This is a genomic window from Chryseobacterium gilvum (assembly GCF_025628965.1).
Taxonomy (GTDB): Bacteria; Bacteroidota; Bacteroidia; order Flavobacteriales; family Weeksellaceae; genus Chryseobacterium; species Chryseobacterium gilvum.
Window position 1 is genome coordinate 115,344 of sequence record NZ_JAOTEN010000002.1, and the last position, 57,671, is coordinate 173,014.

The following is a 57,671-nucleotide window of genomic DNA, read 5'->3' on the forward strand; positions in this document are numbered from 1 at the left end:
TTCAGGAAGACCTTCGAAAAAAAGCGAAAGGGAACATCAGCGAAAAATCTTTTTACACTTATTTTAAAAGTTCACCGGTCACTAAATTACCACGTATCGATATGCTCAATTTATTGAGTATTTATGCGGATTACAGCTCATGGTACGAATTTAAAAAACAACATCTTTTTGCCGGTGAATTGCTTCTGGAAGATGATGATTCTGGTGACCAATCTGATAAAGAATCCCTAAAAACAGTTGCAAATTCAGATATCACTTCAAAAAGTGACATTCTTCCTGAAAAAGCAGTGGAAAATGAAGTAAAAGATATTAATTTACAAAATAATCCTACTGAAAATCAATCTATTAATCAAAAACCGCCTATCAGTAACAATATAACAGTACCGGTTGTAAAATCAGATAAAAAGAGTTATCAGAAGCTTGCCTGGATTGCTGCATCATCGTTATTAGTGACCGTAATGGTGCTTTTAGGGTTTAAAGATGAAATTTTTCAGAAAACGTATACCTATTGCTTTACAGATGCAGACCGTAATCAGAATGTACAGAGCACTATTGAGATAAAAGTGATTAAGCAGAATGAATCTCCACTGTTCTTTAGAATAAAGCCGGGAGAATGCTTTCATTATCCAACCAAAGATAAAAACCTGAAAATGCAGATCAGCTCTACGGCTTATGAGAATCTGGAAATTAACAGGAACCTTGAAAATGCTCCTGAAGAAGAGACCATAGAGCTGAAACCGGATGATTATAAAATGGCCGTTCTCTATTTCTCCAAAAAAGACATGTCCGGAAATCCTTCTGAAGAAATAAACATCAAAAGACGGCAACTGGAAAGCAGAATCAGCAATGACGCCATCATTTCTCAAGTGTATGATAATGAAATTTATGGGATTGAAACTCTAGATAAGCAGAAATACATCACTTTGGTTACTACACCCACAACTTCTCTCAAAAATCTTTCTGTCATCGAAATGAAAACTGACAAGAAAGGTAAAATAATTTCTATTAAATTTAAAATCACAACCCATGAAAACAATAATTAACTTTTTGATTTTCAGTATTATATTCTTATCATTTGCTTCATGTGTGAAAAAAGAAGAGCAAACCATGAGTGATCTGGATAAATTAAGAAACAGCAACAACCGGCTGACTTATCCTGCTGTGCAGATGGACAGCGCACAAGCGATCAACACGATTACGACCCAAAAAGTACAGCAGCTTTTAGAATTATCAACCTTATACCTTTCAGGAAACAGAAATACGGAAATCGATACAGTGATTTTTTCTCAAATGCAGAGTTATTTTCATGAACCGGACAGCATGACTTTTAAACCTTTGTTTAAAGAGCTGGAAAGCTTGAAGGTAAAAAGTGTAAAGGTCAATAACCTTAAAGTGTATAAAGAAATTCAACATCAGGATACTCTGGATTTTGCTAAGTTTAACGTTGAATATTTTGACCGAAAAAATAAATCGATCGGGACATTCGAAAAAAATGCGCAGTATACTTTAGTTTCAAAACCAATTAAATTTAAGAAGGAATTTAAATTTTATTTTGTAAATTTTTATCAGCCTCTCAAAAAAGACAGCACTTTAGTAGGCGTTACAAGATAATCTACTGCAATATCATCTTCACGAAGATCATTGATCATTTCATCAGGAGTAAAATAATTGACTCCTATTTTTTTGGTATTAGAAGATATTTTTTGAAAAAAAACATCATAAAAACCTTTTCCGTAGCCAACTCTGTTTCCGTTTTGGTCACAATACAGAAGAGGGGTAATTACATAATCAAAATCTGAAATCCCCGGATCTTCATCAGAAACAGGCTCAGAAATCCCCCACTGATTTATTTCGAAGGCTGTGTCTTTAAAAATTTCTACGGAAATCAATGTTATGCCTAAAATTTTAGGGACAAAAACCCGGATATTGCGGCTCAGAAAATAATCGATCCAGATTTGGGTGTCTATTTCTTTCAACCGTTCAATCGGAATAAAAATATGTACTTTCTGATGTGGGACAGGTTTAAAATAGGTGACAAAATTTTTAAATATTTTCTCAGATAAAAGCAAAACCTCATCACTGGACAAGGCTTTTCTTTTTTGCATATATATTTTTCTAATCTCAGCTTTCAGCATATTGATAAAATGTTTAAGCTTATAATATCTTATATAATTTATCCGATAAACGAACTCTGAACGGAAGCTCAAAGGTAATCTGATCACCCTGCTTTGCCGTTTCACAAGGTCCGCCGTTAGCAAACATCTCGGTGATCACAACTTCCTGTTCACCTGTTGTAGGACCAGAAATCAATACCTTATCACCGATCAAAAGTTCTTTATTTTCAATTAAAAACTGTGCAATTTTAGACTTTGTATAATAATGTTCTGCCTTTCCGATCAATGTTTTTTTAATTTTTATTTTCTGGCGGATGTCTTTTGTCTCAGCTTTTGCTTTAGCCAATGTCTGAGTTGGCACATCACCTGATTTTTTAAATTTCAAAGCATCCGATTTTCCTTTTCTGAACACTTTATTTCCTACCTGCAGACCTTTTCTTAATTTCAATTGTTCTTCTATGGGCAAATGAATAGTTTCCAGGCATTCTGTAGAACAGCAGTTTTCCATCACTTCCTTACATTCATCACACTGGATAAACAGCAAATGACAGGCATCATTGGCACAATTGGTGTGATTATCACACGGTTTCCCGCATTGATGGCACTGTGCAATGATATCGTCGGTGATTCTTTCGCCTAATCTGTGGTCAAATACAAAATTCTTACCTACAAATTTACTTTCAACACCTTCTTCTTTCACTTGCCGTGCGTATTCAATAATCCCGCCTTCCAACTGAAAAACATTTTTAAAACCCTGATGTTTGAAGTAGGCACTGGCTTTTTCGCAACGGATTCCGCCTGTACAGTACATCAATAAGTTTTTGTCTTCTTTAAAATCCTGTAACTGCTCATTAATAATCGGCAGACTTTCCCTGAAAGTTTCAACATCAGGCGTAATGGCCCCTTCAAAATGCCCGACTTCACTTTCGTAATGATTTCTAAAATCGACGACAATCGTATTGGGATCTTCCAACAAAGTATTAAACTCCTGCGCTTTTAAATGAATTCCTTTATCGGTTACATCAAAGGTTTCATCATTTAGCCCATCAGCAACGATTTTATGCCTTACTTTAATGGTTAATTTTAAAAAAGAATGATCATCGTGCTCTACCGCAACATTCAGACGAATTCCTTTCATAAAATCATACGCTTCCAACGTATTCCTAAATGTTTCAAACTGATCGGCAGGAACACTCATTTGCGCATTAATACCTTCATGGGCAACATAAATACGTCCGAGTGCATCAAGTGCATTCCAGGCGATAAATAATTCGTTACGGAATTTTTTGGGATCTTCAATTTTGGCATACGCATAGAAAGACAAAGTAAGGCGCTGCTTACCGGCTTCATCAATAAGACGGGCTCTTTCTTCTGCGCTTAAGGTGTTATACAGTTGCATGCTATAAACGTTTTAAGGGAGAAAATTTTTGCAAAGATAATGATTTTCATAAAGACAAAAAATAGCCAACAAATGATATAAAAATGTAAAAATGTCATGATTTTCTTTAAGTAATTTTTAAGTTTCGTTAATAATAGGATTTTAATTATGACATAATGTATAAAATGACATAATTGTCGTTAAATTTTAGTTAAAATTGAAACATAGCATAACAATTGCATACTTATTAAGCAGTAAATTTGTTAACAGTAAAACCAATAATTAAAGAAGATAAAATGAAGAGTACTTTAAAAAAACTATTACCATTTGCTGTAGTAGGAGTGATCTCAGGAGCTACTACGGTTGGCGTACAACAATATTTTGGTCATACGTCGAATAATGAAGATGGATCTTACTTCACCACATCAAAAAACGTTTCTTTTGCAGGGATGAATACTTCTGCAGTAGGAGATGATTTTGTAGCGGCTGCGAAAACAACCGTTCCTGCTGTGGTTACGATCAAAAATTATCAGACAAAAACTTCAAGCAGAGCTTCGGAGCAGGATATGTTTGATTTCTTTTTTGGTGATCCCACAGGAAGAAACCAAAGACAAAGACAGCAGCAGGCTCCGGATAATATGCCTTCAGGATTGGGATCAGGGGTAATTATTTCTCCGGATGGCTATATCATTTCAAACAATCATGTTGTGGCAGGAGCAAGCAAGCTGGAAGTTGTCTTGAGCAATAAAAAATCCTATATCGCAACATTGGTAGGAACAGATCCCAATACCGATATTTCTCTTTTAAAGATAGAAGAAAAAGGCCTTCCTTATTTAAATTTTGCCAATTCTGACAATCTTGAAGTCGGACAATGGGTTTTAGCCGTGGGAAATCCTTTAGGATTAAATTCTACGGTTACGGCGGGAATTATTTCTGCCAAAGGAAGGGGAATAGGAATTCTTGGCGGACAAGGGAAAGCAGCCAACCCTATTGAGAGCTTTATTCAGACCGATGCAGCCATTAACCCTGGAAATTCCGGCGGTGCATTGGTGAATGTAAACGGTGATCTGATCGGGATTAATTCTGCCATTTCTTCTACCAACGGATATTATCAGGGATATGGATTTGCGGTGCCTGCAAACCTTGCAAGAAAGATTGTGGAAGACATCAAGAAATTCGGGATTGTACAGCGTGGCTTCTTAGGAGTTTCATCGCTTGATCTTTCTGATGACAGACAGGTTGCGGCATATAATGCGGAAAAGAAAACCAATTTAAAAGTAGGTTCCGGAATTTATGTAACCAGTGTTACAGACGACAGCGGTGCGCAAAATGCGGGAATCAGAACCGGAGATATCATTACTAAAATAGATAATATTGCCATTACAGATTTTGCAGATCTCTCTATGTCTGTCGGAAGCAAGCGTCCCGGAGATAAGGTAGTGGTAACCTATCTGAGAAATGGAAAAGAAAATACATCTACCGTAACCCTGAAAGATCAGAAAGGAGGTACCTCAACAAGATCTAAGGCGGATCTGAGTGTAACTGAAAAAATAGGTTCTGACTTTGATCCTTTAAGCGAAAGAATTAAAACAGACTACGGCTTAAATAGTGGTGTGGTTGCCAAGAATGTGACTGAAGGCAGCGAAATCGCCAAAATCGGTATTGTAGACGGATATATTGTTTTGGAAATCAACGGGAAACCTGTAAACTCTCAAAAAGATATAGAAAGAATTCTGGACAAATATCAGGGAAATGTACAGGTAAAATTTGTAGATGATTACGGAAGAATCTATACCAAGGGATTCAAAATGCCTTAAATAATTTTCAACCTTTGAATAAAAACAAACGCTGCGTAATGCAGCGTTTTTTTTATTTAACTTATAGATTATTCATTCTGTCGGCAATTCTCCTTTTCTTATTCCTTTCATAAATGATTTCTACGATTTTTCCGCCCATCCATGCAAAAGGAAAGAACGTGAGAAATATTGATATTTTATAAAATGTAGGATGATAAGGAAATATGATAATATCTAACATCGCTATAAAAAGCATAATAAAACCGATAAGAATAGCATACGCTACTTTTGCATACTTTACAATCAATGCTGTTGCAACACCTCCCACTGTGGTTCCCAAACCTGAAATAAACAGCAGAAAACCGAAAAAAGCATCATCATTTTTCATGCTCTGCAAAAACCTTTCCCAATGTTCGAAAGGAGCAAAAGCTTCAAAAGTAATCCATTTCGGAAAAGCTCTGATCCCGAGAGTGATGATAAGCCCTGCAATCACAAGACCTACTAAAACAGCAAATGTATTTCTGACGAAACTCATTAATCCTGATGTGCAATCATAGAAATTTCTATATCAACATTTTTTGGCAGGCAAGAAACCTGTACCGTTTCGCGGGCAGGATAGCTTTCTGCATCCAGATAAGATGCATAAATATCATTCATCACCGCAAAATCATCCATACTTTTAAGGAAAATAGTTGCCTTTACCACATTTTTAAAAGTAAGTCCGGCTTCCGTAAGAATAGCTTCTAGATTTTTCATCACCTGATGTGTTTCTTTTTCTATCCCTTCCACCAATTTTCCGGTTGCGGGATCTACGGGGATCTGTCCGGAAATATATAAAATTCCGTTGGCAAGATTTGCCTGTGAATAAGGTCCGATCGCTGCAGGAGCATTTACTGTAGAAATTATTTTTTTCATATGCAGATACTTATTTTTTCTTACATCATATGCAATCACTACTTTCTGTATCAGTCAACAGTGATTTCATTAGAAATTATTTTGGGTGCAAAGATAAAATTAATATTCAATTATCAATGATGATCTTAGAAAGGTGCATTAGGCTGGGTAAAACTTCTGTCTTTATATTTTAGGGCATCGCTCAAAATATTAGCCTTTATTCCTATAAAAAAATCATAGACTTTGTACTGGCCAAACGGAACCCAGTTAAAATTGATGGTAAAACTTCTCTGATCTCTTGCAAAACCAATCCTGGTGTACGCCAGCTGTTTTGTGATCATATCATAATGGGTACTTCCGTTAATATTCCAGTATGGAGTCAGCTTTAAACTCCCATCTAAACCTACTGAAGCTATTTTAGTACCAAATCTTGATAAATTCCTGGAATAGGCATAATTCGCATTGATATTTAATGTCCAGGCCTGATTGAAGTGTGCATAATTATCATCATCAAAATAATAATTTTCATTTCTCACCTCTCCTTTTGCCTTATATTCTTTGGCATAATCTGTTTTTTCACCGAAGAGCTCACTGCTTAAAGGATAAGACACCTGTATATTAAAACCCTGTAAACTGAAGGCACCGAATTTTTCGGTTCTGATCCCGACATCTTCACCCGGAGCAAAAACTGTTTTATACGGATCTAATGTCAAACTTGTATTCACACTCAGTTTACTGTCAAAGAAAGACGACTGCCCATTGATAGAAATGACTGACCACGGATGCGTTTTCGCAGCAAAGTTGTAATTTCCGGAAAGGTTTAAAGATTCAAATATTTTTATTTTTCTGGTTCCTGTAGAATCTTTTTTAGACTTTACCTTCATCTCGATATTGTTCCCGATATTAAAACCAAGTGCACCCACCATTCCACTGGTAGGCGTTCCGACAATTCCGTTGTCAAAAATTGAATAAGGAGTCAGAGAACCGTTTGCATCATAATAATTTTTAAAATACCCATACTGAGAACTTCCAAAATCCGGAGAATATGTAAATCCGATACTTGGTGTAATCATGTGTCGTAAAGCTTCCACAGCAGAACCTTTTTTAAATTTAAGCATTCCGTATAAAGTAGTCTGTATACTTGCCGTTGTTGAAAATATAGAATATCCTGCTACCTTTTTATTCACCTGATCTACCACTACATTGGCTAAAGGATCATAGTACTTCGTAAGGGTTTTTGTGGTTAAAGCATTATCAATCGTCGCCCCTAAACTAAAGGTGAAATACTTGGCGATGGTGGTATTGGTTCCCAATGCAATATTGTTTTTAAGACCGGTCTGAAGCTTGTCCCACATCGCTTTGGTAAACAGCTCGCCTTCTGCCGTACTTACATAATTGGTTAAATTAAAACCTGTATTCACAGTAATATTTTCAATTAACCCCTGTCTTACTCCTGTTTTGGATTTAAACAAATAAAACTGATTAATCGCCACATTCATCTGCGGAAGCCGAAGATCTGCAAGACCGGTTGCAAAATTCTGAGAATAAGAGGCAGTTCCTGTAATGGTAACCGGAAGCTTTAAAAATCTTTTGGTAAGAGATAATGTAGAATTCTGCTGGGTTCTGAGCACACTCTGATCAAGAATATAATTATTATTGACGGTATTGTTGTAAAAAGTCTGACTCGTAACATCTACAGAAGCAGAAAACGTAAGAAATGGGTTGGCTTTTGTATCCTGCGTATGTCTCCATGCAATTCTGTAGGTTCCGGTTTTGGTATAATTATCCAGCCCTTTGATTCCTCTCACGGTATTCCCGATATCTGCCGAAAAGTTTCCCGAATACCTGTATTTTTTTATATAATTGGTTTCCGGCCTTAAGTTCCAGCTGCCTTTTGTATAAATATCTGCAAGAATTTTAATATCAAAATGCTCTCCGATAGGTTGGTAATATCCCAATCCGTTCAGAAAAAATCCCACATCTTCTCTTTCCCCAAAACTGGGAATCAGGATTCCTGCAGACCTTTTGCTTGAAAATGGCAGTATCGCAAAAGGCATAATCAATGGCGTAGGAACTTCTTCGATGTACATCTGCACAGGTCCTGTAATCACCTGCGAACTGTTTTTCCCTTTTACGAGTTTAATATGTGATGCAAGCAGATAATAATCTGCAACCGTATCTTTTTTCTTGATAAAATAATCGTCTGTGGTATATTCTCCACGTCGCATGAAGAATACAGAATCGTTGTATTTTTTTGTTTTCTGCGCTACAATAACGCCTTCACTTTCCTCAGTACGTGCATTATACGCAATCGCCTGTCGGGTTTTATAATTGTAATTAAACTCGTTGGTTTCGTATTTTTTCCCGGCCTGAACAGTGATTACAGGCTCTATAATTTTCCCTAAAGAATCCTGCTTCCCCCGCGCAAAAATCAAGCTTTTCTGCTCGTCAATCGAGATATAATCTGCATCAATCTGCATATCCTGATATTTTACCTGAGCATTTTTATTCAGATAAATCATTCTCTTCGGAACATCTCTTCGCTGATCATCTGCTTTTGTCTCCAGTACATCATCAAGTGCTTCCTTCTTTACAATGATAGTATCCTTTTTGGAAATGGTATCATTAATTACCTTTGTATCTGTAAGCTTTTTAGGCGTTTGCTGTGCTAAAAAACTGTTAAAAATTAGGATAATTAAAATTTGTAATATATTTTTGAAGACGGTTTTGTCCAATTTTATTTTATAATTTGGCTCAAAATTAATATAATTTTTAAAACTGTAAGATGTACACACAAAATTTTAAAATAATTTTAGCATTTCTCCTCACATTCACCACGGTTTTTGCTTCTGCTCAGAAAAAATTCACGGTCGTTTTGGATGCAGGACATGGAGGAAGTGATCATGGCGCCAACAGATCTTACAGCGATATCGGGCGAATTGCAGAAAAAGACATCACCCTTGCTATTGTACTTCGGGTAGGCAGCATGCTCGAAAAAAATAAAGACTTTAAAGTAATCTACACCCGAAAAATTGATGAATACCCGTCTCTTTCAGACCGTACTAATCTGGCAAACAGGAATAAAGCCGATCTTTTTGTTTCGGTACACTGTAATTCTTCTGTGAAACCTACTGCTTACGGAACCGAAACATTTGTGCAGGGCCCAGATCAGAATGACACCAATCTTGAAGTGGCAAAAAGAGAAAATGACGTGATTTTTTTAGATGAAAAAGATAAGCAGACTTTCGGGTCTTATGACGCGAGATCTCCGGAATCGTTAATCGCTCTTAAACTTCAGCAGAGCAAATACCTGGAATCCAGTCTTTTGCTCGGTGGTCTTGTCGAAGGCTATTTTGTGAATAAAGATAAGCGGTCATCCAGAGGAGTATGGCAAAAAAACCTTCACGTTCTGCGTATGAATGCGATGCCTTCTGTACTTATTGAGACAGGATTTATCAATCATCCTGAAGAAAGCCATTATTTAGCATCCGATAGAGGCCAGGATGAGATCTCTCAAAGTATTTTCAATGCAATTATCGATTATAAAAAAGCAATTGACAGAAAAACAGGGGGAGCAGCTTCCAACAGGAAACCAGAGCCAGAAAAAAAGGAAGAAGTTCCTTTAAAAAATGATTTCAGAATATTATTGCTTACCTCATCGGTAAAATACAATGATGAAGATCCTGCCCTGAAAGGTTTAAATTATATTCTTCCGCTGAAGGAAAACGGAATTTATAAATATTATTACGGGGTGACCAATATGGCATCAATCCGGGATATTAATCTGAAAACAGCAAAAGATGCAGGTTTCAGAAACGCTTATGCAGTAGGGTTTATGCCTAATCAGAAGTTAAGTTTAGGATATTACACCCTTGAAGTCTATGCGGGGAAAGATAAACTGGCTACCAATTCTTTTATTCTGCAGACGTTAAAAGATGTCGACCGGGAAAAAACAAACGGTATTTTCTACTACACTTATGGCAAAGTGAATAGCCTGGAAGATGCAGTAAAACTACAGAAAGACCTGGAAAGCAAAGGAATAAAAAATACTGTGATTCAGAAAGTTAACAATTAGCATGAATAAATTTTGAAGTTTAAAAGTTAATCTATACTTTTGCATCCTCAAAATTTGGTCTATTCGTCTAGTGGTCAGGACTCAAGGTTTTCATCCTTGCAACAGGGGTTCGATTCCCCTATAGACTACTAAATTTGATAGCATGCCGGATTTAAAAATACAAGAAGCAAAATTGCTTTTTAATAAAATCCTCTCGAACCCAAAAAGTTATGATCTAAAGATCGATGAAGAAGAGGTTACAGGCAGAGATGAGAAGATAAGTTTCAGACTCTACAGGCGCGGTGAGGGCAGTGCTTTTGAAGTACACATTGATGGAATAATGTTCACCAACATTACTGGAGAATGGAATAACGCACTGAATATGCTTACCAGCACAATCAGGAAAATTGAAAAAGAAAAACAGAATATAAAACTAGAACAAGCATTAGATAAACTCAGGAAATACCTATCAGAATAAAGTTTAATTTTTTTAAAAATAAATTTGGCTGGTATAAAAAAAGTTTATAAATTTGCACTCACATTTGAACGATATGGCAAATCATAAATCAGCACTAAAGAGAATAAGACAAAACGAAGTTAGAAAAGTTCGTAACAGATACTACCACAAGACTGCTAGAACAGCTTTGAAGGTATTAAGAAATGAAGAGGACAAAGCTGCAGCTGCAGAACAATTGCCTAAAGTTATTTCTTTATTGGATAAATTAGCTAAGAAAAATATTATCCACAAGAACAAAGCGGCTAACTTAAAAAGTAAATTGACTAAGCACGTTAATAAATTAGCGTAATTATAGGCCGGCCCGTTCGTCTATCGGTTAGGACCTCAGATTTTCATTCTGGTAAGAGGGGTTCGACTCCCCTACGGGCTACAAAAAAAGAGATTTTATTTTAAAGTCTCTTTTTTACAACTTTTTTTCAGGCTAGCTGAAGAAATCAAAGAGATGCATATTGCAAATTCTTAGCAGTTATTTCTAAACTGTAAAATTAGAAAGCAAGCATGTTTATCATGCAGAAGGCCCGTTCGTCTATCGGTTAGGACCTCAGATTTTCATTCTGGTAAGAGGGGTTCGACTCCCCTACGGGCTACCCATTTCATCAGCACTTACAGTAATTGTAAGTGCTTTTTCTTTTATTGATTTTCTTTATATCAATCGTATTCTGCGATGTAAAATTAAGATAGCTTTTTGTTAAATATTCATTATGATCTTAATCATAGCATATATGCAAAAAATATGTGTAGATTTGCTATTACATAATATTCAATATAATAAATTTATTAATATATAATTTTTAAATAAATATTATATATTTTTAGATTATTGTAAATTTTATTACAAATTAGTGAATTAAATATATTCTTAAAATTAACTCAAATTAATTAATATGCTACCAACCTATATTACTTACAAGCAGAAATTTTTATTTCTCCTTTTTTTCGCATTATTGGTGATTACCGCCAAAGCACAGGTCGGAATTAACACTACGACTCCGGATCCAAGCTCTGCATTAGATATAAATTCAACTACAAAAGGACTATTAGCACCAAGAATGACAACCGCTCAGCGGAATGCTATCGTATCGCCGGCAGACGGATTATTGGTGTATGATACCACGTTGAAATTATTTTATTTTTACACAAGCGCTACTTCTTCATGGTCGCAGCTTGCAACAGGAGTGGCGGGCAGGCTGAATTTCAAAAGGATAAGATCAACAGATGTATTGGCCACTGTGCTCGCTGCCGAGCTGGCTGCAGGAGGGGGTACAAAATACCTTATGGATTCTAATACATTATATGAAATCAATGGTCAGATCGTATTCGATTTTCCGATTGATATGAATAATTGTTACATTCAAGGTTTAGATACAAACAATGATATTATTGTAAGAAATACCGGCAATATTTTTGAAGGCGCTACCGGGGGAAGTATTCGAAGTGTAACGCTAATTGCTTCCGCAGGAAGCATATTTAATCTTAACGGCGCAGCAACACAAAATTTAATATTCAGAGATTGTATTGTTGCCAATTCAAATAGTGTAGGCACAATTTCAGGTTTCGGCCTCGTTTTTTTAAGCATTATTCAGTTTACGGGAAATGCTAATGGAATTACTTATAATAATATCACTCAGTTACTTCTCAGTAACTTAGGCTGGTTTGGCAACAATACAGGTACTTTTGAAAAGCTGACCGGTACCTTTACATTGGTCGAAAAACAAGGCGGCTTTAGCCAGGTAAATGGAACCGCTATCGGATTAGACGTGTCTACTTCCGGGCTTACCATAAGCGGCGATGCTGTCATGGAGTCTGTAGTTTTCACAGGAAACACGACCTCGGGATATGTGAAACCCTATACTACAGGTACATACACCGGATATAATTTTAACAACAGCTGGACTGTACGATCTGCTGGTATTCCGACAGAAGGAGATATCAATGCCGTAGGAGATTTTGCTGTAGACTATGCAGTTGGAAGCGGTATCGCAGTTACATTCAGCACCAGTAACCCCAGTAATATCGTGAAAATTGGTACGGCATCATCAATTTCTACCTCTTCAAATTTATTCAGATTTTCCACAGATGGTGTACCTGCCAGATTAAAATATTTAGGTAAAAAGAAAAGAATCTTCCAGATCACAGGATCGGTATCTTTTCAGGTTCCGGCTGCCGGAACATACATTATTTATATTGCTAAGAACGGAACTGTTCTTAGTCAATTTAAAATTTATGGTCGTGGATCTGCCACCAATGATATTGTCGTAGTCCCTATCAATGGTACTACAGAACTTTTAACCAATGATTATGTTGAGATTTTCGCACAGCGCTTTTCAGGCTCTACAGGTGATATCGTTGTACCGAATATGACGATAACCATAAAATAAATAATCTTTTGAATAAGTATCAATACAAAGCCACTGTGAGTAACAGTGGCTTTTTTTGATGCAATTCACAATTTACGTTTACTGCTGATTATTGATAGCTTCTTCATATCTTCTGCTTATTTCTTTCCAGTTGGTCACATTCCAGATTTCGGTAAGATAATCGGCTCTTTTATTTTGATATTTCAGATAATACGCATGTTCCCAAACGTCGATCCCAAATATGGGAGTTCCTTTTTCTTCCACGACATCCATTAACGGATTATCCTGATTAGATGTTGAAGAAACAAACAATTTACCGTCTTTACCTACCGAAAGCCACGCCCAACCGGATCCAAAACGCTCCGCTCCGGCCTTATTAATTTTTTCCTTGAAAGCATCCATACTTCCGAACGCATCATTAATTGCTTTAAAAAGTTTTGCTGAAGGCTGTGTATTTTTCTCAGGAGTCAGTACCGTCCAGAATAGTTCATGATTGTAATGGCCACCTGCATTATTTCTGACAGCGGGTGATAAAGTGCCTGCTTTAGAAAGAATCTGAACTAAGGTCTGTTTTTCCTGTGGAGTTCCTGCAATTGCCTTATTTAAATTGCTTACATATGCCGCTGCATGTTTTGTGTAATGAATTTCCATGGTCTGCGCATCTATATAACCTTCAAGAGAATTGTACGCATACGGTAAAGGGGTTTGTTTAAACTGTGCAAAAGCAAACTGTGCTGCAAATACTGCAGTAATTGCTGCTGTTTTTAAAATTTTCATACAATAATTTTTTGGGTCATTATCACTTTAACAATTTTCTGATATCTTCAATTAAAATTTCCCGATCCGGATGGTATTTCCCGGTTAACTCCATATTCTTGCCTTCCGGATCATTATAGTTTAATCCTGAATAATATAGAATCGGCATATTATTTTTATCGTACCTGCAGCAGATGTTACCATCCTGATCGACCAAAGCGATCATTCCGCTGTGATTGAGACTTTCGCTTTCATCTTCCTTATCCCCTACATAAATATTAAACTGATCTGCAATTTTTCCGATATAGTCACGGTCTCCGGTAAGAAAATGCCAGTTTGGGGATTTCACGCCCAGTTTTTTAGCGTGCTGCTTTAGAATTTCAGTTGTATCATTTTTGGGGTCGATACTGATGGAAATAATGCCAAAATTGGGATCATCAATTTCGTTTTCAATAAATTTCATATTAGAATTCATTACAGGACATATCGTGGGACATGTACTGTAGAAAAATTCTACGAGATACACTTTTCCGAGCATGGTTTTATCTGTTATCTTTTGATCGTTCTGATCGGTAAGTTCAAAACCCGGGACTTTCATCACGGTATAAAGATTTTTTTTAAAATAACTCATTCCGATTCCGATCCCTAAAAACAGCAAAATGATTACCACAACAGGAATAATCACTTTATTCTTATTTGATTTTTTATTGTTTAACATATTGCTGTGGTTTTTTTACAAATTCATCTTTGCAGAAAGTGCTGCAAAAACCGTACGTTTGATGATGATATTCCGCGGTATCTTTTAAATATTCAGGCATATTCATATGACATACAGGATCTTCTGTATTTACAATCTGGATATTTTTTAAAACTTCGCCTGAAGAATGCATAGTTTTTTTATGTTTTACTTTTGGGGCTTCCTTGGCACACGAAAGTAATATCATTGACAGCAGGGCTGTCAAAATAACTGTTGATTTCATAATGAGAATATAATTTTATTAATAGTAAAGGTTTTGACGATTGCCAAAAGGGGTCATTTAATAAATTTATACAAGCGGGGGATGAAATATTCTTGAGAAATAATCTGAAATGTAAAAAACGGATCGATTCTGACGGATATTTTTCAATAAAAATTCAGGATCAGTTTTAACGGGGCAAGATAGAATTTCAGCAGATATGAAAACATCTAAAAAAGAAATTTTATTGTTTTGAGGAATATTCTCTTTTCCAGTTTTTGCGAGTTCCTTTTTAATGTAGCATTTTCCGTTGCAGGTAGATTGTGCATTATTTCTTTTTTCACAAAGGTTACTCACGATATAGGAGTAGTTTACTGCATAGTTGATAAGCGGCAAGACAGGGCGTATTGCAAGGGTAAAAATGATGAAAAAAGAAATAAAATATTTCAGGATGTTAATATTTACACAAATATACTGCTGAAAATTATCAGATTTTCATTTATGATGAATATCATTATAGACTTATTCTGTTAAAATTTCATATTCTGTATTCTCACCGCGTTTAAAATAGCCAGCAACGCAACACCCACATCTGCAAAAACGGCTTCCCACATCGTTGCAATTCCGCCTGCTCCAAGAATTAATACCACTGCTTTCACCATAAATGCCATTGTAATATTTTGCCAGACTATTTTTTTGGTCTGCTTCCCGATATTGATGGCCATCGGAATCTTTTCCGGCCGGTCATCCTGTATTACAATGTCTGCCGTTTCGATGGTAGCATCGCTACCCAAACCGCCCATTGCAATCCCTACATCGCTCAATGCAACGACAGGAGCGTCATTTACACCGTCTCCCACAAAGACAACGGTTTGGTTTTCAGCTTTTATTTCTTTTACCTTATTCACTTTATCTTCAGGCAGCAAGTCGCCATACGCGTTTTCTATTCCCAGCTGATCTGCAACAGATTGTACCACAGAAATTTTATCGCCGCTGAGCATTGTCGTTTTTACATTCAATGCTTTTAACTGATTGATCGTAATCTTTGCATTTTCCTTGATGCGGTCTGCAATTGAAATATAGCCTGCATATTTTTTGTCATAAGCTATAGCGATTAAAGTATCTGCTTTATTTTCAGGCTTATTTGTAACCGTTATTTTATATACATCCAGTAACTTAAAATTGCCCACCAACAGTTCCTTTCCGTTAACAATTCCTTTCAAGCCCTGCCCTGCAATTTCTTCCACATTCACTAAAGAAATAGTATGATCTGCTTGACCTGCAAATTGACGGACAGCGGTTGCAACTGGATGTGTACTTTGACTTTCCAGAGCATTCACCAGCTTTACAATTTCAGTCTGATTAAATTCCTGATTGAAATGAACTTCCTGAACATTAAAAACACCTTCTGTCATTGTTCCGGTTTTATCCATCACCACATGCCGAACATTCGCAAGTATATCTAAAAAATTGCTTCCTTTAATTAAAATTCCGTTTCTGCTTCCTGCGCCAATCCCTCCAAAATACCCTAACGGAATGGAAATAACCAAAGCACACGGACAGGAAATAACTAAAAATACCAAAGCTTTATACAGCCACTCTTTAAATTGGTAGTCACCGACCACAAAAAAAGGTAAGAAAGTAATCCCGATCGCAAGAAAAACCACGATAGGAGTATATATTTTTGCAAATTTTCTAATGAATAATTCGGTCGGAGCTTTTTGAGCGGTCGCATTCTGAACCAGTTCTAAAATCCTGCTGAGTTTGCTGTCTTTGTATGCAGCAGTTACCTTTACCAGACTTACCGTGTTCAGATTAATCATTCCTGCCAAAACAGTTTCACCTTTTATTTTACGGTCCGGTTTGCTTTCTCCGGTGAGCGCAGCCGTATTAAAAGAAGCTTTTTCAGAAATCAATTCGCCGTCAAGACCTAATTTTTCGCCAGATTTAAGTTGAATTGTCTCACCGATATTTACTTTTTCTGCTTTTACAGTTTTGGGTATTCCGTTTTCTAAAACAGTTACTTCATCCGGACGCTGATCGAGAAGTGATTTGATATTACTTTTGGCTCTTGTGACGGCTATTGCCTGAAAAACCTCTCCTACAGAATAAAAAAGCATTACGGCAACTCCTTCCGGATATTCCCCGATCCCAAAAGCACCTATTGTTGCAATTCCCATCAGGAAAAACTCGGAAAACACATCCCCATGAGTAATACTTTGATAAGCTTCTTTCAAAACAGGGATTCCTACGGGAATGTAAGCAATTATATACCAAACAGCCCGTATCCAGCCGGAAAACCATTCCGGTTGAAAGAAATAATCCAATCCAATTCCTGACAATAATACCAAAAAGGATATGATAGCCGGTAAAAACAACTGAACAGTCGTTTTACTTGCTGTATCATGCGAATGATCATGGGGATCATGGGTGTGATGATCTTCTGTATGCGTGTCTTTTTTCGCGGCTTTTGTACTGCAACATTCTTCCATAGCTTAATTTTAAATAAAATAACCTTCATCACGTGTAATACTACTGCAAACGTAACATCTTTACATGATATTTTTAAACTTAAAATTAGAAAATTTCACATTATCTTAAAAAAACTTACATTTATACTATGAAAGTTTTAATAATAAATGGCCCTAATCTGAATCTTTTAGGCACAAGAGAGCCTGAAATTTACGGAGAGGTTTCTATGGAAGATTATCTGGAGCAATTAAAATCTGAATTTCCGTCAGTTGAACTGAAATATTATCAGTCTAATGTAGAAGGGGAACTGATTAACCGGCTTCAGGAAGATGATTTTGATGCGGTGATCATCAATCCGGGTGCATTTACACATTATTCTTACGCCATTGCAGACTGCCTGAACAATATTAAGAAGCCGAAGGTGGAAGTTCACATCAGCAATATTTACAAAAGGGAAGAATTTCGTCAGAAATCTGTAACAGCGGCTTACACCGACGGTGTTTTATCAGGATTCGGGATAGATGGATATCGGTTAGCTTTATTAAGCTTAAAATTGTAATAAATCATTACAATTTGTAATAAAAAAAAGCCTCATCAGATGATGAGGCTGTATATTTTAGTTTGTTGTCTGCTGTTGCAATTGAGGCCCTGAAGCGACCAGTTTTTTAGCTTCATCAGAATCACAATACTGCTCAAAGTTTTTGATATATTTTGCAGCAAGATCTTTTGCTTTTTCTTCCCATTCAGAAACATCATTATAGGTATCTCTCGGATCTAAAATTCCTTCAGAAACATTCGGTAACGAAGCAGGGATTTCCAGATTCATCACCGGGATTGTGGTTTTCTCTGCTTTTTCAATAGAACCGTCGATGATTGCATCAATAATAGCTCTTGTATCTTTTAGCGAAATTCTTTTGCCTGTTCCGTTCCAGCCTGTGTTTACAAGATATGCTTTTGCACCGTGCTCTTTCATCTTCCCGATCAGTGTTTTAGAATACATGGTAGGATGTAATGTAAGGAAAGCCTCGCCAAATGCAGGTGAGAATGACGGTTCAGGAGCTGTAATCCCTCTTTCGGTTCCGGCCAACTTTGAAGTATACCCGCAAAGGAAATGATACTGAGCCTGATCTTCATCTAATATTGAAACCGGAGGCAAGACTCCGAAAGCATCCGCAGAAAGATAAACAATCTTGCTTGCATGACCTGCTTTTGAAGGCAAAACGATTTTATTAATATGATAAATTGGATAAGAAACTCTTGTATTTTCAGTGATAGAACCGTCTGTATAATCAGCAATTCCGTCATGTACCACTACGTTTTCAAGAAGCGCATCTCTTTTGATTGCTCTGAAAATATCCGGCTCTTTTTCTGCAGATAAGTCGATTACTTTTGCATAACATCCTCCTTCGTAATTGAAGACTCCGTTGTTATCCCAACCGTGCTCATCATCACCGATTAAATATCGTTTAGGATCTGCAGATAAAGTTGTTTTCCCCGTACCGGAAAGCCCAAAGAATAAGGCAACATCTCCTTCTTCTCCTACGTTTGCAGAACAGTGCATCGATGCCATTCCTTTTAATGGAAGATAGTAATTCATCATTGCAAACATTCCTTTTTTCATTTCACCGCCGTACCAAGTACCGCCAATGATCTGTAATTTTTCAGTAAGGTTGAACATGACGAAGTTTTCAGAATTCAGATCCTGCTCCTGCCAGTTTGGATTGGTTGTTTTTGAACCATTGATTACCGTAAAATCCGGCTCGCCAAAATTTTCTAATTCGAAATGAGAAGGACGGATGAACATATTGGTCACAAAATGCGCCTGCCAAGCTACTTCTACGATGAATCTCACCTTTAGTCTTGTATCGGTATTGGTTCCGCAGAATGTATCGACCACATAGATTTTTTTAGCTTCGGAAAGCTGATCTAGAACCAAAGTTTTACAAGATTCAAAAACTTCAGAAGTGGTAGGCAAATTTACTTTGCCATCCCAGAAAATAGTATCTTTCGTTACATCATCCTGAACAATATATCTATCTTTAGGAGAACGACCTGTGAAAATTCCTGTTTTTACAGATACGGCTCCAGATTCCGTGAGTTCAGCTTTTTCAAAACCCTTATTTTCAGGGGATACTTCAGCTTGATATAATTCTTCATACGAAGGGTTATATATTAAATCGTACTCTCCTTTAATCCCTAATTTTTGTAAATCCTGGATGATTTTAGCGTTTTTCATTTTACTTATATTTTCTTTTTCTTTTTCCGTTTAACATAATTAATATTAACGAATTGTTAAAGTTCGATAAATATAAACATATAAGCGAAAATGGCAAATAAAAATACAGGCTTATAAAATACTGATTACGAATTTATTAGATCCTTCCATTCAAAAACAGTAGTAAAACCTTTTCCCCAAAAATAGTCCTCAAAGCCGTTAAATTTTGCGCTCATCACAAAATCTCCGCCCCATGCGCCCAAACTTTTTACAAAAGAAGGGCAATCGGAGAAATATTTTTCCTTAACTGTCGGAATTTCAATAAAATCTGAAATTTTTTGTTCATGAAGCATCATTAGCTGTGAAAATTTTTCCAATTCATTACATAACAAAATATTTCTTGTGAGATCAGAAAATTCTTCCACTAATTTCGGAGACTTTATTTTTGACTTATAAAGATGAATCCCTTCACGGCTATCCTGCTTTTGGTTGAGATGGATAAAAATTAAGCTGTTTTTAAATTTCGGATTAAAATTTACTTTTTCGAAAAAGATTTCGGGTTTGTTCTGAAAAAGAACTGCAGACTTGGCTTTTGCCACGGCAATATCATATCCACTTCCTCCCAAACTAACAGCATTGAGTTGGAAAGGATCAATATCTGCCCATTCTGCAAGATTATTCATTAAAGTGGAGCTGCTTCCCAAACCAAAATCAGGAGGAAACTGAAGGTTGGTTTTTAAATGATAAGAATCAGTACTTTTTAATTGAATTTCAGAAAGATGCTGAACATTTTTTAAAACTTTTACAATAAATTCTGCGCCTGAACTGATATTGGCATCTAGAATTTCCCAGTTTTTATAATCAATAACTGCTGTTAACCATGGTTTTTGCTGATGAAAAGCTTCCCAGGTAAGTATTGATTTTCCGTTATTTTGTTTTTCAAAAAAAAACTCTTGTCCTAGCTTTGTGGGTACCGCTAAGACAAGAGCTCCGTCTATGGCAAAATATTCAGAAGTCAGCATCAGCTTTCCAGGTGAAAATATCCTGCTCATTTGTTTTTATTTAAATCGCAGAAACTGCTTCTACAGAACTGTCAATTTTTTTGATCAGTCCCTGAAGTGTTTTTCCAGGCCCCACTTCAATAAATTTAGTAGCTCCGTCTTTAATCATATTCTGAACAGACTGAGTCCATTTTACGGGACCTGTCAATTGTGCAATAAGATTATTTTTAATTTGCTCCGGATCTGTAACTGCGTTTGTTGTAATATTTTGATAAACAGGAATTGTGGCATTCCTGAATTTTGTTTTTTCTATTGCTGCAGCCAGTCTTTCCTGTGCTGGTTGCATTAACGGGGAATGGAAAGCTCCGTTTACAGGTAATAATAATGCTCTTTTAGCTCCGGCTTCTTTCAGCTTTGCACAAGCAGCTTCCACGGCTGCTGTTTCTCCTGAAATCACCAATTGTCCGGGACAGTTATAATTGGCAGGAACTACAATCCCATCAATCGTGGAGCATATTTCTTCTACTTTTGCATCTTCCAGTCCTAAAATCGCTGCCATAGAACTTGGGTTTGCATTACATGCATCCTGCATTGCTTTTGCTCTTTCGGAAACCAGCTTTAAACCATCATCAAATGATAAAACACCATTGGCAACCAATGCTGAGAATTCTCCTAATGAATGTCCGGCAACCATTTCAGCGCCAAGACCGTTGATTGCTTTTAAAGCAGCCACCGAATGGATGAATATAGAAGGTTGTGTAACTTCTGTTTTTTTAAGATCTTCATCTGCTCCGTTAAACATAATGGAAAGAATGTCGAACCCTAAAATTTCATTGGCAGATTCCATAAGGTCTTTGATGTCTTTACGGGAATCGTATAATTCTTTTCCCATCCCCACAAACTGTGAACCTTGCCCAGGAAATACAAGTGCTTTCATGTATTGATTTAAAATTAATATAACTCTATGATTATAAAAGTATGATACTTTTTTTTACGGAACTAATCTGATCACGCGGAATCCTGTATTGACATACGCTCCGTTGGTTTTTGACTTTACAAACTCAAACTTGGTAGCAAGTTGTGTTTGCACTTTATTCATCTGTTTCAGGATCTCGCCTTTTTTATTTTCTCTGGTCAACATATCATTTACGACGTCAAAACCGATAATGGCATATTTCCCCGGAGTTTTGCAGTATTTAGCTTTATACGCTGCTAAAATTTCTTTTTCGAAGCTTCCTTCTGCATTTATTTTTCTGTCCATTAAATATACTAAATTAGCCTGGCTCAGCTCATCTACTTTTTTCTCAAAGCTTGGAACGGCATACATGCTGAATGCTCTCATTCCCTGTACTTCTTTGGAAAGTGCAATCATTCTCGTAGAAAATGCTTCGCCGATATTGTCATTATCACTTGCTAAAATCGCAATAACCGGAGCCGACTGACCGGTCATCATATTTTGGTCCAACTGAATATCTGCAGCAGAATTTACCACAATAACATTAGCATTCTTAACCGCCTTTTCAAGATTTGCCTTTAAATAATTGGCATTTTCTTTTTTAGAATCAGCAACAATGTAAATCTTTTGATCAGAATATACCGTTTTTACCTCTTCGACCATCTTATCGGCATACGTCTGATCATTGGTTTCCACAATAATCAAATTACTGTAATTATACAGTTCCGGTGAGTTGGCAAATGGTGCTACAACAGGAATTTTCTGCGTTCTTGTAAAATCCAAAAGATCAATTACGTTTGATTTAAAGAAAGGCCCAATAATTAAGTCTGTATTATTAGGGTTAATCTGCGTCAACGAGCTTTTAAATGAAGCTTCATTTCCGGAATCTACGATTTTGATGTCTAGCTTTTGTCCGTTTGAAGCATTTCTTTCTATCGCCAATTTTGCACCGGTAAGAAAATCCATAGCCATGCTTCTGTATTGTGTTTCGTTGCTGCTGTATCCGAACGGAAGCATCAAAACAACACTCAGTGCATCCCCATTTTTCTTTACATACGCTGCATCAAGTTTTTTAATCTTTAAAATCATTCCCGCTTTCAACCCTCTTGATAATTCAGGATTCAAAGCAACTAATTCGTCTATGGTAATTCCAAATTTATTTACGATCGAGAAAACCGTGTCTCCCTGCTCTACCGTGTAGGTTGCATATTCATCCTGACTGTCTGAAGTATTGTTTGAAGAAGATCTTTCGTTTCCGGAATCTATTTTAGTTTTATTATTAGCAGATTCCACTTCAGACGTTACTTCAGCGGGTCTTGGTGCAGAGACGGGAGCCTGAGTACCTCCGTATTTTTTTATACTGTCGAGCGGTAAAGTGATCTCTTCCCCGATTTTCATGTGCGCATCCAAATCCGGGTTAAGCTTTCTGAGCTCAGTTTCGGTAATTCTGTATTGCTTTGTAATTCCGTAAACGGTTTGTTTTGGCTGTAAAACGATTTTTCCAGTCTGTGCTGAAGTATTTGCTGGTGTAGATTTTTTGGGCGCTGCACTCTTTTCAGATTTTACTGTCACCACATCTCCTATGGAGAGTTTGCCGTCTTTAAACTTCGGATTAAGTTTCAGTAATTCATCTACGGTTATCCCATATTTTTTAGAAATATTATAGGGATTATCACCTTTTATAACCGTGTGTGTTTTCTGGGCAGAAACTGCCAGAAACATACATAAACCAGATAGTATAAAAAACCTCTTAATCATTTTTGAAAATATAAAGTACAAAAATACTTCTTTAAAATTAAACCGCAACAATTATTAATTTTGATTCTTCCACCACCATCTCTTCCAGACAAACTTCGAGCCACTCGTAGCCGTAATCTGCAAAAAATACACTGAAATTATAAATTCTTTCCTGCCACGTTTTTGAAGGATGTATATCGAGGAATAAATTTTCCAGACGTTGCAGCAATTCGCGCTGCTTTATTTTCTCGGCACGAAGAAGCCTTTTTTTCATCCTGATAAAAGATCTAAGCTGTCTTACCTCCTCTGCTTTTACTAAATTCCCAAATGACGGATCTGTGTTTTCAGCTAAAGATTTCAGGTCTGAAAATTGTTGAATTATGAAGTTTTCTTTTTCCTGTAAAGATTTAAGAATAATACTGCTCCCTAAAATTTTAGCTTCTGTAATTTTGGTAAAGTTCTGAAAGAAATCATCTGTTTTTAAATGCAGCTTGTCTATCTTTTTCAAGGTTTTCTCTCTTAAAAAAAGCATTGAATTTCTGGGAATTAAAATCGGAAACGGAATCTCTAGCGCAGAAAAATAATCTTTCAGCTCCAGCCAGTACATAATTTCGGCATTTCCGCCAATATAAGCAAGATTAGGCAAAACTTTCTCTTGGTAAACAGGACGCATTAATGCATTCGGGCTGAATTTTTCCGGAAAACTCTCCAGTTCTTCTACAATTTCTTCTTTTGTAAATTCAATATTCTTATCAACAATACTGTATTTTTCTCCATCAAAATCGATCCTGTCGCGGGTATCTGAAAGATAAAATAAGTTAATTGCTCTGGGATTAACCTGAACTTTTCCGTATTTTTCTGTAAGATAATCTATTTTTTGTTTAGCTATTTTTTCAAGGCTAAAATTCAAAATCTCGTCTTTAAAAATTGTTTTGACCTGATTTTTTAACGCTTGGGAATCTCCATCCAGAATCAGTAGTCCAAAATCTGAAAACAATCTGTTGACCAAAATCAGGATTGCTTCCGTCAATGTATTTCCAATTTTGTATGCTTCTTTGAGCATTAAAATCAATTCAGTCCCGAAAATGGAATCTTTATATTCTTTTTCAAATTCAGAGATGAAAAACGTATCGCTTATTTTGATTCTTCCGACTGCACCCCCGGATTTTTCATTGATCTCATAGTAATTATTTTCGGTCTTAAAATGGTTGATTTCTTCAAAATCATGATCTTCCGATGCCATCCAGTATACCGGAACAAAATTAAAATCAGGAAAATTTTCTTTAAGATAAGTGCAGGTTTTTATGGTCTGCAAAATTTTATACATGAAAAATGAAGGCCCCGAAAACAGGTTCAGCTGATGGCCGGTCGTAATCGTAAAGGTATTTATGGACTTCAGGCTCTCAATATTTTCTTTCTGTTTTGAAGAAAGCATACCATCTGAAAACTGCTGTTGAAATGTTTCCGACAATATTGCTCTTTGTTTAATGTCAAAAGAATTTTGCTTCGCATGGATCTGTTTCGCAAAATGATCCAATGAAAAAGTGCTGTTTTCGAACCCTTCAATCTGACGGTTTAAAAAGTCTTTTACAAGCTGAGGAATGCTCTCGATCTCGTTAAATGCTATTTTATTGATTGTTTTCAACGTGATTAATTTTAGTTGAACAGATACCAGACAATTCCGATATTTACCCTGAAATCGTATACCGGATAATGTGGAAATGCATAGGCTTTGTTTGCTGAGACCAGATTTCCTATTTGCTGTCCTTCGATGAAAAAAAACATTCTTTTTACTTTCATATTAAAATAAACATCCGCAATAGGTTGCCCTCCAATTGAAAATGAATCTGTACCCGGTAAAATATACTCGTTCAAAATAGGAAAATAATCTCTTGACGCAAATTTTGTGAAATAATACACTTTGATTCCTGCCTGAATTTCAGCTGCCTTCTTAAATGCTTTTGACTGAAAATAAATATTGGCTCTTCCTATAAATGATGGCATGGGAAGCAATTCTTTATTCGTCAAAGCATTTTGGAACTGTACTCTTGTATTGAGATGAAACTTCCTGTAACTGAATGTCGCATCACCTCCAATCTGCGAAATATTAAGAGAGTTTTCGCTTTGTTTTGGCATTGCTGCCGCATTAAAGTAGGTATAATTGTCTATCCTGAAATAATTGGCAAATACTTCCGTTTTAAACCATTTTAAATTGATATTTCCACCGATTTCTGTAATGGACTGGTTTTTTGCATCCTCTAGAAAGTAATTGTATTTTTTATATACCGAGGTGTTCGCAAGATAGTTGAATGATGGGTAAGTACTCTGGAAATTAACTTTTGCGTTAACAAAGTATCCCTTTACAGGTTCAAATTTAATAGTATTTGTTGTTTTCAGGTACGTCCCAAACTGACTTCCATTGGAAAATTCCAGGAATGAATTGAGCTGAAGCTTGTCAAATAATTTTACCTGCAAATTTCCTACTGCCCCCAATCTGTTTTCTTTCAGCTCATTTGGAACAGACAGGCTGCCTAAGACGATGTCATTCAACCCGAATTTCAACATCTGATAACGCACTCCCGCATCCAGTTTGAACTTTTCATTATCAAAAACCAAACTAACCGTGTTGCTGAAATTATTTGAATATTTTTTTGTAGCCAAAGGAAATCCTGAAACCAATTCTGAGTCCGCATCATACCAATAACTTTCTAAAGAGCCTTGATTGTAATAATATTTATTTCCCTGGTTGGAAATTGTATGCCTTATCCGGAACGGGAACTTTTCAGCATTAAAAGGGGTAAACTGATGACTGAGGTAATATCTTCTGTAAGAATACTGAGAGCTTGAGGATGCTAAATTTACCTGTGCATTCCATTTATTGCTGTAATCGCTGTCACCTGCCTGAAAAAGATTATCGTCTACAATTCCGCCAGATTCCTGATTGTTCACATTCTGATGGAGATAATGCGTGAAGAGCTCGTAGTTTCCGCTTTTTGAAGTGTAATGTCCTGAAAATAAAACGTTATTGTTTGCAGCTAAAGAATTCCTGTACATTCCCTGAGATCGAAGTCCCATGTATTCAATCGCAAAATTGAATCTTTTGCCGATGTTTTGGGTATATGTAGATCGTAAAGCGGCACCATTTCGCATTGCATTGTGATAAATAAATGTTGCCGTGGGTGTTTTTACATCATAATATTGAATATCATTTACTCCTAAAATACCGTATGCTTTATTCGCAGGCAGTAATGATAAATTTTGTTCGGAATTGACTTCATACGATAATGGGTTAAACCCCGAACCAATATTTGCAAACTGTACTCTTCCAAAATTATCTCTGTTATTATACTGCGAAAAAATATAGGTCTTGTCAATTGACATCACTGTGTCAAAGATTTTCTTTTCTGCATATTGTGTCTGGAACTGATAGTCGTAAATAGTTGGTTTAAATATTTTCAGGGAATCTTTTTTACCTGAATCAATGACCAATGTATCTTCTAATTTTTTTTCAAGCCTGTTAGAATCTGTTTTATTGACAATTACCTGTGCCTTAAAGAGCGAACCGAAAAAGAGTATGAGAATGAATAGGTATTTCATTGAGTTGTTTTATGTTACAGAACCTCAAAAACCAAAAGTTTTTTGAGTTCTGATTTCGTCTCCACAAAAATAAGAAATAAAAGGAAATAAAAAACCCTGCTGAGAGCAGGGTTTCATTATTATGATTATTGATTGATTAATAACCAGGGTTTTGTTGAAATGCCGGAGTAACATTTATTGTTGACTGCGGAATTGGCCATTGCCATCTCGTATCTGATGGTAGAATAGTCTGAACAACAGATGCTGTACCAGTTCCATCAACATTTGGTCCTTCTCCAGTTCTCTGCATGGTAAGACCTAACCTTTTGAATGTATAGAATCTATCATTTTCAAAAGCTAGTTCTAGTCTTCTCTGAAGCATGATCTCAGCATTAAGTGCAGCACCTGTTAAATTTACAGATACATAAGGAGAGTATCTCTGAGCCTTTAATGTATTCAATAATGAATTAGCTAATGTTTCATTTCCTGATTTAAATGCAGCTTCCGCAACATTTAAATACACTTCTGCAGTTCTTAAATATTTAGGCTCGACAACATTTAAAGGAGTTCCTCCACCTGTGTTAAATGCCCATTTAATGACATGATTTCTTTGACTTCCTTGATATGAAGCAGTTCTTATATAAGCAGATTTTCTAATATCAGTAGTAGTATATAAGTCATTTAAGGATTTTGGCACTACATATTCTGATCTAATACTTCCTGCTGTTGCAGTTGCCCCTTGCTGATAAGCAACTCCTACTGTAACATTTTCTTGTGTAGAATTAAGTATTTTAAGAAGTACCCCATCAACATTATTTGAAGCCCAAATATTAGTAAAATTAGCTCTAGCACCTACACTTGGAGATAATGCAATACTTGCATTTCCAGCAGTAATGGCATTATTATAATCACCTTTGTATAAATATACTCTGGATAATAAACCATAAATTGCTGCTTTAGAAAATTTAGACTTATCTGCAGGATTCTCTGTAATATTATTAACTGCAAAATTTAAATCAGAAATAATATTATCATATACCTGAGCTACTGTAAGATTTCTAGTAACATTATTTTCTAAAGGATTAAACTCTGTTATGTAAGGGATTCCTAAAGATGCATTTGCATCAGCTGATTGTGTTGGAATTTTACAATATGCTCTTACTAAGTCAAAATGAGCTGCTGCTCTTACTGCTCTTGCATGACCCTCAATATTATTTCTAAAAGTTCCAGCAGGAAGATTACTTATATATTTCAAAGGAACATTTGCTCTTGAAATTACAAAGTATGCTTGTGTAAACAATCCAGTTACAGATCCGTTATTAGACGAAAAACTCCAATTGTATGCTGTAAAATTAGATTGTCTTCCTTGTGGATTAACAATAAGGTTGTCTGTCGTTAAATCTGGAACAATAATCTGATTCCCAGTATCTGTCGAAAAATAACCTGATCCTTTTATTGCAGAATATGCACCATTAATTGCTTGGGTAAAATTCGCTTCTTTAGTCATAGCTTCATCAAGTGGAATCTGACTGTAAGAAACTTGGTCTAACTCTCTTTCACAAGAAGTTAAAACACCAAGTGTAAAAACACTTAATATTGATATTTTTAATATTTTATTTTTCATAATCTTAACTAAATTTAAAATTGTAACTCAACACCTATTGTTACTGTCTTTTGTGTAGGATAAGTGTATAATGAATAAGATCCCGGCACATCTGTATTACCTTCTCCAGAACCTACAGCAACTTCAGGATCACCCTGATATTTTGTCCAAAGGAATAAATTCTGAGCTTGAGCATATACTCTAATAGAACTTAATGGTACTTTATCTCCTAAGAAATTTTTATCAAAAGTATATCCTACATTTAAACTTCTAAATCTGATATAATCTGTTTTTTGTAGGAAATAATCTGTCATCCAAATTCCGTCTGGGTTTGGTGCAGGAAGAACATTTGTATCTCCCGGATTTCGCCAATAATTCACTGCATCTACTGATTTATTCGTGCTGAACTGCGAAGGATCTAATCTATCTAATGCTTCGTTATTAACAGCGTACCCTCCATATTTGTAGGTAAAATCTGCTGTAACATCAAAATTCTTATAGGTGAATGTTGCACCAAATCCACCAAAATATTTAGGATATGGTGATTTATCTTTAATATCCTGAATATCATTTGAAGAATATACGTTTGTTGCTCTACCACCTGGTAAATCATAGAATGTTTCACCTGGGTTAGCAGTAGTACGATTTGTATAATATAAAGCCTCACCAGTTTGATCATTTATACCTGCAGATCTTACCATTCTAAAATAGTAAGGCATTTCTCCTACTTCAAGTTTATTATTATTCCCAATATTTCTTGAAGTTTCACCTTGTCTTAATGCTAGAATTTTATTTTTAACATTAGAGAAATTACCTCTTAATTGGAAAGTCCAATCCTGTTTTCTAATAACATCCGCAGTAAGGTCTACTTCTAAACCTTTATTTTGTAATTCTCCAGCATTATCATAAACTGTATAGCTTCCTTGTACTGTTGCATTAGGAATTAACTGTAAAAAGTCACTCCTTTTATTAATGAAATATTCTACAGAACCTCTGAATCTATTCAGATAATTAAAATCTAAACCAACATTTGTTATATTAACTTTTTCCCATTCTAGCGTTTTATTACCAACTGTTGTAGGAACTACCGTAGTGGCACTAGGCCCATACAATCCAAATCCTACATATGGCTGGTTTACATAATCTGGAATTGGCGCATCGTTTCCTGCAATACCGTAAGAAGCTCTTAGTTTCAATGCCTTTAAATCTGGAATATTTATGAATGATTCCTTTGCGATATTCCAGGCGGCACTTGCACTATAGAAAGTACCAAATTGATTATCTAAACCAAATCTAGAACTTCCGTCTCTTCTAATTGATCCACTCAACAAATATCTTGAATCATAGTTGTAATCAGCTAGCAATGCGATAGAAGTACGTCTAGTTTGAGTTCTACCTCCTGTTGTTGCATTAGGAGTAACCATATTACTTAAGATATCTAATCCTGGTGTTCTGTAGTTCCTCCCTGTTGCAGCCATTGTATTACTGCTTTCGGCACTGTATTCATAAAATGCTGTAGCACTCACTTTATGTTTCCCAAACTTTTTGTCAAAATCTACTCTTTGATTAGCAGTAAGATAATATAAATCATTATTTGACTGACTTACCTGACCATTATACCCCAAAATCACATCCAAATATGAGCCTGGTTGTAAAATAGTCTTTCCTTTTAATTGACCAAATGTATTGAATAATGAAGATCTGAATTTCAACCAATCAGTCAATTTATACTCTCCAAAAATATTCCCATTTATTCTAAGATTATTATTTCTAGATGTATTTGTTGTCAATGATTCTAACAATGGAAAACCTGAATTAGTCGGATTGTAAGTTCCATCAGCTAAGAAAACCGGTTCATAAGGATTTGCTGCATACATAAACGCAAATGGATTTTGTGCGTTATTCAAATCTCTTTGATTTTCAGTTTTTTGATACTGTAAAGAGGCGTTAATACCAATTTTTATCCTATCCGTTAATTCATTTTCAAAGTTAAATCGAGCACTGTACCTTTTTAGTGCATTTAAATATTGAACAATACCAGAATTACTATCATATCCTAATGAATAGTAAAATGTACTCTTGTCGGTTCCTCCATTAGCTGAAAAGAAATAAGATTCTTCAGTAGAATTTTTCAAAACATCTTTCTGCCAATCGTGATTCAAAGCCGTTAAATCAGCAACTTCCGTATCAGTGTATGGAGTATTTCCAACAAGCGGAGAAATTGCATTTTCAAAAGCTAACTTTTGACCAGCATCCATCATTTGAAAATTCATTTCTTTATCTGGAACTTTCCATGAAGTTCCAAATCTTGATTCAAAGCTATAACTGGTTTTGCCTTTAGTTCCTCTTTTTGTTGTTACAACCAATACTCCAGCAGCAGCCCTTGAACCATATTGTGCAGTTGCAGCAGCATCTTTAAGAATTACCTGAGACTCAACATCGCTAGGATTTATCGCATTTAATTGAGCAAATGATGAATATTGTCCATCAATTACTACTAAAGCTGGAGTGTTTGAAAAATTTGAGAAACCTCTAATTGTAATTGAACCTCCACTTCCAGGTTGGCCACTAAGAGTTTGTACAAGCACACCTGGAGCCTTACCTTGAAGCATGTTTGTCAAAGACAATGTATTAGATTGTCTTTTTAACTCTTCACTTCCAACAACAGATTGAGCCTGAGTGATTTCGTCAGTTTTTTTAGTACGATAACCTGTAACCACAACTTCCTCGATTTGCTTTTCAGGCGCTATAGTGTCGTTCTTTCTCGTTTGCGCAAAAGCCATTTGTCCGATAAAAAACAAAGCTCCTGCACTTAATACACTTAGTTTAACATTCATATTAACAAATTTTAATATATTTTAATGGGCAAATATGTTAATAAATATTAACACTTGCAAGTTTTTATTAAGATATCTATCGGTTTTTTTTATTGCCATTACTAATATTTCGCAAAAACAAATGAAAATTGACAATTAAAGAGTGTTATTATTTGATAAATGATAAAAAAACTGTGTTAAAAAAAATTTTTTAACACATTATTATTATTTAATAAAAAATTATTTAGAATGTTTATAAATTAAAACGAGATAAGATATAATAAAAAAAGCCACTTAAGAGTGGCTTTTTAATTATGTTAATTAGGGTTATTTCAATTTCTTCTTCACTGCAACCTCCTCGTACACTTCAAGAATATCATTCTGTTCAATGTCATTATACCCTTTCAGGTTTAATCCGCATTCATAGCCTTTGGTAACTTCTTTTACATCGTCTTTGAATCGTTTTAAACTTTCCAGCTCGCCATCAAATTTTACAATACCATCTCTTAGCAAACGTACTTTTGAATTTCGGGTTACTTTTCCGGTAAGCACCATACAACCTGCAATCGTTCCTACTTTTGAAATTTTGAACACCTCACGGATCTCGACATTACCAATCACCTGCTCCTGAATTTCAGGGGAAAGCATTCCTTCCATCGCTTCTTTTACCTCATCAATTGCCTTATAGATTACAGAATAGGTTCTGATTTCAATTTCCTCACGGTCTGCAAGATCTTTTGCATTGGCTCCGGCTCTTACATTAAATCCGATAATAATAGCATCGGAAGCAGCGGCAAGGTTGATATCAGATTCAGTGATCTGACCAACACCTGAGTGAAGGATGTTTACACTGATTTCTTCCGTTGATAATCTCTGTAACTGATCAGAAAGTGCTTCCACGGAACCATCCACGTCACCTTTAAGGATAATATTCAATTCCTTGAACTCACCTAAAGCAATACGTCTTCCCAATTCTTCAAGCGTCGTATGTTTTTTGGTTCTGATTGAAAGTTCTCTTTGCAGCTGTTCTCTTTTATTGGCAATGGTTTTTCCTTCACTTTCATCTGCATACACACGGAATTTATCCCCTGCTGTAGGCGCTCCGTCTAATCCTAAGATCGTTGCCGGAATTGATGGACCTGCTTCTTCAAGATTTTTTCCTCTTTCATCAAGCAAAGCTTTTACTTTACCATGGTTTTTACCTGCTACTACATAGTCTCCCACCTTTAAAGTTCCGGACTGCACCAACATGGTTGCCACATATCCTCTTCCTTTATCTAAAGACGCTTCAATCACAACACCTTGTGCGGCACGGTTTGGGTTTGCTTTTAATTCAAGCATTTCTGCCTGAAGCAAAACTTTCTCCAATAAGGTATCCATATTGTTACCCATTTTCGCTGAAATTTCCTGTGCCTGAACGTTTCCACCCCATTCTTCCACCAAAATATTCATTCCTGAAAGCTGTTGACGGATGTTGTCCGGATTTGCATTAGGCTTATCTACTTTATTGATTGCAATAATCATCGGTACTCCTGCAGCCTGTGCGTGAGAAATCGCTTCTTTCGTCTGAGGCATTACATCGTCATCGGCAGCGATTACGATAATTGCAATATCGGTAACCTGCGCTCCTCTTGCTCTCATCGCGGTAAAGGCTTCGTGACCCGGTGTATCTAAGAATGTAATTCTTTGTCCGTTTTCCAACTGCACGTTATAAGCTCCGATATGCTGTGTGATCCCTCCGGATTCACCGGCGATCACGTTGGTTTTTCTAATGTAATCCAATAATGAAGTCTTACCATGGTCAACATGTCCCATTACCGTAACAATGGGAGCTCTTGGTACAAGGCTTTCTTCAGTATCGATGTCTTCTTCAGAATCTGCTTCTTCAAGATCTGCATCAGAGAACTCAATTTTAAATCCGAATTCATCGGCTACCAGTAATAAAGTATCTGCTTCCAGCCTTTGGTTCATGGTTACCATCACCCCTAGAGAGAAACAAGCTGAAATAACTTCCGTTGCAGAAACATTCATTAAGCTGGCCAATTCGCCAACAGTAATAAATTCTGTAACCTTTAGTGAAGTATCTCTTGCATCAGCTTCCTGCTGCCGCTCATCCTGTTCTCTACGGTAGCTTCTCTTATCTTTTCTGTGTTTAGCAGATTTTGATTTACCTCCTTTATTGGTGAGTTTTTCAAGAGTTTCCTTGATCTGGTTTTTAACCTGCTCGTCGGTTAACTCCACAGGCATTGTTCTCTGCCCTGGTCTGTTGTTGTTTCCAAAACGGTTTCCACCCGGCCCGCTCTGTCCTTGAGGACGGTTTTGACCACCCTGTCCCGGAGGACGGTTTCCACCCGGGCCGTTCTGGCCTTGAGGACGGTTTTGCCCGCCTTGTCCCGGAGGACGGTTTCCACCTGGACCATTTTGACCTTGAGGGCGGTTCTGCCCTCCCTGTCCCGGACCTTGAGGACGGTTTTGACCACCTTGCTGATTATTATTTCCGCCTTGAGGATTATTCCCTGTATTTTGATTGGGACCACCCGGCTTTTCAATTCGCTTTCTTTTCTTTTTGGCTCCTGAATTAGGTTTAGGGGCAAACTGTGTTAAGTCGATTTTCTCACCAACGATTTTTGGGCCATCGAGTTTTTGATAAACCGTTTCAATTTTCTGAGATTCCTGAGATTCTTCGGCTGCAGGTTCTGGTTTTTTCTCTTCCACTTTCTCAATTGGCTTTTCAACCGGTTTTGGGGTTTCTTTTATCGGTTCTGCAGGTGTATTTTCCTGCTTTACCTCTTCCGCTTTAGGTTTATCTTTTTTTGCAGGCCTGCTTCTATTTCCCTCGATCTGAGACAGATCAATCTTATCCAACACTTTAAATTCCTGCTTTTCAGGTGCCGGTTTGGTTTCAGAGACTGCTTTAGGCTCCTCTTTCGCCACTTCTTTTACTTCTTCTTTCACCGCTTTTTCCTCTTCTATAGGAGCAGGTGAAGGAGCAGTTTCTTCCATAACTTCAGCTTTTTTAGGCTCCAAATCGATTTTGCCTAAAATTCTGGTTTCTGGTTTATTAGCTTTAGCTCTTATTACTTCAGGGGTTTTCTTTTCTTCAATTTCCAGTTTTTCTTCCGGAACTTTAGTAATTACCACCTCATGGGAAGCTTTACGCTGTTCACCATCTTTGGCAAACTCAGCTTCCAATGCAGAATATGCCGCTTCTTCTAATTGAGCGTTAGGATTGTTTTCAACCACAATATCTTTAGACTGTAAAAATTCTACCAGTCTCGACATCGATATATTGAATTCCTTAACCGCTTTATTTAATCTTATTTTTGGCATCTATATTATTTACTGTTTTTTTTAATTTTTTAAATTAAAGTATTCTTTTACTAATATTAAATTTATTTCTAAATTTTAATCTTCAAATTCTTCTTTTAATATACGTTTTACATCATTGATTGTCTCTTCTTCCAAGTCAACCATTTTTATAAGACTTTCCGTATCCTTATCCAACACAGATTTTGCGGTTGTAAGCCCTACTTTTTTGAACTCATCCAAAATCCACTGTTCGATATCATCGTTGAATTCTCTCAAATCAACGTCATCATCTTCGCTCGCTTCTCTGTATACATCAATTTCATAACCTGTCAACCAAGAAGCCAGTCTGATGTTCTGACCCTGCTTGCCGATCACTTTGGAAATCTCCTCAATCGGAGTGTATACCATTGCATATTGCGCTTCTTCATTGATGTCAATTTTATTAATGGTTACATTTCCTAAAGCTCTTTTTACCAAAATTTCAGGATTTTTTGACCATTGGATGACATCAATATTTTCGTTTCTCAATTCTCTTACTACTCCGTGGATTCTTGAACCTTTTACTCCGACACACGCTCCTACAGGATCTATTCTGTCATCATAGGCATCCACCGCGATTTTTGCTTTTTCTCCCGGAATCCTCACTGCTTTTTTAAGAATGATCGTTCCGTCCTGGATTTCAGGAATTTCCAGCTCCAATAGTTTTTCTAAAAATTTCGGTGCGGTTCTTGAAATGATGATTTGAGGTTTAGATCCTTTAAAATCAACACTTTCTACGATTGCTCTGATGTTTTCACCTTTTTTAAAGAAGTCAGAAGAAATCTGATTTTCTTTCGGCAAGATAAATTCGTTATCCTCATCATCTAGTAAAATCACATGTTTGTGACGGATGTGGTGGATTTCTCCTGTAACAATCTCTCCGATTCTGTCTTTAAACTGCTCGTAAAGCATGGCATTGTTATGCTCCTGCAATTTCGTAGCCAAGATCTGCTTCAATGTAAGAATATTTCTTCTTCCCAGCTGCGCTACAGGAATTTCCATGGTAAAATCTTCCCCTACCTCAAAAGTAGGATCTATTTTTTTCGCTTCCGTAATTTCAATCTCAAGGTCGTCGTCTTCAGACATATCGTCTTCCACGATCGTTTTATTTAAAAAAATCTGAAAGTCACCTTTATCAGGGTTTACAATGACATCAAAGTGATCATCCGAATCAAATCTTTTTCTCAAAAGAGTTTTAAGAGAATCTTCAATAATTGCCATAAGATCAATCTTGCTGATCCCCTTTTCGTCTTTAAAATCACCAAAGGATTCAATCAACGCTATATTATCCATTTATCTTTTTTCTTTTAAAATTTAACTATTACCAAAGCTTTTTTAATCTCAGAGTATAGAATTTCCTTTTCCTCTTCAACATCCACTTTGCCTTTTCCAATTTCTTTTGGCTTCCTGTAACGCAGAATCAGTGTAATTTTCTCTTCGTCTACTTTTATCAGCTCACCTTCAATCGTTGAAGAATCCTGAAGCATTACCTCAATCTCTCTTCCGATATTCTTATTAAACTGTCTTGGTGTTGCCAAAGGCTCACTTAATCCCGCAGACATTACCTGAAGACTAAAATCATGCTCATCGCGGTCTGCATTGAATTCTATTGCACGGCTCGCATCCAAACAATCCTGTAAAGTCACACCGTTGTCACCATCTAAAATTACAGTAACATCATCTGCTGCAGAAATTTTTAAATCAATAAGAAATAAATCCTCTCTGGTCTCAAGGAAATTATTTAATAATGTTTCAATATTTTTTCTAAACTCCATATATTATTAATCATGATCTACCTGTACGAAAAAAGGCTTTCTTGCGAAGCCTTCTCATTTTTCCGTAAATCTCCTGCAAATATACAACAATTTTTCAAAAAATCAAACAACCTTCATTATCAATTCAATAACAAAATGATTTTAACCGGATTATTAGCCTGAAAAGTCTAAATACCTTCATTTTTAAAATATTAATTTTTATTAACCATACCTGATTTCTATTATAATCAACTTATTTCTGATTTAAAAACACGATGAAAGTATTTTTAGTATTTTTGCCATGAATTATTAAAAACATATATTTTGAATATTACGATAGTAGGAACCGGCTATGTAGGACTGGTAACAGGTACTACTCTTGCAGAGCTTGGCAATTCTGTATACTGTGTAGATATAGATGAAAAAAAAGTGGAAGGAATGAAAAACGGTGTCGTTCCTATCTATGAACCCAATCTGGAAGAAATGTTCCTGAGAAACATACAGGCCGAAAGGTTGTTTTTTACCACTAATCTCAAAGAAGCTTTAGATAAAAGTGAAGTCATCTACCTTGCTTTACCCACCCCTCCCGGTGAAGATGGCTCAGCTGATCTTTCGTACGTGTTAAAAGTAGCCGCGGATATCGGCGAAATGATGACGGAGTATAAAGTGATCGTCAATAAAAGTACTGTTCCTGTGGGAACGGCAGACCGGGTTACGGAAGTTATTTCTTCGAAAACCAAAATACGATTTGATGTTGTGTCTAACCCCGAATTTTTGCGAGAAGGTTTGGCAGTTGAAGATTCTATGAATCCTGCGAGAGTGGTGGTAGGATCGAGCTCTGAAAAAGCAAAGGATATTATGGCTAAAATCTATCAGCCTTTTACCAATATCGGCATTCCTATTATTTTTATGGATGAAAAATCTTCTGAGCTGACTAAATATGCTTCCAATTCTTTTCTTGCCGTAAAAATCACTTTCATGAATGAAATCGCCAATTATTGTGAAAAAGTGGGTGCTGATGTGGATAAAGTACGACTGGGAATGGGAAGTGACGACAGAATTGGCCATCGTTTTTTATTTCCGGGAATAGGATATGGCGGAAGCTGCTTTCCAAAAGATGTAAAGGCCCTGATAAAATCCGGGCAGGATGAAAATTTTAATTTCCAGATCCTGGAAGCAACAGAAAACGTCAACGTTTCTCAAAAGGTTATCCTGATTTCAGAGATTGAAAAATATTTTGGAGGAAATCTTGAAGGGAAAACGATTGCGGTTTGGGGATTGGCTTTTAAAGCAAATACTGATGATATCAGAGAAGCTTCTTCTTTAGATAATATCCGATTATTATTAGAAAAGGGCGCAAAGGTGATTGCCTACGACAGTATTGCGGAAAGAAATGTACAAAAAGTAATTGGTGATAAAATACAATATGCAAAAAGCATGTATGAAGCGGTAGAAAATGCAGATGCATTGTTTATCGCAACCGAGTGGCCGGAATTTAAAAACCCGAACTTCAGCTTAATGGCTAAAAAGATGAAAAATAAGGTAATTTTTGACGGCAGAAACATGTATCCGCTGGAAATACCTCAACAAAACGGATTCTACTATAAAAGTATAGGCCGGAAAACAATACACAATTAATGGTTTCACAAAAGATCGCTATTCTTATTCCATGCTATAACGAAGCATTGACCATCGGAAAAGTTGTTGCAGATTTCAAAATGCATCTTCCCTATGCAGAAATCTATGTGTATGACAATAATTCCAAAGATGAAACTGTAGCGATCGCCAAAAAATCCGGAGCGATTGTAAAACATGAAAAAAAACAGGGCAAAGCCAATGTTATTTTCAAAATGTTTAGAGAAATAGATGCGGATCTCTATATCATGATCGATGGTGATGATACGTATCCTGTAGACTGTATCAAACAAATGGTAGATCAGTTCACTGAAAATAATTGTGATATGCTTGTTGGAGACCGGCTTTCTAATAAAAGTTATAAAAACGAGAACAAAAGAGCTTTTCACAATTTTGGGAACAATCTGGTAAGAGCCCTGATCAATGTGTTTTTCGGTTCAGATCTGAAAGATATTCTTTCGGGCTACAGAATTTTTTCCAGAAAGTTTGTAAAAAATTATTCCAGTTCTATTAAGGGGTTTGAGCTGGAAACCGATTTATCAATCTATGCTTTACATTACGGATTGACCATAGAAGAATATTCTATTCATTACAGAGACCGTCCTGAAGGAAGCGAATCTAAGCTGAATACTTTTACCGATGGGTTTAAAGTCATCAAGCTGTTTTTTAATTTGGTGAGATTATACAAGCCGCTGCTTTTTTTCGGAACAGTGGCACTTTTGCTTTTTACGCTCGGGCTTATTTTTATGGTCGTTCCCATTAGAGAATATTTTGAGTATCAATATGTGTATAAAGTCCCTACTTTGATCTTTTCTATCATGCTGATCATTGTATCGCTGCTTTCTTTCGCAACAGGCCTTATTTTAGACAATATCAGTATCATTGATGCCAAAAATTTTAAAGTAAGATACAATAACACGTTATAAAATGAAGGAAAAATTTATTTTTTTTCTTTTCGCCTGTGTATTTTTTCTTAATACCCAGTTTAACATATTTCATTTCATTCCGCAAGATAGATTTGAATACAGCAAGCTTGAAGTTTCGGAAACTCTGGTTATCGGAAAGCTTTTGAATTCTGAACACGGTTCTGTTTTTGATGACGGCGGATTTACCGGTACTTTTTATTTTGAAAAAGATACTGCTCCAAGAACGGTTATCGGGAAAAAATCTTATGAAAAATACCTCAACAATATATCTTCTCCAAAGTATTTTTTTGCTCCGTATAAAAGCCAGATTGGCGGACAGGCCATTTTGTACAGTTATATTGATAAAATTTTTAATCTTGACAATCCGGTAAGCATTACGGTTTTCAGAATGCTGAATTCTTTGGCTTTGAGTATTCTGCTGACTTTATTTTTGGTGTGGAGCAAAAAAAAATTCGGGATCGCAATTGCTGTAACTGCTTTTGTTTTATTGTTGCCTAATTACTGGATCTTTCTGTACGGTAAAAGTACATGGTGGTGCAATTGGGTGTATTTTCTCCCGTTTGTGTACGGCCTGTTTTTCTTTGAAAAAAATACAACCCCTGATTTTAAAAAATATATGGCGGTATTTTCTTCTTTATTTTTTATAAAATTCTGGTTTACAGGGTTCGAGTTTATCACCGTATTTTTGATTTCATCTTCAGTTCCTTACCTCTATTATCGGTTTGAAAATATATTTTCATTCTATTTACAGTTTATCAAAAGGCATTTTATAGTAGTAATTATTCCATTATCGTTGTCGGTTCTGTTTCAAATGTATCAATTTTATCTTCTCACGGGAGATTTTAAAAACGGGATTTCTCATCTCATTGATGCATTCGGCAGAAGATCAAGCAGTGGATATTCTTATGGCGAAAACATGAGCTATCTTACTGTTTTAAAAAAGCTGCATGCAGATATTATTACAAGGTATTTAGGAAATTCATTTATTAATAAAGAGATTTTTTTCATCAAATTTCCTTTTGCGGTCATTCTATTGGCAGGGCTACTTTGTTCAGTTATTTTGTATCGGAAAAATATAGAAAGAAAACTCATCTGGATAACATGGTTCTCGATAGCAGCGCCGTTCAGCTGGTTTATCCTTTTTAAAGAGCATGCACATATTCATACTCATATAGATTTTTTTATTTGGTATTGCCCATTTATATTATTGTTAATACTTTTAATATCTTTGACCCTTAATTCTTTTTTCAAAAAACAAAAATGAAAAATATAATCATTACAGGAGGAGCCGGTTTCATTGGTTCACACGTTGTACGTGAGTTTGTAAAAAACAATCCGCATTCTACCATCATTAACCTTGATGCGCTTACCTATGCCGGAAATCTTGAAAACCTGAAGGATATCGAAAACGAACCCAATTATGTCTTCGAGAAAGCCGATATCACAAAACCCGAAGAACTCAGAAAAGTTTTTGAAAAATATAATCCCGATGCTGTGATCCATCTGGCTGCAGAAAGCCATGTCGACAGAAGCATTACAGATCCAATGGCGTTTATCAATACCAATGTCAACGGTACCGCCAATCTTTTGAATCTGTGTAAAGAATTCTGGACTTTGAACCCCGATCATACGCACGGAAGATTTCCGGATGAAAAAAGAACCCATCTTTTTTACCACGTTTCAACCGATGAGGTGTACGGAAGCTTAGGAGAAACAGGATTTTTCCTGGAGACCACTTCTTATGATCCGCAGTCACCCTATTCGGCTTCCAAAGCAGCTTCAGACCATTTGGTAAGAGCTTATGGAAATACATACGGAATGCCATTTATCGTTTCAAACTGCTCAAACAACTACGGGCCTAATCATTTCCCGGAGAAATTAATCCCTCTCTGTATTTCCAATATTATTAATGAAAAGCCATTGCCTATTTACGGTGACGGAAGATATACAAGAGACTGGCTCTATGTAATAGATCACGCTAAGGCCATTCATCAGATTTTTAATGATGCAAAAACAGGAGAAACTTACAATATCGGTGGGTTTAACGAGTGGCAGAATATTGATCTGGTTAAAGAGCTGATTAAACAGATGGATGAAAAATTAGGAAATCCTCAAGGTTATTCTGAAAAACTGATTACCTATGTGAAAGATAGACCGGGACATGATAAACGATATGCAATTGATGCGACAAAACTCAATAAAGATCTTGGCTGGAAACCTTCCGTGACTTTTGAGCAGGGGTTAGGAAAAACCATCGACTGGTACCTTGAGAATAAAGAATGGCTGGAGCACGTAACAAGCGGTGACTATCAGAAATATTACGAAGGACAATATAATTAATTTCAAACAACAAATACATGAAAGGAATAATATTAGCCGGAGGTTCCGGAACCAGACTTTTCCCACTTACGATTGCAGTAAGCAAGCAATTGATGCCGGTTTACGATAAACCGATGATATATTACCCGCTTTCAACCTTGCTTTTGGCAGGGATTAAAGATATTTTAATCATTACCACTCCGCATGATCAGGAAGGATTTGTAAAACTTTTAGGCGACGGATCACATATTGGTTGTAATATAGAATATGTAGTACAGCCAAGTCCCGATGGCCTTGCTCAGGCATTTATCCTGGGAGACCAATTTATCGGAGAAGATTCTGCTGCATTGGTTTTGGGAGATAATATTTTCTACGGTTCCGAAATGGGAACGCTGTTAAAAAATAAAACCAATCCTGATGGAGGTGTCGTTTTTGCATACCACGTTTCAGATCCTGAGAGATATGGGGTCGTTGAATTTGATGATCAGTTTAAAGCGGTTTCCATAGAAGAAAAACCGATCCAACCTAAATCAAATTATGCCGTTCCCGGCCTTTATTTCTACGATAATGAAGTGGTGGAAATTGCCAAAAACATACAGCCGTCTCCGAGAGGCGAGCTGGAAATCACCGATGTCAACAATGTTTATCTGAGTAAGGGGAAATTGGAAGTGGGAGTTTTAGACCGTGGCACAGCCTGGCTGGACACCGGGACTTTTGATTCTCTGAACGATGCCTCAGAATTTGTAAAAGTTATCGAAAAAAGACAGGGATTTAAAATAGGATGTATCGAAGAAATTGCGTTCAGAAATAAATTCATTGATGAAGAAAAACTGCTCGAAACCGCTCTTAAATACGGTAAAAGCGGCTATGGTGAATATCTGAAAAAACTTGTGGGTAAGTAACTGAATCGATATTATAAACTATTGGCTTTTACAGTCAGTAGTTTTTGTTTACACCCATTTTATCTGCAAAAAATATTATATCAATAAATTATTATAAATTTGCAAAAACGTACACAAATGAATGAACCGCAACAGAAGTGGACCGAAACTATTGAAGATACCCATTCTCTATTTGATCTAAAACTCAAAGAGGTCTGGAGATATAAAGATCTTGTATACATGTTTGTAAAAAGGGATTTTGTATCGAGTTTCAAACAAACTGTTTTAGGGCCGGTCTGGTTTTTCATTAATCCTATTTTAACGACAATTGTTTACCTGATCGTTTTTGGCAAAATTGCCAATCTACCAACTGATGGTGCTCCGCCGATGCTTTTTTATCTTGCAGGTGTCACGCTCTGGAATTATTTTTCAGGTTCTCTTACCGGTACTTCCTACACATTTGCCGGCAATGCCGGGATTTTCGGTAAAGTATATTTTCCGAGACTGGTCACGCCCATTTCTATTGTTATATCTAACCTTATGCGTTTCGGGATTCAGTTTTTACTTTTCATGATTGCATGGGCCTATTATCTCGCAAAAGGAGAAGTACATCCCAACTGGTGGGTTTTGGCAACTCCTTTTCTGGTAATTTTAATGGCGCTGTTTGCTTTGGGTGTGGGAATGATATTTTCAGCACTTACCACAAAATATAAAGATCTCAATATGCTATTAGGTTTCGGGGTCAGTTTATATATGTATGCGACTCCTGTGATCTATCCTGTGTCTACTTTATCAGGAGTATTCAGAAAATTGGCTTATTACAATCCTCTCACCGGCATTTTTGAATGTTTTAAATATGCTTGGATCGGCGTTGGAGATTTTTCTCCAATCATGCTGGGAATCAGCACCATAATTATCCTTATCCTTCTGGTTATCGGAGTAGTGATCTTTAATAAGGTTGAAAAAACCTTTATGGATACCGTTTAAGCAAAACTCACAAAGAATTAATTTATAAATTTAAAAAAATGCTTGCATTAAAGGCAGAAGACATTTCAAAACAATACCGGCTTGGACAAGTGGGAACCGGAACATTATCTCATGATCTTAACAGATTTTGGCATCAGATAAGAGGTAAAGAAAACCCTTACTTAAAGATCGGAGAGACCAACGACAGAACATCAAGAGGCGATTCAGAATACGTATGGTCATTGCGTGATATTAATTTTGAAATCGCACAGGGAGATGCCGTAGGGATTATTGGCAGAAACGGGGCCGGAAAATCTACCTTACTGAAACTTTTAAGCAAAGTAACCAAACCTACTACCGGAAAAATATATACCAACGGAAGAATTGCTTCATTACTGGAAGTCGGAACAGGATTTCATCCGGAAATGACCGGTAGAGAAAACGTGTTTCTGAATGGCGCCATTCTAGGGATGACCCGTAAAGAAATCAAAAGAAAATTTGACGAAATCGTAGATTTTTCGGGCGTAGAAAGATATATTGACACACCAGTAAAAAGGTATTCTTCAGGGATGTATGTACGTCTTGCTTTCGCTGTAGCTGCGCATTTAGAATCCGAGATCTTGATCGTGGATGAGGTTTTGGCGGTGGGTGATGCAGAATTTCAGAAGAAATGTCTGGGGAAAATGGGTGATGTAAGCAAAGGCGAAGGCAGAACGGTACTCTTTGTAAGTCATAATATGGCCGCGGTGAATGAGCTTTGCAACAGTGGTATTTTATTGGATAAAGGATCTATTTTAATGCAGGGCCCGAACGATAAATGTATCATAGAATACCAAAAAAGAAGCGGACACATCTCTCATTATAGTATTGAATCTGATGATTTTAAAATTGAAAATGAAAACATTGCGGTAAAATCATATTCCGCATTACCTATTCACGGAAGTGTTTTGAACATCAATTCCGGGGTACGTATCGAAATTCTTTTCTCCAATAAGATCAAAAATGCTAAATTAGATCTATCATTCTATATAAGAAATTCCCATGAAGTGACGGTAATGAGCACAGGAATGATGATAAGCGATCAGGCAGAGCTAGGAGATTACACTCTAAGTTTTGAAATTGAACCGAATATTTTAAACGAAGATTCTTATTATTTTGAAATGTTCTGGGGTGTCAACCGGTCTGAAGTTGCATTTAAGACAGAACTGTTTGGCTTTGAAATAAACGGTATAAAAAACCAGTTTGGAGAAATCACCAAATCTCCGGGAGTTCTTTTTCCGAAAATTTCGCATCAGGTCAGACATGAAAAATAAGTAAGGCAGAATACAAAGTTCAAACTTATTATATTTAACATTATCTAAACCCTATTCTAATGGTTCTGAATATATTATTTTCCTATAACCGTGCAATCCAGTTAGATTATCTGTTGCAATCGATTCTTTCCCGATTTAAGATCAGCTATAAAGTCGTGATTATGTATCATACTTCCGGAGATCATAAAAAAGGCTATGACCTGCTGAAAAAAAAATATGCAAAATATAGCAATATTTCATTCGTAGAAAGAAAAAAAGTTTTTTTTGATTCATCATATATTCATGTGATCAACACCAAGGAAAACCGTAACTTTTTCCGTGCTAAAAATTTTTTCACGAAAAATGCGGATAACTTTAAAGGACTTCTTCAAAAGATAATTGCCCAGCATGATGATTGTGAGTTTGTAATGTTCAATACAGACGACGGCGTTTTTTACGAAGATGTAATTATTTCTGATGAAGTATTTGATATCATTAGAAAAAATCCGGGCGAAGCGTCTTATAGGTTATATGTAGGTGAAAATCTGGAAGGACAACCGGATTACCTGCAAAAGAAAAACACCTATTATCAATGGGATTATTACGCAGACAAAAATATTCATCACTGGTCATACCCTTTCTCTGTTGATGGGACTATTTATCATTCTAAAGGTTTATTAAAACAACTGAAAAAAATTGCGTATCATAATCCTGTGACATTAGAAGAAAACGCATTCCAGTATATCCGGAAAAATAAAATTTTCAGTATCGGCTTAAGCCCTATCAAGTCACAGCTTGTAGCCACCAAACTAAACCGGGTTTCTGTAGATACCCTTAATCCGACAATACATATCAAGCCAGAATTTCTCAACGAAAAATTTATTGACGGATACACGCTGAAATTGGTTATCCCGAAACATATTGACAATGCGAATATTGTTCCTGATGAAATTTACCTGATTAAAGGTGATCAAAAAGAACTCATCTATTCTCTGGATGAGCAAGGGAAAAAAGTACAAAGCTTATTGGGAATTGAAGGCGCAAAAGAGCAATTAGAATAATAAAAATATGGTATGACGGAAAACCCATTAGTAACGGTCATTGTAGTTTCTTATAATCATTCAAAGTATATTAAGGAAAACTTAGACAGCATCAAAAATCAAATCTATGATAACATCCAGCTTATTGTAGGAGATGATGCGTCAAAAGACAATTCTGTGGAGGTATTTCAACAATGGCTGCAGGAAAATAATTATCCTGCTATGACCAATTTCCATCGGAAAAACACCGGATTGGCCACCATGCTTAATGAATGCGTCACACTTGCAGAAGGAAAATACATCAAAATAATCGCCGCTGATGATTTCCTGCATCCCGAATCTATCGCTAAATGTGTGCATAAATTAGAAAATCTAAGCGAAGATTTTGCGATGGTATTTACCGATTTTTATGCTATAGATGACAGCGGTATCTCTGTAGATTTTCCTTTAAACTATAAAAATAAGCACTATTTCAATCAAGACGGGTCTCTAAAAAGTGACCAGCTGGTAAAATATAATTGCATTATCGCACCTTCTGTACTGATAAAAAAACAGGCCATTGTCGCCACCGGTGAATATGACAGCGCATTGCTTCTTGAAGATCATCATCGCTGGCTGATGATCAATGAGAAATATAAAATCAGTTTTATTGATGAAAAACTAGCGTATTACAGGGTTATTCCTACAAGTATCACAGGAACGAGACATGATAAAATGATAGAAGAAGATCTTTATCTCAGGATGAAATATGATAAAAGCGGGATTAATGCGAATCAAATCTTCGATTATATATCATCACGATACCGGAAGAACAAAAAAATTCCTGATCTTATTAAAAATGAATATCTGAAATATCCTTACCGAATAAAAAAACTATCTTTTTCATTAAAATATTTACACCCATATATATATTATCTTCTGCTAAAAATTTACAGATCCTAAACTTTAAGTATGGAAAACCCATTAGTAACGGTCATTGTAGTTTCCTATAATCATTCAAAGTACATTAAGGAAAACTTAGACAGCATCAAAAATCAAACATATGATAACATCCAGCTTATTGTAGGAGATGATGCGTCAAAAGACAATTCTGTGGAGGTATTTCAACAATGGCTGCAGGAAAATAATTATCCTGCCATAACCAATTTCCATCGGAAAAACACCGGATTGGCCACCATGCTTAATGAATGCGTCACACTTGCAGAAGGAAAATACATCAAAATAATCGCCGCTGATGATTTCCTGCATCCCGAATCTATCGCTAAATGCGTCGAAAAACTGGAAACTTTAGGAGAAAGCTACGGAATGGTATTTACCGACACCTATGCAATTGACAGCAATTCAAAAATTGCTGCAGATATTGCGGATTATAATACATTGGGTAATGTTTCGTCCGAAGTTTTTAAAAAAGAACTCATAAAGTCTAACAGAATTGCAGCACTTACTGTTTTGATGAGAACTGAAGCTTTGCACAAAACCGGAGAATATAAATCTGACCTGTTGATTGAGGACTACTACCGATGGCTTAAAATCAATGCCTTATATAATATTGCGTATATACCGCAGAAGTTATCATATTACAGACTGCATGAGGAAAATGTATCCCAAACAAAAATCCAGAGAATCGAGTCCGAATCGGTAATGCTTCAGATGCTATTTGATGAAGCAGGAGAAAATAGACAAAAAATCAACAGTTTCACCAGCAAAAAATATCTGAATCAGGAAAAATTATCTTCGGAGTTTCTTATTGCTTATAGAAACTATCCATTCTCAATTAAAAGACTATCTTTTGCCTTACATTACAAGATACCGGTATCAATATACCAATTTTTCAATAAAATATTATAACCGTGAACCTACTAATTTCCATCATCGTTCCATGTTATGAACAGGCTTGTTACCTCGACGAATGCCTGCAATCGGTTCTCGATCAAACGTATCAGAACTGGGAATGCATTATTGTAAACGACGGCTCTGCAGATCATACCGAAGAAGTTGCACAACAATGGGTGGAAAAAGATAAGCGTTTTATCTATTTATCCAAAAAAAACGGAGGCTTATCTTCAGCAAGAAATGCCGGGATTGAAAAGGCAAAGGGTGAATGGATTCTGCCTTTGGATGCAGATGATAAAATTGGAAATCAATACTTGGAATTCGCTGAAGAAAAATTTGGTGACGGTTATAAAGTTATTTACTGTAAGGCTCAAAAATTCGGCTTAATTCATGAAGAATGGGATTTACCAGTATACAGCATAAAAAATTTAGCCATACAAAATGTTATTTTCTGTACCGCTTTTTTCAGAAAAGAAGATTGGGTAAAAGTAAATGGATTTGATACCGATTTAATATACGGTTGGGAAGACTGGGAATTTTGGATCGCACTATTGAAAAATGGTGGCAAGGTTTACAGAATAGATGAAATATGTTTTTATTACCGAATAAAAGAAACATCTATGTTAAAAGAAATGTCTGATAAAAACAACGAAAAAATTACATTCTCCCATCATATCATTTACAAAAAACATATTGAATTTTTTATCCGTGAACTGGGCAGTTTTCAAAGATTAGCTGAAGAAAATGAAAAACTGCATCAAAAAGTAAGTCATCTGAAAACCATTTTAAACAGTAAAAGATATCAGACGGTCAATAAAATTTTTAATTTTTTGAGATTATGAAAACATCTGTAGCGCTTTGCACCTATAATGGAGAAAAATATATCTCCGCACAGCTTGATTCAATTTTGAATCAGACTATACTGCCTGATGAAATTGTAATTTGTGATGATATATCAAAAGATTCTACTGTTGAGATTATACGCGATTATCAGAAAATACATCCGAATATCAGAGTATTCATTAATGAAAGCAATTTAGGGTTTATCAAAAATTTTGAAAAAGCCATACTTCAGTGTAGTTTCGATATCATCATCATAAGTGATCAGGATGACATCTGGGAAAAAGATAAAATTGAGAAAACCATTGGTTTCTTTACAAAAAACCCACAGTTTGACGGCGTTTTTCACGATTTAAAATTAATGGATAAAGAAAATACCCAACCTTCCTATCTCAATTGGAAAAACATATCCCATCATACTATTTTAACAGAAATAGATGCGGGACAATTATTTCCTTCTTTGATCATTAAAGGAAGTTTTATTTTAGGCTGTGCTGTAGCCATAAGGAAAGAAGCAATTGAAAAATACGCATTAAAAGATTTTCCTTTTGCACATGATTATTTTATTGTTCAGAAGCTGAGTTCAAAAAATGCATTAGGCTTTATCCCGGAATCATTATCATCATACAGATTACATGCAGACCAGGTCTATGGATTGAGATATAAGCCGGAAGATAAAAATTCTGGACTAATTACTAAAACTCAGCAATATTTCAGAGATTATGTATGGAATTATCTGAAAGTTCTCGAAAAATATAATGCAATAAACGCCGATGAAGATATAAAAAGTACAACCTTCTATACAACATTTTTAAAGCACAGAAATATTTATTTAAAATCCCTGAAGTTTGCAAAAAGAAAAATATATATTGCCCAATGTGCCCGTCATCACTATCTTGACCTTACGTGGTCAGATTTACTAAAATATTGATTATCATGGAAGTCAGCATCTGTATCACCACCTATAATCACGAAAAATATATTGAAGAATGTCTCATGAGCATATTTGCTCAGGAATTTGACCATGAGTATGAGATTATTATTGGTAATGATAATTCTTCCGATCAGACGGAAGCGATTATTTTTAAAATCATACAAGAACATCCTAAAGGCAAGAATATAAAATATTTTAAAAATATACCTAATTTAGGATACGTCAAAAACACCCTTTCTCTGTTTTCAAAATCTGCCGGAAAATATATTGCTATTTTAGATGGTGATGATTATTGGTTAGAAACTTCAAAACTGCGGAAGCAATATGACTTTTTAGAAACCCACCTGGATTTTTCAGCAGTGGGGTCAGATTCTAAGGTAATATATGAAGATTTACCCATTGCAAGTCATGGTTTTTCAGATCATTTAAATCAGGTTTTAGAAAAAGATAATCTTACAGACCGAAAAATTTTTCAGACATCAACGTTCTTTTTTAAAAAAGAAATATTAAAACCCGATTTTCCGGTCGATATTATTTCTGCGGACCGCTGCCTTTATTTATTAGCCGGATGTTATGGAAAAGTTAAAGTCTTACCCGAACAGATGGCCGTTTACAGACAATTTAGTGCAAGTATTTCAAAAAATGTATCGTATGAAGTAATGAAGAAAGATTTTGCAATTATTCCGTTTATTAAAAAATATCAGCCGGAATATAAAATATGGAAATTAAAAAGTTATTTTTATTATACCTTAATGTCTTATTCTAATGTCATATCTCTATCCAAATTTTTCAATGCAGCCTTTGGCTATTTTGTATATAATGTTTTAGCTAAATTTACATGGCAGCCATTACAATTATATTCCGTAATCAAATGGAGTCTGCATACTATAAAACAAAAATATCAGATTAAAAAACAACACAAAAAATTTATATAAACACAATTTACACAAATGATCATAGGAAACGGACTTATCGCAACCTCTTTAAAAAATATAGATTCAGGGAATATTATATTTTTTGCATCCGGAGTTTCAAATTCCCTCGAAACAAGAAATTCCGAATTCGAGAGAGAGTTTTCTCTTCTTAAAGACTGTATCAGACAAAACCCTGAAAAAAAATTTATCTATTTTTCTACAGTGAGCATCAATGACCAATCAAAACAGGACAGCTTATATATCCTGCATAAGCTCAACATAGAAAATTATATCAAAAATACCTGTAAAAACTATCTGATTTTAAGAATAGGCAATATCGTAGGAAAAGGTGGAAATCCCAATACTCTTTTTAATTTTCTTACAACCCAGATCAGCGAAAACAGAAGGTTTTTCCTTCACAGAAAAGCAAAAAGATTGCTGATTGATATGGATGATATCTCAAGATTTTTAGCCTTACATTGCAATACTATTAAAAATGAAACTATCAACTGTGCTTATCCGTATCATTATGATTTAAAAGAAATTATACAAGAAATTGAAAAACAGGTCGGCAAATTGGCAGACTACACAGAAATTGATGAAGGCGATTTTTACCAGATCAGTTTCAATACGTATTTCAAATCCTTTTTTACAGGAATAAATCCTGATGACTATCTTAAGGGTCTGGTAAAAAAATATATATAAAAATAAAAAAGTATTATGCCGGAAATTGCTATTATTATTGTCACTTACAACGCCATGAAATGGGCAGAAAAATGCTTTAACAGCCTGAAGCGTTCATCGGTTACTGTGAATCCTTTTATTATTGACAACGGCTCTACAGACGGCACTCAGGAATATCTGAAAACTTATTTTCCGGAGGCAGAATTCATCCAGTCTGCAAAAAATTTAGGTTTTGGAAAAGCCAACAATCTCGGCCTTGAAATAGCATATAAAAAAGGGGCAGAATTCTTTTATCTGATGAATCAGGATGCATGGCTTTACGAAAACAGCATAGAAAAACTGCTTGAGGTCTATGAAAAATATCCTCAGAAGCAAGAAATAGGGATTATAAGCCCGATGCATATTGACGGGACAGAACAGCAGCTGGATATTTTCCTGGATAAATATATTGCGACCAATTTCGAAAAAACAAGGCTAATCTCAGACCTTTATTTTCAAAACCTGAAACCTTATTACGAAATCAGCTTTGTGAATGCAGCTCATTGGTTTATCCCAAAATCTACTATAGATACAGTAGGAGGTTTTAATCCTTATTTTTTTCATTACGGGGAAGATGTGGAGTATGCAAACCGGGTAAAATTTCATCAGAAGAAAATTCTATTGGCTCCTGGAAGCCAAGTTGTGCATGACGGAAAACAGATTTTAAGCAAAGTAGATTACGCGTTGTATGAAGATCTTACCATTGAAACCAATATCATAAATCCCAGCTTTCCCAATGCATTAGAACTAGAAAAAAAATCGCTCAAACAGGGTTTGGTTAAGAGTATATTGACCGGAAACAAAAAAACCCGCAAAAAACTGCTGGATAAATATCGTAAAATATCAAAAGAAGAAAAAAAGCTTATCGAAATTGCAAATACAGTAAAAGAAGTTGGCAAAACCTTTCTGAATGTGTAAATTTGTCTTCTCAAAATTCCCGATAAAAAAAATAAAACTCAAACATAAATGATGTCTTTACTACAGAGAATAAAAAATAAAATAAAGCTAAAATCCCACGCAGGATCTGTTTATCACTGCCCTTTCTGCGGCTACAATTCCAGAGATCTTGAAGTAGTAGGCCACGATATTCCCGTTCTTAGAGAAAAGCAGGTAATCGGAGGCGGCAGAAGAGCTGCAGGTTGCTATCAATGCCACTCCAGAGACCGCGAAAGACTTCTCTACGCATTTTTTATAGAAGAACTGAAGCTGCCGGAAAACAAAAAAATCAGCATTCTTCATATCGCTCCGGAGCCCAAACTTTCAAAGGTACTTCTTGCTAATAATTTTAAAGAATATATTTGTGGAGATTTATTCACAGAAGGATATGATTATCCTGAATATGTGCAGAATATGAATGTAATGGATATTCCTTTTCAAGATCACCATTTTGATTATGCTATCTGCAATCACGTTCTGGAACACATTCCTGAAGACACAAAAGCAATGAAAGAGCTTTACCGCATTTTAAAACCTGGCGGAAAAGCGGTGTTGCAGGTTCCTATTTCAAAAAATAATCAGAAGACCCATGAAGATTTTACTATCGCTGACCAGAATAAAAGAGAAGAATTATTCGGGCAGTTTGATCATGTAAGAATTTACGGGCAGGATTATATAGAAAGACTGAAAAGTGTTGGCTTTACCGTGCACAGGGTGAATATTTCTGAAAAATACAAAACTTTCGGACTCAATCCTGAAGAAGATATTTTCTTTTGCGAAAAGCCTGTTTCACAATAATTTAAATAAAATATTATGTGTGGAATTGCCGGAATCATTGCTCCGAATGCCAGGAATTATCAGCAGGAAATCATAAAAATGACCGATGCCATTGCGCACCGCGGCCCAGATTCTGCGCATCATGAGTTTTACGGAAATGCAGCTTTAGGCCATCGCAGGCTTTCTATTATTGATCTTTCTGAAAATGGAAAACAGCCCATGTTTTCCAATACTAAAAATGAATGCATCGTTTTGAACGGTGAAATTTACGGGTATCAGAACATTAAAAAAGAATATTCAAAATATCCTTATCGCGGAAGCTCAGATACGGAAGTAATTCTCGCCATGTATCAGCGGAAACAGGAAAACCTGATTTATGATCTTCCCGGAATGTTTGCTTTTGCCATCTGGGATGATGAAAAAAAGCAGCTGTTTTGTGCAAGAGACCGGTTCGGAGAAAAACCATTCTATTATGCCATCGGTAAAAATAAAGAGTTCATTTTTGCCTCAGAGATCAAAGCGATTTTAGCCAGCGGATTAATAGAACCAAACGTAAGTCAGGAAGCACTTTCACATTATTTACAGTACGGATATGTAAGTACCCATCAAAGCATTTATATTAATATTTTCACCATTCCTCCTGCTCATCAGCTGATCTGGAAAGATGGGGAAATCTCAGTAAAGCGTTATTATAGTTTACCGGCTAAAGACAGATCTATAGGTTTGTCGGATGCGAAAGAAGAATTTCTTCATCTATTAAAAAATGCAGTTCAGAAGCAGCTTATTGCCGATGTCGAGGTAGGAAGTTTTCTGAGCGGAGGATTAGATTCTTCTACGATTGTAGCATTAGTTAATGAATTTTCATCTCAGCAAACCACCATCAGCTTTGGCTATGACCATGAAGAAAGCGAATTGAAATATGCCAAAGAAATCGCAGAGAAATATCATACTCACCATATTGAAATTCATGAGAAAAAAGAAGATCTTGTAACCTCATTGCAGAAAATCTCTCCTTTTTTGGATGAGCCGTTTGCCGATAGATCGTGTCTTCCTCACTTTGAAATCTGCAGAAATGCCCGAAAAAACCTTAAAGTAGTTCTCTCAGGAGATGTGGGAGATGAATTATTTGGCGGATATAACTTTTATACTGTAGAACATACACTGAAAAACCATTTCAGTTATCAAAATATAATTGCTCAGTTCGGATTACAATTATATCAGAATGTAAAAGAGATCTCATATGTTTCCAGAAACAACATAGACAACGATTCTATTCTTGATTTCCATCAAAATCAGGTACGCAATTTTTTTAATGCCGCAGAAAGAAAAATGCTTGGAATTACTGCAGATTATCATCAGCAATACAGTTTTAAAGCAGATAAAAACTCATTGAATGATATTATGAGAACTGATCTGGAAAAATTTGTTCCCGGGAATATGCTCGTAAAATCTGATAGAATGGCGATGGCGAATTCTCTGGAGGTAAGAACGCCTTTTTTAGACATTGATTTTGCAGAATTTTGTATTCAGCTTCCGGAACAGTTAAAACTTGACGGAAAAGAAGATAAGAAGATCCTTCGTAAAACAATGGATTCTTATTGGACGGAAACCATACGAAACAGAAATAAGCAGGGCTTCGGACTCGGAATTGAAAATTGGTTCCAGGAAGAGAATCTGATGAAATTTTCTGATGAATTGCTGAAAAATCCAAATCAGAAGATTTTTAAATATATCAATTTCGATGCGGCACAAAAATTTTTAGATAAAGGACAAAAACACTGGAACCTTTTACAGTTGGCAATTTGGGCACAAAACAATCAATCTTTTTTATAATGCTGAATGTTTCTGTAATTATCCCGGTATATAACGCAGCCGAGTTTTTAGTAAAATCGGTCACTTCAGCACTGCAGTTTGACGTAGTGAGAGAAGTGGTTTTAATTGAAGATCAATCTACAGATCATTCCTTGGAAATTTGTCAGAGACTGGCCCTGGAAAACCCCAAAATAAAGCTCTATCAACATCCGGACAAGGGTAATCACGGAGCCGGAGCAACCAGAAACCTGGGTATTGAAAAAGCAGAGTCAGAATATATTGCTTTTTTAGATGCGGATGACTATTATCTTCCCAACCGTTTTGATGCCGAAAAAACATTATTTGAAAATTCCTCCGTTGAAGGTGTGTTTGGCGCCATTGGTGTAGAATATCTTTCTGAAAAAGGTAAAAGAGAGTTTCAGGACAAATTTCAGAACATAACACTCACTACGGTTAATTTTGCAGCAGAAGGTGAAGAAGTTTTTAAAGGCTTATTGGGTTTAACAACTCATCGTTTTGGGTCTTTTTTTCATCTAAATGCATTGACGGTCAAAAAATCTTCTATTGTAAAAAATAAGCTTCGATTCAACCGAGATTTACGGGTGCATCAGGATTCTGATTTTATCATAAAACTGGCGTATCACTGTTACCTGAAATCTGGGATTATAGATCGCGCAATCGCTGTGAGAGGAGTGCATGACGACAATAGGATAACCAAAATAAAACCCTATTCGAGTACATTCTATCATCATAATCTTTTATTACAAAGTTCTCTTTATCACTGGAGCCAAACGGTAAAATTGGATACCAAATATTCCCAGACAATAAAACTGAATTATTTAAGCTTTAAAATTGCTCATGAGAAAGGTCTTAGAAAATGGTTTTCTTTTTTAACCACTGCGCTGACAAATCCAAATTTTTTAAAAACCAGATACCGTTTTCATGCGTTACATACTTCGCATGATTAATAAAAATCATCCAATATGATAAAATTACTTTTATTTAGAACTCAGTAACCCGATTAACAATGAAAATATCTGTAATTATTCCGGTTTATAATGCTGAAAAATATATTGCTCAGGCTGTAGAATCTGCTCTTCATTTTAAAGAAGTATATGAAGTCATTTTGGTGGAAGATCAATCGCCTGATGACGCTTTGAAAGTCTGTCAATTATTATCTGAAATACATCAGCGGGTAAAACTGTACCAACATCCCGACAAAGGAAACCACGGCGCCGGAGCAAGCAGAAATTTAGCGATTGAAAAATCTACGGGAGATTTTATTGCGTTTTTGGATGCTGATGATTATTTTCTTCCGAACCGGTTTGATGCGGAACGTGAGCTATTTAAAAATCCTGAAGTAGAAGGTGTTTACGGAGCGATTGGCGTACATTATTATACAAAAAAGGCAAAAGAACAGTACTATAAAGTTTTTGGCGACCGACTAACTACTGTTTACAAAAAGCATGACCCGAAAGATGTTTTTCCGGGACAGCTGAATATGAAAGGAAGCTTCGGTTTGTTTAGTATTGATGCTTTAACCATACGCAAAGAATCTTTGCTGCAAAAGGTAAACCCGCTTTTTAAAACACATTTGAGGCTTCATCAGGATACAGAATTATTATTCAGAAGCTCTTATTACCTTAATTTTTATCCGGGGATTTTAGATCAGGCTGTAGCCATAAGAGGCGTTCATGAAAACAACAGAATTACCCAGCTTGATATAAAAAAGATAAAACCTTCAACTACACGGGTTTTGCTTTGGAAGGAAGTTAATAAGTGGGCTAAAAGCGAGGACACAATGCCACAGGAAATTAAAACGCACATCCGTAGAATGTACAGAAGCTGGGAAATCGCCAATGCCCCTGCTCTTAAAAAATGGGGAATGATTTTGAAATATCTGGCTCTAGACTTTAAAAGCATCCGGTCAGGATTGTATAATGTGAATTTTAGAGATCACTTATGGTAAAATATTGATTTAGTGATATTTTTAGAAAGTAAAAACTAAGGAATACCTGTTTTTGTTTACTGTGACATTTTTTAAAAATTCCAGTTTCAACTGATGCTCTTTGGCATATAATTCAAAAAATTCAGGATTGGTTTTGTTCACTTTTAGCTGCTTTGAATTGTAATCAGAATGAAGAACTTCACGGCAAAATCTAAAAAAATCCAGAAAATATCCTTTACGAATAGAGTGTAAAAACACTTCGAAGGCGTCTATTAACTTAGAATTTTTTTGTGGAATGATATCGGCGATGATAAATTGTATATTCTTCTTATTTTCTTTTGAGTAATTCATTACCTCATCAATATATTTTTTTAAAACGAGATTATTTTCGAAGTACTGAATGACACTGATCGCCATAATGACATCCGGTTTTTCTTTAGAAAGAATTGTCCGGAAAGAATTTTTTTCTGTAATGCATTCAAAAAAAACGTTTTTCGAACTTCTAAATTTTTCTTCACAAAACTCTATATAATCTTTCGAAATATCCGTGCCAATAATCCTATTTTCTGCAGGGAGTTTTTCTATCAGAAATCCCGGTCCACAGCCGAAATCCAAAAAAACATGATGGGGTTTTATATCGGTTTTTTTTAAGTATTTTTCATAAAAAACAGGCGTGGTATTACGCATAATATAATCGAAGCCAGGCTTTTTAGCCGACCAATACGTTTCCCAATTTTTCATTTTTTTTTGCATTTAAAACCATCAACCTATACCATTACAAATGGTAAAAATAATTAATAAATGGAGATATTTTCCTAACAAATATTTTTTTTCTACCCAGTTGTTATATTGATGAACGATGTAAAATCCTTTTTTAAGATAGAAATCGAACGCTTTATTTTTACTTTCCACTTCCAGTTCGTAGTAATTTAATCCCTTCCACTTTTCTTCAAAAGCCTGCAATAATTCGCTCCCGATTCCTTTCGTTTTTAGATTCTGATCTACGGCAATATACACCAATTGTCTTTTACATTCTGAAACAAATGATTTTGAAAAAAATTTTGCTGCAAAAAGTAAAAAATATTTCGGGTGAAATAATAATGTTTTAAAAGTATTCATGTAAAAATAAGATTTATTTTCCGATATAAAATTATCATACAATTTTTCGACATTATCGGTACCAAAAACAAATCCCAGCAATTTCCCGTTTTCTATTTTACCTAAGAGCAACTGGTTTTCTCTTTTTATTTGAAAATAATAAAACTTTTCAATAAAGGACAGTGGATATTCCGTGAGAAAACTCGGCAGGTTTTCCTTATGAATTTTTGCTACCTGAAACAGATCTTTTTCGGATAATTCTTTGATCATTTTAACACTTTATATATAAATTTCGGGCCTAAAAAATTCGCAATCGGTACCGGTAGTTTTTGCCATGCTGTGATTAAAAACTTGATAATTTTACTGTCTTCTTCATTTTTGTGAGATGTGGTGTTGAAATAATAATAATATAACGGTACCGCTTCTGCGCCCCATGACAGCTTATAGGTGGAAGTTCCCTGATCTTTCCGGCTTCTTCCCAAATCAAAAAACTGAATC

The 57,671-nt window shown here is 35.8% G+C and carries 50 protein-coding genes and 3 tRNA genes (2 of these 53 cut by a window edge); 30 read left to right on the forward strand and 23 right to left on the reverse strand.

Annotation, left to right across the window (positions count from 1 at the left end; translation table 11 throughout):
- Together N0B16_RS07160 and N0B16_RS07165 are read left to right on the forward strand one after the other, a co-directional pair.
- Nucleotides 1-1,043 carry the 3' portion of a hypothetical protein gene (locus N0B16_RS07160; RefSeq protein WP_262990102.1) on the forward strand. Its footprint begins 124 nt before the window's first position, so 1,043 of the gene's 1,167 nt are visible here — the last part of the coding sequence; its start codon lies off the left edge, out of view; its stop codon occupies nucleotides 1,041-1,043.
- On the forward strand, nucleotides 1,027-1,611 hold the full coding sequence (locus tag N0B16_RS07165; protein WP_262990103.1) for a hypothetical protein: 585 nt from the start codon (nucleotides 1,027-1,029) through the stop codon (nucleotides 1,609-1,611). Before N0B16_RS07160 ends, N0B16_RS07165 begins: the two co-directional genes overlap by 17 nt.
- Here the strand turns inward: N0B16_RS07165 and N0B16_RS07170 are convergent.
- Together N0B16_RS07170 and trhO are read right to left on the reverse strand one after the other, a co-directional pair.
- Nucleotides 1,566-2,135, reverse strand: a complete 570-nt coding sequence (locus N0B16_RS07170; RefSeq protein WP_262990104.1) for a 5-formyltetrahydrofolate cyclo-ligase — start codon at nucleotides 2,133-2,135, stop codon at nucleotides 1,566-1,568. The two genes, N0B16_RS07165 and N0B16_RS07170, sit on opposite strands and share 46 nt — an antisense overlap.
- A 19-nt stretch (nucleotides 2,136-2,154) precedes the next feature.
- Nucleotides 2,155-3,513, reverse strand: a complete 1,359-nt coding sequence (gene trhO, locus N0B16_RS07175; RefSeq protein WP_262990105.1) for an oxygen-dependent tRNA uridine(34) hydroxylase TrhO — start codon at nucleotides 3,511-3,513, stop codon at nucleotides 2,155-2,157.
- A 275-nt stretch (nucleotides 3,514-3,788) separates the two neighbouring features.
- Here trhO and N0B16_RS07180 point away from each other — a divergent pair, with 275 nt between their 5' ends.
- Nucleotides 3,789-5,309 (forward strand): trypsin-like peptidase domain-containing protein, encoded by a 1,521-nt coding sequence (locus tag N0B16_RS07180; RefSeq protein ID WP_262990106.1) that lies wholly within the window; start codon nucleotides 3,789-3,791, stop codon nucleotides 5,307-5,309.
- Between the two features lie 61 nt (nucleotides 5,310-5,370).
- Here the strand turns inward: N0B16_RS07180 and N0B16_RS07185 are convergent, their stop codons facing one another.
- From N0B16_RS07185 to N0B16_RS07195, 3 genes are all read right to left on the reverse strand, one after another.
- Nucleotides 5,371-5,823, reverse strand: coding sequence for a hypothetical protein (locus N0B16_RS07185; protein WP_262990107.1), 453 nt, complete (start codon nucleotides 5,821-5,823; stop codon nucleotides 5,371-5,373).
- Entirely contained in the window at nucleotides 5,823-6,203 is a 381-nt protein-coding gene (locus N0B16_RS07190; RefSeq protein WP_262990108.1) for a RidA family protein, read from the reverse strand. Before N0B16_RS07190 ends, N0B16_RS07185 begins: the two co-directional genes overlap by 1 nt.
- Before the next feature lie 125 nt (nucleotides 6,204-6,328).
- Nucleotides 6,329-8,917 carry a putative LPS assembly protein LptD gene (locus N0B16_RS07195; protein ID WP_262990109.1) on the reverse strand — a complete coding sequence of 863 codons (2,589 nt, stop codon included), beginning with the start codon at nucleotides 8,915-8,917 and terminating at the stop codon, nucleotides 6,329-6,331.
- A gap of 50 nt (nucleotides 8,918-8,967) precedes the next feature.
- Here N0B16_RS07195 and N0B16_RS07200 point away from each other — a divergent pair, with 50 nt between their 5' ends.
- The 7 genes from N0B16_RS07200 to N0B16_RS07230 all read left to right on the forward strand — a co-directional run bounded on the left by N0B16_RS07200 (nucleotide 8,968) and on the right by N0B16_RS07230 (nucleotide 13,131).
- Entirely contained in the window at nucleotides 8,968-10,257 is a 1,290-nt protein-coding gene (locus tag N0B16_RS07200; RefSeq protein ID WP_262990110.1) for an N-acetylmuramoyl-L-alanine amidase family protein, read from the forward strand.
- A 56-nt stretch (nucleotides 10,258-10,313) separates the two neighbouring features.
- Nucleotides 10,314-10,385, forward strand: a tRNA-Glu gene (locus N0B16_RS07205).
- Between the two features lie 14 nt (nucleotides 10,386-10,399).
- On the forward strand, nucleotides 10,400-10,714 hold the full coding sequence (locus N0B16_RS07210; RefSeq protein WP_262990111.1) for a hypothetical protein: 315 nt from the start codon (nucleotides 10,400-10,402) through the stop codon (nucleotides 10,712-10,714).
- Nucleotides 10,715-10,787: 73 nt separating this feature from the next.
- Nucleotides 10,788-11,042 (forward strand): 30S ribosomal protein S20, encoded by a 255-nt coding sequence (gene rpsT / locus N0B16_RS07215; protein WP_048510903.1) that lies wholly within the window; start codon nucleotides 10,788-10,790, stop codon nucleotides 11,040-11,042.
- A 9-nt stretch (nucleotides 11,043-11,051) separates the two neighbouring features.
- Nucleotides 11,052-11,123 (forward strand) — tRNA-Glu (locus N0B16_RS07220).
- Nucleotides 11,124-11,268: 145 nt separating this feature from the next.
- Nucleotides 11,269-11,340, forward strand: a tRNA-Glu gene (locus N0B16_RS07225).
- Nucleotides 11,341-11,637: 297 nt separating this feature from the next.
- Entirely contained in the window at nucleotides 11,638-13,131 is a 1,494-nt protein-coding gene (locus tag N0B16_RS07230) for a phage tail-like protein (protein ID WP_262990112.1), read from the forward strand.
- Nucleotides 13,132-13,209: 78 nt separating this feature from the next.
- Here the strand turns inward: N0B16_RS07230 and N0B16_RS07235 are convergent, their stop codons facing one another.
- The 4 genes from N0B16_RS07235 to N0B16_RS07250 form a co-directional block, all read right to left on the reverse strand.
- Nucleotides 13,210-13,887 carry a superoxide dismutase gene (locus tag N0B16_RS07235; protein WP_262990113.1) on the reverse strand — a complete coding sequence of 226 codons (678 nt, stop codon included), beginning with the start codon at nucleotides 13,885-13,887 and terminating at the stop codon, nucleotides 13,210-13,212.
- A 22-nt stretch (nucleotides 13,888-13,909) separates the two neighbouring features.
- On the reverse strand, nucleotides 13,910-14,584 hold the full coding sequence (locus N0B16_RS07240) for an SCO family protein (protein ID WP_262990114.1): 675 nt from the start codon (nucleotides 14,582-14,584) through the stop codon (nucleotides 13,910-13,912).
- Nucleotides 14,571-14,846 (reverse strand): YHS domain-containing protein, encoded by a 276-nt coding sequence (locus N0B16_RS07245; RefSeq protein WP_262990115.1) that lies wholly within the window; start codon nucleotides 14,844-14,846, stop codon nucleotides 14,571-14,573. Before N0B16_RS07245 ends, N0B16_RS07240 begins: the two co-directional genes overlap by 14 nt.
- Nucleotides 14,847-15,352: 506 nt before the next feature.
- Nucleotides 15,353-17,314 carry a heavy metal translocating P-type ATPase gene (locus N0B16_RS07250; RefSeq protein ID WP_262990116.1) on the reverse strand — a complete coding sequence of 654 codons (1,962 nt, stop codon included), beginning with the start codon at nucleotides 17,312-17,314 and terminating at the stop codon, nucleotides 15,353-15,355.
- Between the two features lie 128 nt (nucleotides 17,315-17,442).
- Between N0B16_RS07250 and aroQ the strand changes: the two genes are divergently transcribed.
- Complete coding sequence (gene aroQ / locus N0B16_RS07255) at nucleotides 17,443-17,853, forward strand: type II 3-dehydroquinate dehydratase (protein WP_262990117.1); 411 nt, start codon at nucleotides 17,443-17,445, stop codon at nucleotides 17,851-17,853.
- A 57-nt stretch (nucleotides 17,854-17,910) separates the two neighbouring features.
- On the opposite strand, the gene pckA is transcribed toward aroQ, so the two are convergent.
- The 11 genes from pckA to rimP all read right to left on the reverse strand — a co-directional run bounded on the left by pckA (nucleotide 17,911) and on the right by rimP (nucleotide 36,320).
- Complete coding sequence (gene pckA, locus N0B16_RS07260) at nucleotides 17,911-19,530, reverse strand: phosphoenolpyruvate carboxykinase (ATP) (RefSeq protein ID WP_262990118.1); 1,620 nt, start codon at nucleotides 19,528-19,530, stop codon at nucleotides 17,911-17,913.
- 125 nt (nucleotides 19,531-19,655) lie between these two features.
- Entirely contained in the window at nucleotides 19,656-20,561 is a 906-nt protein-coding gene (locus tag N0B16_RS07265; RefSeq protein WP_262990119.1) for a GYDIA family GHMP kinase, read from the reverse strand.
- 10 nt (nucleotides 20,562-20,571) lie between these two features.
- Nucleotides 20,572-21,447 (reverse strand): ACP S-malonyltransferase, encoded by an 876-nt coding sequence (gene fabD / locus N0B16_RS07270; protein WP_262990120.1) that lies wholly within the window; start codon nucleotides 21,445-21,447, stop codon nucleotides 20,572-20,574.
- A 54-nt stretch (nucleotides 21,448-21,501) separates the two neighbouring features.
- Nucleotides 21,502-23,187 carry an amino acid ABC transporter substrate-binding protein gene (locus tag N0B16_RS07275; protein ID WP_262990121.1) on the reverse strand — a complete coding sequence of 562 codons (1,686 nt, stop codon included), beginning with the start codon at nucleotides 23,185-23,187 and terminating at the stop codon, nucleotides 21,502-21,504.
- Nucleotides 23,188-23,260: 73 nt separating this feature from the next.
- Nucleotides 23,261-24,847 (reverse strand): bacillithiol biosynthesis cysteine-adding enzyme BshC, encoded by a 1,587-nt coding sequence (gene bshC, locus N0B16_RS07280; RefSeq protein ID WP_262990122.1) that lies wholly within the window; start codon nucleotides 24,845-24,847, stop codon nucleotides 23,261-23,263.
- A gap of 11 nt (nucleotides 24,848-24,858) precedes the next feature.
- Nucleotides 24,859-26,799, reverse strand: coding sequence for a putative porin (locus N0B16_RS07285; protein WP_262990123.1), 1,941 nt, complete (start codon nucleotides 26,797-26,799; stop codon nucleotides 24,859-24,861).
- A 136-nt stretch (nucleotides 26,800-26,935) separates the two neighbouring features.
- Nucleotides 26,936-28,402, reverse strand: a complete 1,467-nt coding sequence (locus tag N0B16_RS07290; protein WP_262990124.1) for a RagB/SusD family nutrient uptake outer membrane protein — start codon at nucleotides 28,400-28,402, stop codon at nucleotides 26,936-26,938.
- Between the two features lie 14 nt (nucleotides 28,403-28,416).
- Nucleotides 28,417-31,218: a SusC/RagA family TonB-linked outer membrane protein gene (locus N0B16_RS07295; protein WP_262990125.1), complete on the reverse strand. Its 2,802-nt coding sequence runs from the start codon at nucleotides 31,216-31,218 to the stop codon at nucleotides 28,417-28,419.
- A gap of 306 nt (nucleotides 31,219-31,524) precedes the next feature.
- A complete protein-coding gene (gene infB, locus N0B16_RS07300; protein ID WP_262990126.1) occupies nucleotides 31,525-34,527 on the reverse strand; it encodes a translation initiation factor IF-2 in 3,003 nt (1,000 codons plus the stop codon).
- Between the two features lie 75 nt (nucleotides 34,528-34,602).
- The gene (gene nusA, locus N0B16_RS07305) at nucleotides 34,603-35,838 is read right to left on the reverse strand and encodes a transcription termination factor NusA (RefSeq protein WP_262990127.1); all 1,236 of its coding nucleotides are present in this window, start codon (nucleotides 35,836-35,838) and stop codon (nucleotides 34,603-34,605) included.
- A 14-nt stretch (nucleotides 35,839-35,852) separates the two neighbouring features.
- Complete coding sequence (gene rimP, locus N0B16_RS07310; RefSeq protein ID WP_262990128.1) at nucleotides 35,853-36,320, reverse strand: ribosome assembly cofactor RimP; 468 nt, start codon at nucleotides 36,318-36,320, stop codon at nucleotides 35,853-35,855.
- A gap of 303 nt (nucleotides 36,321-36,623) precedes the next feature.
- Here rimP and N0B16_RS07315 point away from each other — a divergent pair, with 303 nt between their 5' ends.
- From N0B16_RS07315 to N0B16_RS07405, 19 genes are all read left to right on the forward strand, one after another.
- Nucleotides 36,624-37,937 carry a UDP-glucose dehydrogenase family protein gene (locus N0B16_RS07315; RefSeq protein ID WP_262990129.1) on the forward strand — a complete coding sequence of 438 codons (1,314 nt, stop codon included), beginning with the start codon at nucleotides 36,624-36,626 and terminating at the stop codon, nucleotides 37,935-37,937.
- Complete coding sequence (locus tag N0B16_RS07320; protein WP_262990130.1) at nucleotides 37,937-38,860, forward strand: glycosyltransferase family 2 protein; 924 nt, start codon at nucleotides 37,937-37,939, stop codon at nucleotides 38,858-38,860. The genes N0B16_RS07315 and N0B16_RS07320 overlap by 1 nt, the downstream gene beginning before the upstream one ends.
- A 1-nt stretch (nucleotide 38,861) precedes the next feature.
- On the forward strand, nucleotides 38,862-40,124 hold the full coding sequence (locus tag N0B16_RS07325; RefSeq protein ID WP_262990131.1) for a hypothetical protein: 1,263 nt from the start codon (nucleotides 38,862-38,864) through the stop codon (nucleotides 40,122-40,124).
- Nucleotides 40,121-41,200, forward strand: a complete 1,080-nt coding sequence (gene rfbB / locus N0B16_RS07330; RefSeq protein ID WP_262990132.1) for a dTDP-glucose 4,6-dehydratase — start codon at nucleotides 40,121-40,123, stop codon at nucleotides 41,198-41,200. The genes N0B16_RS07325 and rfbB overlap by 4 nt, the downstream gene beginning before the upstream one ends.
- A gap of 17 nt (nucleotides 41,201-41,217) precedes the next feature.
- On the forward strand, nucleotides 41,218-42,081 hold the full coding sequence (gene rfbA, locus N0B16_RS07335) for a glucose-1-phosphate thymidylyltransferase RfbA (protein WP_262990133.1): 864 nt from the start codon (nucleotides 41,218-41,220) through the stop codon (nucleotides 42,079-42,081).
- 117 nt (nucleotides 42,082-42,198) lie between these two features.
- Nucleotides 42,199-43,047, forward strand: coding sequence for an ABC transporter permease (locus N0B16_RS07340; protein WP_262990134.1), 849 nt, complete (start codon nucleotides 42,199-42,201; stop codon nucleotides 43,045-43,047).
- A gap of 38 nt (nucleotides 43,048-43,085) precedes the next feature.
- Nucleotides 43,086-44,339 carry an ABC transporter ATP-binding protein gene (locus N0B16_RS07345; protein ID WP_262990135.1) on the forward strand — a complete coding sequence of 418 codons (1,254 nt, stop codon included), beginning with the start codon at nucleotides 43,086-43,088 and terminating at the stop codon, nucleotides 44,337-44,339.
- Between the two features lie 59 nt (nucleotides 44,340-44,398).
- Complete coding sequence (locus N0B16_RS07350) at nucleotides 44,399-45,379, forward strand: hypothetical protein (protein WP_262990136.1); 981 nt, start codon at nucleotides 44,399-44,401, stop codon at nucleotides 45,377-45,379.
- Between the two features lie 12 nt (nucleotides 45,380-45,391).
- Nucleotides 45,392-46,300 carry a glycosyltransferase family 2 protein gene (locus N0B16_RS07355; protein ID WP_262990138.1) on the forward strand — a complete coding sequence of 303 codons (909 nt, stop codon included), beginning with the start codon at nucleotides 45,392-45,394 and terminating at the stop codon, nucleotides 46,298-46,300.
- Nucleotides 46,301-46,309: 9 nt separating this feature from the next.
- Complete coding sequence (locus N0B16_RS07360) at nucleotides 46,310-47,206, forward strand: glycosyltransferase family 2 protein (protein WP_262990139.1); 897 nt, start codon at nucleotides 46,310-46,312, stop codon at nucleotides 47,204-47,206.
- A 2-nt stretch (nucleotides 47,207-47,208) separates the two neighbouring features.
- Nucleotides 47,209-48,033: a glycosyltransferase family 2 protein gene (locus N0B16_RS07365; RefSeq protein ID WP_262990141.1), complete on the forward strand. Its 825-nt coding sequence runs from the start codon at nucleotides 47,209-47,211 to the stop codon at nucleotides 48,031-48,033.
- Nucleotides 48,030-48,962, forward strand: a complete 933-nt coding sequence (locus N0B16_RS07370; RefSeq protein ID WP_262990142.1) for a glycosyltransferase — start codon at nucleotides 48,030-48,032, stop codon at nucleotides 48,960-48,962. The genes N0B16_RS07365 and N0B16_RS07370 overlap by 4 nt, the downstream gene beginning before the upstream one ends.
- A 5-nt stretch (nucleotides 48,963-48,967) precedes the next feature.
- Nucleotides 48,968-49,900, forward strand: a complete 933-nt coding sequence (locus tag N0B16_RS07375; protein WP_262990143.1) for a glycosyltransferase — start codon at nucleotides 48,968-48,970, stop codon at nucleotides 49,898-49,900.
- A gap of 15 nt (nucleotides 49,901-49,915) precedes the next feature.
- Nucleotides 49,916-50,584, forward strand: coding sequence for an NAD-dependent epimerase/dehydratase family protein (locus N0B16_RS07380; protein WP_262990145.1), 669 nt, complete (start codon nucleotides 49,916-49,918; stop codon nucleotides 50,582-50,584).
- Nucleotides 50,585-50,599: 15 nt separating this feature from the next.
- The gene (locus N0B16_RS07385; protein WP_262990146.1) at nucleotides 50,600-51,520 is read left to right on the forward strand and encodes a glycosyltransferase family 2 protein; all 921 of its coding nucleotides are present in this window, start codon (nucleotides 50,600-50,602) and stop codon (nucleotides 51,518-51,520) included.
- Nucleotides 51,521-51,568: 48 nt separating this feature from the next.
- Nucleotides 51,569-52,336, forward strand: a complete 768-nt coding sequence (locus N0B16_RS07390; protein ID WP_262990148.1) for a class I SAM-dependent methyltransferase — start codon at nucleotides 51,569-51,571, stop codon at nucleotides 52,334-52,336.
- Nucleotides 52,337-52,351: 15 nt separating this feature from the next.
- The gene (gene asnB / locus N0B16_RS07395; RefSeq protein ID WP_262990150.1) at nucleotides 52,352-54,148 is read left to right on the forward strand and encodes an asparagine synthase (glutamine-hydrolyzing); all 1,797 of its coding nucleotides are present in this window, start codon (nucleotides 52,352-52,354) and stop codon (nucleotides 54,146-54,148) included.
- The gene (locus tag N0B16_RS07400) at nucleotides 54,148-55,095 is read left to right on the forward strand and encodes a glycosyltransferase family 2 protein (protein ID WP_262990151.1); all 948 of its coding nucleotides are present in this window, start codon (nucleotides 54,148-54,150) and stop codon (nucleotides 55,093-55,095) included. Before asnB ends, N0B16_RS07400 begins: the two co-directional genes overlap by 1 nt.
- Before the next feature lie 59 nt (nucleotides 55,096-55,154).
- Complete coding sequence (locus N0B16_RS07405; RefSeq protein WP_262990152.1) at nucleotides 55,155-56,096, forward strand: glycosyltransferase family 2 protein; 942 nt, start codon at nucleotides 55,155-55,157, stop codon at nucleotides 56,094-56,096.
- 21 nt (nucleotides 56,097-56,117) lie between these two features.
- On the opposite strand, the gene N0B16_RS07410 is transcribed toward N0B16_RS07405, so the two are convergent.
- The 3 genes in view from N0B16_RS07410 to N0B16_RS07420 are tightly spaced (at most 21 nt apart) and all read right to left on the reverse strand, a layout consistent with a single transcriptional unit that may run on beyond the window.
- Entirely contained in the window at nucleotides 56,118-56,816 is a 699-nt protein-coding gene (locus tag N0B16_RS07410) for a class I SAM-dependent methyltransferase (RefSeq protein WP_262990153.1), read from the reverse strand.
- A gap of 21 nt (nucleotides 56,817-56,837) precedes the next feature.
- Entirely contained in the window at nucleotides 56,838-57,443 is a 606-nt protein-coding gene (locus N0B16_RS07415; protein WP_262990154.1) for a GNAT family N-acetyltransferase, read from the reverse strand.
- A protein-coding gene (locus N0B16_RS07420) for a GNAT family N-acetyltransferase (protein ID WP_262990155.1) crosses the window boundary here: on the reverse strand, nucleotides 57,440-57,671 show its end. The gene runs 704 nt beyond the window's last position; 232 of the gene's 936 nt are visible here — the last part of the coding sequence; the start codon falls outside the window, past its right edge; the stop codon is at nucleotides 57,440-57,442. The genes N0B16_RS07415 and N0B16_RS07420 overlap by 4 nt, the downstream gene beginning before the upstream one ends.

Bases quoted from the DNA above. Each gene is read 5' to 3' on its own strand.
- N0B16_RS07375 (WP_262990143.1), top strand. From the start codon at position 48,968: ATGGAAGTCAGCATCTGTATCACCACCTATAATCACGAAAAATATATT.
- N0B16_RS07245 (WP_262990115.1), bottom strand. From the start codon at position 14,846: ATGAAATCAACAGTTATTTTGACAGCCCTGCTGTCAATGATATTACTT.
- N0B16_RS07350 (WP_262990136.1), top strand. From the start codon at position 44,399: ATGGTTCTGAATATATTATTTTCCTATAACCGTGCAATCCAGTTAGAT.
- rfbB (WP_262990132.1), top strand. From the start codon at position 40,121: ATGAAAAATATAATCATTACAGGAGGAGCCGGTTTCATTGGTTCACAC.
- N0B16_RS07190 (WP_262990108.1), bottom strand. From the start codon at position 6,203: ATGAAAAAAATAATTTCTACAGTAAATGCTCCTGCAGCGATCGGACCT.
- N0B16_RS07385 (WP_262990146.1), top strand. From the start codon at position 50,600: ATGCCGGAAATTGCTATTATTATTGTCACTTACAACGCCATGAAATGG.
- pckA (WP_262990118.1), bottom strand. From the start codon at position 19,530: ATGAAAAACGCTAAAATCATCCAGGATTTACAAAAATTAGGGATTAAA.
- N0B16_RS07380 (WP_262990145.1), top strand. From the start codon at position 49,916: ATGATCATAGGAAACGGACTTATCGCAACCTCTTTAAAAAATATAGAT.
- nusA (WP_262990127.1), bottom strand. From the start codon at position 35,838: ATGGATAATATAGCGTTGATTGAATCCTTTGGTGATTTTAAAGACGAA.
- N0B16_RS07230 (WP_262990112.1), top strand. From the start codon at position 11,638: ATGCTACCAACCTATATTACTTACAAGCAGAAATTTTTATTTCTCCTT.
- N0B16_RS07360 (WP_262990139.1), top strand. From the start codon at position 46,310: ATGGAAAACCCATTAGTAACGGTCATTGTAGTTTCCTATAATCATTCA.
- N0B16_RS07285 (WP_262990123.1), bottom strand. From the start codon at position 26,799: ATGAAATACCTATTCATTCTCATACTCTTTTTCGGTTCGCTCTTTAAG.
- N0B16_RS07170 (WP_262990104.1), bottom strand. From the start codon at position 2,135: ATGCTGAAAGCTGAGATTAGAAAAATATATATGCAAAAAAGAAAAGCC.
- N0B16_RS07290 (WP_262990124.1), bottom strand. From the start codon at position 28,402: ATGAAAAATAAAATATTAAAAATATCAATATTAAGTGTTTTTACACTT.
- trhO (WP_262990105.1), bottom strand. From the start codon at position 3,513: ATGCAACTGTATAACACCTTAAGCGCAGAAGAAAGAGCCCGTCTTATT.
- N0B16_RS07165 (WP_262990103.1), top strand. From the start codon at position 1,027: ATGAAAACAATAATTAACTTTTTGATTTTCAGTATTATATTCTTATCA.
- N0B16_RS07340 (WP_262990134.1), top strand. From the start codon at position 42,199: ATGAATGAACCGCAACAGAAGTGGACCGAAACTATTGAAGATACCCAT.
- N0B16_RS07405 (WP_262990152.1), top strand. From the start codon at position 55,155: ATGAAAATATCTGTAATTATTCCGGTTTATAATGCTGAAAAATATATT.
- rimP (WP_262990128.1), bottom strand. From the start codon at position 36,320: ATGGAGTTTAGAAAAAATATTGAAACATTATTAAATAATTTCCTTGAG.
- N0B16_RS07345 (WP_262990135.1), top strand. From the start codon at position 43,086: ATGCTTGCATTAAAGGCAGAAGACATTTCAAAACAATACCGGCTTGGA.
- N0B16_RS07325 (WP_262990131.1), top strand. From the start codon at position 38,862: ATGAAGGAAAAATTTATTTTTTTTCTTTTCGCCTGTGTATTTTTTCTT.
- N0B16_RS07355 (WP_262990138.1), top strand. From the start codon at position 45,392: ATGACGGAAAACCCATTAGTAACGGTCATTGTAGTTTCTTATAATCAT.
- N0B16_RS07250 (WP_262990116.1), bottom strand. From the start codon at position 17,314: ATGGAAGAATGTTGCAGTACAAAAGCCGCGAAAAAAGACACGCATACA.
- N0B16_RS07210 (WP_262990111.1), top strand. From the start codon at position 10,400: ATGCCGGATTTAAAAATACAAGAAGCAAAATTGCTTTTTAATAAAATC.
- N0B16_RS07415 (WP_262990154.1), bottom strand. From the start codon at position 57,443: ATGATCAAAGAATTATCCGAAAAAGATCTGTTTCAGGTAGCAAAAATT.
- N0B16_RS07200 (WP_262990110.1), top strand. From the start codon at position 8,968: ATGTACACACAAAATTTTAAAATAATTTTAGCATTTCTCCTCACATTC.
- N0B16_RS07180 (WP_262990106.1), top strand. From the start codon at position 3,789: ATGAAGAGTACTTTAAAAAAACTATTACCATTTGCTGTAGTAGGAGTG.
- N0B16_RS07390 (WP_262990148.1), top strand. From the start codon at position 51,569: ATGATGTCTTTACTACAGAGAATAAAAAATAAAATAAAGCTAAAATCC.
- infB (WP_262990126.1), bottom strand. From the start codon at position 34,527: ATGCCAAAAATAAGATTAAATAAAGCGGTTAAGGAATTCAATATATCG.
- asnB (WP_262990150.1), top strand. From the start codon at position 52,352: ATGTGTGGAATTGCCGGAATCATTGCTCCGAATGCCAGGAATTATCAG.
- N0B16_RS07370 (WP_262990142.1), top strand. From the start codon at position 48,030: ATGAAAACATCTGTAGCGCTTTGCACCTATAATGGAGAAAAATATATC.
- N0B16_RS07410 (WP_262990153.1), bottom strand. From the start codon at position 56,816: ATGAAAAATTGGGAAACGTATTGGTCGGCTAAAAAGCCTGGCTTCGAT.
- N0B16_RS07185 (WP_262990107.1), bottom strand. From the start codon at position 5,823: ATGAGTTTCGTCAGAAATACATTTGCTGTTTTAGTAGGTCTTGTGATT.
- aroQ (WP_262990117.1), top strand. From the start codon at position 17,443: ATGAAAGTTTTAATAATAAATGGCCCTAATCTGAATCTTTTAGGCACA.
- N0B16_RS07265 (WP_262990119.1), bottom strand. From the start codon at position 20,561: ATGAGCAGGATATTTTCACCTGGAAAGCTGATGCTGACTTCTGAATAT.
- N0B16_RS07400 (WP_262990151.1), top strand. From the start codon at position 54,148: ATGCTGAATGTTTCTGTAATTATCCCGGTATATAACGCAGCCGAGTTT.
- rfbA (WP_262990133.1), top strand. From the start codon at position 41,218: ATGAAAGGAATAATATTAGCCGGAGGTTCCGGAACCAGACTTTTCCCA.
- rpsT (WP_048510903.1), top strand. From the start codon at position 10,788: ATGGCAAATCATAAATCAGCACTAAAGAGAATAAGACAAAACGAAGTT.
- N0B16_RS07295 (WP_262990125.1), bottom strand. From the start codon at position 31,218: ATGAATGTTAAACTAAGTGTATTAAGTGCAGGAGCTTTGTTTTTTATC.
- N0B16_RS07240 (WP_262990114.1), bottom strand. From the start codon at position 14,584: ATGTTAAACAATAAAAAATCAAATAAGAATAAAGTGATTATTCCTGTT.
- N0B16_RS07275 (WP_262990121.1), bottom strand. From the start codon at position 23,187: ATGTTTCTGGCAGTTTCTGCCCAGAAAACACACACGGTTATAAAAGGT.
- N0B16_RS07320 (WP_262990130.1), top strand. From the start codon at position 37,937: ATGGTTTCACAAAAGATCGCTATTCTTATTCCATGCTATAACGAAGCA.
- N0B16_RS07235 (WP_262990113.1), bottom strand. From the start codon at position 13,887: ATGAAAATTTTAAAAACAGCAGCAATTACTGCAGTATTTGCAGCACAG.
- fabD (WP_262990120.1), bottom strand. From the start codon at position 21,447: ATGAAAGCACTTGTATTTCCTGGGCAAGGTTCACAGTTTGTGGGGATG.